This is a genomic window from Gemmatimonadota bacterium, from assembly GCA_009692115.1.
In the GTDB taxonomy this organism is placed as follows: Bacteria; Gemmatimonadota; Gemmatimonadetes; order Gemmatimonadales; family GWC2-71-9; genus SHZU01.
This window is the reverse complement of sequence record SHZU01000004.1, coordinates 173,014-230,684: the sequence shown is the minus strand read 5'-3', so window position 1 is coordinate 230,684 and position 57,671 is coordinate 173,014. Positions and strand designations below refer to the sequence as shown.

The 57,671-nt window shown below is 65.0% G+C and carries 47 protein-coding genes and 2 pseudogenes (2 of these 49 only partly in view); 28 read left to right on the top strand and 21 right to left on the bottom strand.

The window, feature by feature from the left end; genetic code table 11:
• On the top strand, window positions 1-336 hold the 3' portion of the coding sequence (locus tag EXR94_06880) for a damage-inducible protein DinB (GenBank protein ID MSR02448.1). 132 nt of this gene lie to the left of the window's left edge; 336 of the gene's 468 nt are visible here — the last part of the coding sequence; its start codon lies beyond the left edge, outside the window; its stop codon occupies window positions 334-336.
• An 8-nt stretch (window positions 337-344) separates the two neighbouring features.
• Here EXR94_06880 and EXR94_06875 read toward each other — a convergent pair whose 3' ends face one another.
• Window positions 345-1,313 carry an NAD(P)H-quinone oxidoreductase gene (locus tag EXR94_06875; GenBank protein MSR02447.1) on the bottom strand — a complete coding sequence of 323 codons (969 nt, stop codon included), beginning with the start codon at window positions 1,311-1,313 and terminating at the stop codon, window positions 345-347.
• Between EXR94_06875 and EXR94_06870 the strand changes: the two genes are divergently transcribed.
• From EXR94_06870 to EXR94_06860, 3 genes are read left to right on the top strand one after another with little or no spacing between them, the layout of a single operon-like run.
• The gene (locus EXR94_06870; protein MSR02446.1) at window positions 1,227-2,099 is read left to right on the top strand and encodes a hypothetical protein; all 873 of its coding nucleotides are present in this window, start codon (window positions 1,227-1,229) and stop codon (window positions 2,097-2,099) included. The two genes, EXR94_06875 and EXR94_06870, sit on opposite strands and share 87 nt — an antisense overlap.
• A complete protein-coding gene (locus EXR94_06865; GenBank protein MSR02445.1) occupies window positions 1,849-2,430 on the top strand; it encodes a hypothetical protein in 582 nt (193 codons plus the stop codon). Before EXR94_06870 ends, EXR94_06865 begins: the two co-directional genes overlap by 251 nt.
• Window positions 2,430-3,338 (top strand): DUF72 domain-containing protein, encoded by a 909-nt coding sequence (locus EXR94_06860; GenBank protein MSR02444.1) that lies wholly within the window; start codon window positions 2,430-2,432, stop codon window positions 3,336-3,338. The genes EXR94_06865 and EXR94_06860 overlap by 1 nt, the downstream gene beginning before the upstream one ends.
• Here EXR94_06860 and EXR94_06855 read toward each other — a convergent pair.
• From EXR94_06855 to EXR94_06840, 4 genes are all read right to left on the bottom strand, one after another.
• Window positions 3,335-3,691: a hypothetical protein gene (locus EXR94_06855; protein MSR02443.1), complete on the bottom strand. Its 357-nt coding sequence runs from the start codon at window positions 3,689-3,691 to the stop codon at window positions 3,335-3,337. The genes EXR94_06860 and EXR94_06855 overlap by 4 nt on opposite strands.
• 55 nt (window positions 3,692-3,746) lie before the next feature.
• Window positions 3,747-4,955: a 4-hydroxy-3-methylbut-2-enyl diphosphate reductase gene (locus EXR94_06850; GenBank protein ID MSR02442.1), complete on the bottom strand. Its 1,209-nt coding sequence runs from the start codon at window positions 4,953-4,955 to the stop codon at window positions 3,747-3,749.
• Between the two features lie 4 nt (window positions 4,956-4,959).
• On the bottom strand, window positions 4,960-5,478 hold the full coding sequence (locus EXR94_06845) for a hypothetical protein (GenBank protein ID MSR02441.1): 519 nt from the start codon (window positions 5,476-5,478) through the stop codon (window positions 4,960-4,962).
• A 113-nt stretch (window positions 5,479-5,591) separates the two neighbouring features.
• The gene (locus EXR94_06840) at window positions 5,592-6,038 is read right to left on the bottom strand and encodes a hypothetical protein (GenBank protein MSR02440.1); all 447 of its coding nucleotides are present in this window, start codon (window positions 6,036-6,038) and stop codon (window positions 5,592-5,594) included.
• A 177-nt stretch (window positions 6,039-6,215) separates the two neighbouring features.
• Between EXR94_06840 and EXR94_06835 the strand changes: the two genes are divergently transcribed.
• The gene (locus EXR94_06835) at window positions 6,216-6,728 is read left to right on the top strand and encodes a TetR family transcriptional regulator (GenBank protein MSR02439.1); all 513 of its coding nucleotides are present in this window, start codon (window positions 6,216-6,218) and stop codon (window positions 6,726-6,728) included.
• Between the two features lie 60 nt (window positions 6,729-6,788).
• On the opposite strand, the gene EXR94_06830 is transcribed toward EXR94_06835, so the two are convergent.
• From EXR94_06830 to EXR94_06820, 3 genes and pseudogenes are all read right to left on the bottom strand, one after another.
• On the bottom strand, window positions 6,789-10,367 hold the full coding sequence (locus EXR94_06830; protein ID MSR02438.1) for an amidohydrolase: 3,579 nt from the start codon (window positions 10,365-10,367) through the stop codon (window positions 6,789-6,791).
• 2 nt (window positions 10,368-10,369) lie between these two features.
• A complete protein-coding gene (locus EXR94_06825; GenBank protein ID MSR02437.1) occupies window positions 10,370-13,735 on the bottom strand; it encodes an amidohydrolase in 3,366 nt (1,121 codons plus the stop codon).
• Window positions 13,736-13,745: 10 nt separating this feature from the next.
• Window positions 13,746-14,756, bottom strand: a pseudogene (locus tag EXR94_06820) (hypothetical protein).
• Window positions 14,757-15,088: 332 nt separating this feature from the next.
• On the opposite strand from EXR94_06820, the gene EXR94_06815 reads away from it, so the two are divergent.
• The 4 genes from EXR94_06815 (at window position 15,089) to EXR94_06800 (ending at window position 17,824) form a co-directional block, all read left to right on the top strand.
• Window positions 15,089-16,009: a hypothetical protein gene (locus tag EXR94_06815; protein ID MSR02436.1), complete on the top strand. Its 921-nt coding sequence runs from the start codon at window positions 15,089-15,091 to the stop codon at window positions 16,007-16,009.
• 369 nt (window positions 16,010-16,378) lie between these two features.
• Complete coding sequence (locus EXR94_06810) at window positions 16,379-16,981, top strand: TonB-dependent receptor (GenBank protein MSR02435.1); 603 nt, start codon at window positions 16,379-16,381, stop codon at window positions 16,979-16,981.
• The gene (locus EXR94_06805; GenBank protein ID MSR02434.1) at window positions 16,906-17,286 is read left to right on the top strand and encodes a TonB-dependent receptor; all 381 of its coding nucleotides are present in this window, start codon (window positions 16,906-16,908) and stop codon (window positions 17,284-17,286) included. Before EXR94_06810 ends, EXR94_06805 begins: the two co-directional genes overlap by 76 nt.
• A gap of 19 nt (window positions 17,287-17,305) precedes the next feature.
• Window positions 17,306-17,824: a PepSY domain-containing protein gene (locus EXR94_06800; GenBank protein MSR02433.1), complete on the top strand. Its 519-nt coding sequence runs from the start codon at window positions 17,306-17,308 to the stop codon at window positions 17,822-17,824.
• On the opposite strand, the gene EXR94_06795 is transcribed toward EXR94_06800, so the two are convergent.
• The 3 genes from EXR94_06795 to EXR94_06785 all read right to left on the bottom strand — a co-directional run bounded on the left by EXR94_06795 (window position 17,814) and on the right by EXR94_06785 (window position 22,402).
• Window positions 17,814-19,835 (bottom strand): S9 family peptidase, encoded by a 2,022-nt coding sequence (locus EXR94_06795; protein ID MSR02432.1) that lies wholly within the window; start codon window positions 19,833-19,835, stop codon window positions 17,814-17,816. The genes EXR94_06800 and EXR94_06795 overlap by 11 nt on opposite strands.
• 69 nt (window positions 19,836-19,904) lie before the next feature.
• Window positions 19,905-21,395: a long-chain fatty acid--CoA ligase gene (locus EXR94_06790; GenBank protein MSR02431.1), complete on the bottom strand. Its 1,491-nt coding sequence runs from the start codon at window positions 21,393-21,395 to the stop codon at window positions 19,905-19,907.
• Complete coding sequence (locus tag EXR94_06785; GenBank protein ID MSR02430.1) at window positions 21,392-22,402, bottom strand: zinc-binding dehydrogenase; 1,011 nt, start codon at window positions 22,400-22,402, stop codon at window positions 21,392-21,394. The genes EXR94_06790 and EXR94_06785 overlap by 4 nt, the downstream gene beginning before the upstream one ends.
• A gap of 95 nt (window positions 22,403-22,497) precedes the next feature.
• Here EXR94_06785 and EXR94_06780 point away from each other — a divergent pair, with 95 nt between their 5' ends.
• The 4 genes from EXR94_06780 (at window position 22,498) to EXR94_06765 (ending at window position 26,990) form a co-directional block, all read left to right on the top strand.
• The gene (locus tag EXR94_06780) at window positions 22,498-23,214 is read left to right on the top strand and encodes a hypothetical protein (protein ID MSR02429.1); all 717 of its coding nucleotides are present in this window, start codon (window positions 22,498-22,500) and stop codon (window positions 23,212-23,214) included.
• A 97-nt stretch (window positions 23,215-23,311) separates the two neighbouring features.
• A complete protein-coding gene (locus EXR94_06775; GenBank protein ID MSR02428.1) occupies window positions 23,312-23,491 on the top strand; it encodes a hypothetical protein in 180 nt (59 codons plus the stop codon).
• A gap of 50 nt (window positions 23,492-23,541) precedes the next feature.
• Window positions 23,542-25,767: a hypothetical protein gene (locus EXR94_06770; protein ID MSR02427.1), complete on the top strand. Its 2,226-nt coding sequence runs from the start codon at window positions 23,542-23,544 to the stop codon at window positions 25,765-25,767.
• The gene (locus EXR94_06765) at window positions 25,767-26,990 is read left to right on the top strand and encodes an MFS transporter (protein ID MSR02426.1); all 1,224 of its coding nucleotides are present in this window, start codon (window positions 25,767-25,769) and stop codon (window positions 26,988-26,990) included. Before EXR94_06770 ends, EXR94_06765 begins: the two co-directional genes overlap by 1 nt.
• On the opposite strand, the gene EXR94_06760 is transcribed toward EXR94_06765, so the two are convergent.
• Window positions 26,987-27,934 carry a tRNA glutamyl-Q(34) synthetase GluQRS gene (locus tag EXR94_06760; GenBank protein ID MSR02425.1) on the bottom strand — a complete coding sequence of 316 codons (948 nt, stop codon included), beginning with the start codon at window positions 27,932-27,934 and terminating at the stop codon, window positions 26,987-26,989. The two genes, EXR94_06765 and EXR94_06760, sit on opposite strands and share 4 nt — an antisense overlap.
• 9 nt (window positions 27,935-27,943) lie before the next feature.
• On the opposite strand from EXR94_06760, the gene EXR94_06755 reads away from it, so the two are divergent.
• On the top strand, window positions 27,944-28,627 hold the full coding sequence (locus tag EXR94_06755; GenBank protein ID MSR02424.1) for a hypothetical protein: 684 nt from the start codon (window positions 27,944-27,946) through the stop codon (window positions 28,625-28,627).
• Window positions 28,628-28,721: 94 nt separating this feature from the next.
• Complete coding sequence (locus EXR94_06750; protein MSR02423.1) at window positions 28,722-29,879, top strand: hypothetical protein; 1,158 nt, start codon at window positions 28,722-28,724, stop codon at window positions 29,877-29,879.
• 4 nt (window positions 29,880-29,883) lie between these two features.
• Here the strand turns inward: EXR94_06750 and EXR94_06745 are convergent, their stop codons facing one another.
• On the bottom strand, window positions 29,884-32,403 hold the full coding sequence (locus EXR94_06745) for a S9 family peptidase (protein ID MSR02422.1): 2,520 nt from the start codon (window positions 32,401-32,403) through the stop codon (window positions 29,884-29,886).
• Between the two features lie 347 nt (window positions 32,404-32,750).
• On the opposite strand from EXR94_06745, the gene EXR94_06740 reads away from it, so the two are divergent.
• Window positions 32,751-34,394 (top strand): class A beta-lactamase-related serine hydrolase, encoded by a 1,644-nt coding sequence (locus EXR94_06740; protein MSR02421.1) that lies wholly within the window; start codon window positions 32,751-32,753, stop codon window positions 34,392-34,394.
• Window positions 34,395-34,448: 54 nt separating this feature from the next.
• Entirely contained in the window at window positions 34,449-36,539 is a 2,091-nt protein-coding gene (locus EXR94_06735; GenBank protein ID MSR02420.1) for a S9 family peptidase, read from the top strand.
• Here the strand turns inward: EXR94_06735 and EXR94_06730 are convergent.
• Complete coding sequence (locus EXR94_06730; protein MSR02419.1) at window positions 36,536-36,949, bottom strand: hypothetical protein; 414 nt, start codon at window positions 36,947-36,949, stop codon at window positions 36,536-36,538. The two genes, EXR94_06735 and EXR94_06730, sit on opposite strands and share 4 nt — an antisense overlap.
• Before the next feature lie 98 nt (window positions 36,950-37,047).
• On the opposite strand from EXR94_06730, the gene EXR94_06725 reads away from it, so the two are divergent.
• From EXR94_06725 to EXR94_06715, 3 genes are read left to right on the top strand one after another with little or no spacing between them, the layout of a single operon-like run.
• The gene (locus EXR94_06725) at window positions 37,048-38,400 is read left to right on the top strand and encodes an amino acid permease (GenBank protein MSR02418.1); all 1,353 of its coding nucleotides are present in this window, start codon (window positions 37,048-37,050) and stop codon (window positions 38,398-38,400) included.
• Window positions 38,397-40,052: a DEAD/DEAH box helicase gene (locus EXR94_06720; protein ID MSR02417.1), complete on the top strand. Its 1,656-nt coding sequence runs from the start codon at window positions 38,397-38,399 to the stop codon at window positions 40,050-40,052. Before EXR94_06725 ends, EXR94_06720 begins: the two co-directional genes overlap by 4 nt.
• Before the next feature lie 10 nt (window positions 40,053-40,062).
• On the top strand, window positions 40,063-40,914 hold the full coding sequence (locus EXR94_06715) for a glycosyltransferase (protein MSR02416.1): 852 nt from the start codon (window positions 40,063-40,065) through the stop codon (window positions 40,912-40,914).
• Window positions 40,915-41,256: 342 nt separating this feature from the next.
• Here the strand turns inward: EXR94_06715 and EXR94_06710 are convergent.
• Together EXR94_06710 and EXR94_06705 are read right to left on the bottom strand one after the other, a co-directional pair.
• Window positions 41,257-41,673: pseudogene (locus EXR94_06710) on the bottom strand (hypothetical protein).
• Between the two features lie 88 nt (window positions 41,674-41,761).
• Window positions 41,762-43,594, bottom strand: a complete 1,833-nt coding sequence (locus EXR94_06705) for an ABC transporter ATP-binding protein (protein MSR02415.1) — start codon at window positions 43,592-43,594, stop codon at window positions 41,762-41,764.
• Between EXR94_06705 and EXR94_06700 the strand changes: the two genes are divergently transcribed.
• Both EXR94_06700 and EXR94_06695 read left to right on the top strand, forming a co-directional pair.
• A complete protein-coding gene (locus EXR94_06700) occupies window positions 43,268-44,473 on the top strand; it encodes a glycosyltransferase (protein MSR02414.1) in 1,206 nt (401 codons plus the stop codon). The two genes, EXR94_06705 and EXR94_06700, sit on opposite strands and share 327 nt — an antisense overlap.
• A gap of 584 nt (window positions 44,474-45,057) precedes the next feature.
• The gene (locus tag EXR94_06695; GenBank protein ID MSR02413.1) at window positions 45,058-45,660 is read left to right on the top strand and encodes a hypothetical protein; all 603 of its coding nucleotides are present in this window, start codon (window positions 45,058-45,060) and stop codon (window positions 45,658-45,660) included.
• Window positions 45,661-45,662: 2 nt separating this feature from the next.
• On the opposite strand, the gene EXR94_06690 is transcribed toward EXR94_06695, so the two are convergent.
• The 3 genes from EXR94_06690 to EXR94_06680 are packed head-to-tail and all read right to left on the bottom strand — an operon-like array spanning window position 45,663 to window position 49,674.
• Window positions 45,663-47,705, bottom strand: a complete 2,043-nt coding sequence (locus EXR94_06690; GenBank protein MSR02412.1) for a S9 family peptidase — start codon at window positions 47,703-47,705, stop codon at window positions 45,663-45,665.
• Window positions 47,702-49,327 carry a class A beta-lactamase-related serine hydrolase gene (locus EXR94_06685; GenBank protein MSR02411.1) on the bottom strand — a complete coding sequence of 542 codons (1,626 nt, stop codon included), beginning with the start codon at window positions 49,325-49,327 and terminating at the stop codon, window positions 47,702-47,704. Before EXR94_06685 ends, EXR94_06690 begins: the two co-directional genes overlap by 4 nt.
• A gap of 56 nt (window positions 49,328-49,383) precedes the next feature.
• Window positions 49,384-49,674 carry a hypothetical protein gene (locus EXR94_06680; protein MSR02410.1) on the bottom strand — a complete coding sequence of 97 codons (291 nt, stop codon included), beginning with the start codon at window positions 49,672-49,674 and terminating at the stop codon, window positions 49,384-49,386.
• A gap of 612 nt (window positions 49,675-50,286) precedes the next feature.
• Between EXR94_06680 and EXR94_06675 the strand changes: the two genes are divergently transcribed.
• The 6 genes from EXR94_06675 (at window position 50,287) to EXR94_06650 (ending at window position 56,569) form a co-directional block, all read left to right on the top strand.
• Window positions 50,287-51,426 (top strand): class C beta-lactamase-related serine hydrolase, encoded by a 1,140-nt coding sequence (locus tag EXR94_06675; protein ID MSR02409.1) that lies wholly within the window; start codon window positions 50,287-50,289, stop codon window positions 51,424-51,426.
• Window positions 51,380-52,648, top strand: a complete 1,269-nt coding sequence (locus EXR94_06670; GenBank protein MSR02408.1) for an MFS transporter — start codon at window positions 51,380-51,382, stop codon at window positions 52,646-52,648. Before EXR94_06675 ends, EXR94_06670 begins: the two co-directional genes overlap by 47 nt.
• The gene (locus tag EXR94_06665) at window positions 52,635-53,699 is read left to right on the top strand and encodes a M20/M25/M40 family metallo-hydrolase (GenBank protein MSR02407.1); all 1,065 of its coding nucleotides are present in this window, start codon (window positions 52,635-52,637) and stop codon (window positions 53,697-53,699) included. Before EXR94_06670 ends, EXR94_06665 begins: the two co-directional genes overlap by 14 nt.
• Before the next feature lie 5 nt (window positions 53,700-53,704).
• Entirely contained in the window at window positions 53,705-55,276 is a 1,572-nt protein-coding gene (locus tag EXR94_06660) for a 4-coumarate--CoA ligase family protein (GenBank protein ID MSR02406.1), read from the top strand.
• Complete coding sequence (locus EXR94_06655) at window positions 55,273-56,211, top strand: hypothetical protein (protein MSR02405.1); 939 nt, start codon at window positions 55,273-55,275, stop codon at window positions 56,209-56,211. The genes EXR94_06660 and EXR94_06655 overlap by 4 nt, the downstream gene beginning before the upstream one ends.
• Before the next feature lie 154 nt (window positions 56,212-56,365).
• Window positions 56,366-56,569 (top strand): hypothetical protein, encoded by a 204-nt coding sequence (locus tag EXR94_06650; GenBank protein MSR02404.1) that lies wholly within the window; start codon window positions 56,366-56,368, stop codon window positions 56,567-56,569.
• A gap of 4 nt (window positions 56,570-56,573) precedes the next feature.
• On the opposite strand, the gene EXR94_06645 is transcribed toward EXR94_06650, so the two are convergent.
• Entirely contained in the window at window positions 56,574-57,524 is a 951-nt protein-coding gene (locus EXR94_06645) for a pyridoxal-phosphate dependent enzyme (protein MSR02403.1), read from the bottom strand.
• A protein-coding gene (locus EXR94_06640) for a S9 family peptidase (protein MSR02402.1) crosses the window boundary here: on the bottom strand, window positions 57,521-57,671 show its 3' end. 1,880 nt of this gene lie beyond the right edge of the window; the window shows 151 of its 2,031 coding nt (coding positions 1,881-2,031); its start codon lies beyond the right edge, outside the window; its stop codon occupies window positions 57,521-57,523. Before EXR94_06640 ends, EXR94_06645 begins: the two co-directional genes overlap by 4 nt.

The window sequence follows — 57,671 nt, the reverse complement described above, 5'->3', positions numbered from 1 at the left end:
CTGAGCATGACCGAACTCGACATGAACCCGCCCGGCGGACCCGCCTGGAAGCCACCCGTCTACGAAAGCGCCAAACGCACGCTCGAGGTCTTCGAGGCGGAAGTCGTCAAGGCGCGGGCCGCGCTCGCGGCGGCGTCCGACGCCGACTTCGCGGTCAACTGGACCCTCAAGAACGGCGGGAACGCCATCTTCGCGATGTCGCGGGTTGCCGTCATCCGCATCTTCGTCATGAACCACATCATTCACCACCGGGCCCAGCTGACGGTCTCCTTGCGTATGAAGGACATCCCGGTCCCCTCGATCTACGGCCCGTCCGACGACGAAGGGAACATGTAGCAGTCGGACTACCAGGTCAGCACGATCTTTCCAAAGACCCGATTGGACTCCATGGCCGCGTGCGCGGCGGCCATGGCTGTCATCGGAAATGAAGCCCCGACCACCGGCGCCATTCGACCCGCCTGAAGCTCCGGCATGACCCGGCGGATGAATTCTTGGACCAGTGGAGCCCGTTCCTCGTGGGGACGGGCCCGCATGACCGTCCCGATGACCTCAAGGCGGCCTCGGAGAATCCGGCCCACATCCACCTGCTCGGCCACCCCGCCCTGCAGAGTGCCGAGCAGCACCAAACGCCCCTTGGTTGCCAACACCGCGAGATTGTCGGAGAGCGCGGGGCCCCCGAAGTAGTCGAGGATGACGTTGACCGGCTCGCCGACGCCAGCCCGAAACCCGGCGGCGCTGGTGTCGATCCCGGCGTCCATCCCGAGTGCCCGGGCTCGGTCAAGCTTGCCGGCGGTCCGAGAGGTCCCAACCACCGTGCATCCGATCCACTTGGCCAACTGAACGGCGGCCGTGCTGACACCGCTTCCAACCGCGTGCACGAGGACCCGATCACCGGCTCCCGCGCGGCCCCGCACCACCAACGCATCGTACGCCGTCAGAAACGCCTCCGGCACCGCAGCCGCTTGTTCGTCGGTCAAGACCGCGGGCACGGGAACAAGCTCTCGCTCGTGGGGCGCCACGAACTCGGCGTGAGCGCCCCCACCGACCAAGCCCATGACTCGGTCGCCGGCCTTGACCAAGGTGACACCCGGCCCCACCGATTCAACGACCCCGGCATACTCGAGACCCGGAATGTTCGTCGGCCAACCAGGAGGTGCGGGATACCCGCCCTTCCGCTGAATGAGGTCGGCCCGATTGAGTCCAACAGCCCGAACCCGGACCAGGACATGACCCGCGGCCACCGCCGGAGTCGGAGCTTCCGTCAGCGAAATTACTTCAGGCCCGCCGGCCCCGGTGTACAGAATGGCTCGCATAGGGTCAAATTAAACGCCATGCACCCATTGCTGCCGTTACTCCTCTGCTGCCTCGTCGCCGCCTGCCGGGGCGACAGCGGCCCCCCGCCACCACCAACCGCCAGCGGGCTCGGACTCGCCGATGTCGGGACCTTCAGCTTCCCAGTGCTGGTCACCAGCCCGCCGGGCGACAATGCCAGGATCTTCGTCGTGGAGAAGACCGGGGCCATCAAGATCGTGAAGCAAGGGATCACGCTGGCGACTCCGTTCCTCGACGTCCGCACCAAGATCTCGACCGGCGGCGAACAAGGGCTCCTCGGCTTGGCCTTTCATCCCGGCTACGCCACTAACGGCCTGTTCGTCGTCAACTACACCGACCCCGCCAGCGAGCAGATCGTGCTCTCGGTCGATCAGCCCTTCGCCAATCACAACGGCGGGATGGTGGCCTTCGGACCGGACGGCCAGCTCTACATCGGAATGGGCGACGGCGGCTCCGGGGGTGACGCCCAGGAAAACGGGCAGAAACGGGCAGAAACAGTCCACCCTGTTAGGCAAGATGGTCCGGCTCTCGGTGTCGGCAGCGGGCCAAGTCACCGTGCCCAGCGACAACCCGTTCGTCGGCCAGCCCGGCACTCGGCCGGAGATCTGGAGCCTCGGCCTTCGCAACCCGTGGCGATTCAGCTTCGACCGATCGACCGGCGATCTCTACATCGGCGATGTCGGCCAGAACGCCATCGAAGAGATCGACGCGCTGAGCCTGTCCGCCAGCCGGGGCGCCAACTTCGGGTGGAATATCATGGAGGGTAAGTCGTGCTTCGGCTCCGCTTCGTGCAATCAGCAAGGCCTCGTGCTCCCGATGCTTGACTACACCCACGCCAACGGGGCCGGCTCGGTGACCGGCGGGTACGTCTATCGCGGAACGGCAATCTCTGGACTGGCCGGCACCTACTCCTACGCCGACGACTGCCGCGGGTGGGTCCGGAGTTTCCGGCTGGTCAATGGATCCGCCACCGACGAACGGGAGTGGGGCGACCTCGCGCCGAACGGCCCAATCACCAGCTTCGGCCAAGCCGCGTCTGGCGAACTGTATCTGATGACGGCAGCCGGCCGGGTGGCCAGGATCGTCGCCAAGCCGTGATGCCGGAGCTCCGACCAACCGCGGAGGAGTTGGAGCGGCTCCGGGCAGCGATCCCGCCGGACGTGCACTTCGGCACCTCCACCTGGACCTATCCCGGGTGGACCGGCTTGGTCTATTCAAAACCCTATCCCGCCAGCGGGGCCACAGCGAAAATGCTGGCTGAGTATGCCCGGTTTCCGCTGTTCTCGACGGTGGGAATCGACTCGAGTTTCTACGGCCCGCCCAAGGCAAGCAGCCTCACGAATTGGGGAAAGGCCCTGCCCGCAGGCTTCCGCTGCGTCAGCAAGGTGTGGGACCGTCTGACCGTCTTCGCCTCGAAGGGCCAGCGCAACCCGGACTTCCTCAACGCGGACCTGTTCCGCTCCGACATCTGGGAGCCATACCAAGCCCATTTTGCCGATCACACCGGGCCGTTCGTCTTCGAGTTTCCAACCATCAGCCGAAGCGACCGGGTTACGCCGGATCAGTTCGCCGGGCTGCTGGATCAGTTTCTGGGCCGGCTCCCAACCGAAGGCCAGTACGGGATCGAGATTCGAAACGAAGATTTCCTCTCCCCGGCCTACTTTGCGGTACTTCGCGAACACGGGGTGGCCCACGTCTTCAATTCCTGGACCCGGATGCCTTCGATCGGCGAGCAATTGGATCATCCCGATTCGATCACCGCCCGTTTTATCGTGGCCCGAGCCCTCCTCAAACCAGGCCGGACCTACGCCGATGCGGTGGACCAATTCCAGCCCTACGACCGGATCCAGGAACCCAATGCTCCGTTGCGGGGTGACTTGGTGCGGCTGGTCCAGACGGCAGCCGGGCTTCGGCTGCCGGCCTATGTATTGGTGAACAATCGAGCAGAGGGGAGCGCCCCGCTCACGATCGCCGCGGTGGCCCGGATGCTGGCCCCGCCCAGTTAGGCGGGGGTCCGGGTTCGCCGTCGCCGCATGGTTGAGCGATCGCGGCGGGCTCGCCGGCCGGCCTGGCGTACCGCCTGGTGGGATTGAAGAATCAGGTCGTGCAGTTCGGCCGGGTCGGTCAGGGCGACTGGCACCGCAACCCAGGTCAGTCCGTTCGGAATCGGCGGATCGACCAACGGCAGGCCCACCAGGGTTTCGACCACCTGGGCTCCGGTAGGAACCGGCAATCGGAGCCAAACGGTGGTCTCCGCCACCAGGGCAAACATCCGGCCGGCGGTGAAGAAACCTTCCCGGGAATTGACCCGCCGGGCGACAATCGAGGGCAGGGATTCGAGCGTTTCGCGGATCGACATAGAGGCCGGGAGTGTAGCGCCCCAAAGCTAACTCCGCTACGCCCTCACCGCAGAACTACCGAAGCAGGTCGGCGGGGTCGATTCCGAGCCCGATGGCAATCCGAACCACCGTCTCACCGATCTTGTTGTTCGGCGTCGAAGCGCCGGCGGTCAGACCGATGGTCCGGGTCCCGCCGAGCCAGGCGGGGGTCACCATTTCCTGCTTCGCGCCGACCGGACGGTGCCGAATCGTCCCGGCGGCCGGATCGATGCAATCGGCGTCTTCGATGTGAAAGGTCGGGACTCCCCGACGGGCACAAAGGGCGGCCAAGTGGTTCGTATTGCTGGAGTTGTAGCCGCCGACCACGACCATCATGTCGGGCGGGTCATCGAGTAACTCCGCCACCGCATCCTGCCGTTCTTGGGTTGCCGAGCAAATCGTATCGAAGGTGCGGACATGATCGGCTTCATGCGCGAGGCCGAACTTCCGAGTCAACGCTTGGCGGAACTCCTCGGCAATCGCCAGCGACTCTTTCGAAAGCATCGTGGTCTGATTGGCGATCCCGACCCGGGTCAGATCGCGGTCGAAATCGAACCCCTCAGATGCCGTCTTGGCGAACCGCTCGGCCAACCCGGTCACATCGCCGCCGTGTTCCAGATAGGCGATGACTTGCCTGGCCTCGGCCATGTCGAAGAGCACCAAATAACGGCCATTGGGGAACTTGGTGACCTGGCTTGCGGTAGCCTTGGTTTCTTCATGCCAGTACTTGCCGTGGATGACCGACGTAAAGCCATCGCGGGCATAGGATTCGACCCGCTTCCAAACATTCAGCACCGAACCGCAGGTGGTGTCCACCAGCACGCAACCGATGGCCCGAAGGGTGGTGAAGTCCTGAATCGTGACGCCGAAGGCGGGAAGAATCACGACATGGTCGGCGGTGATCCCCGAGAAGTCGAAGTGACCGTCTTCGCCCCGGTGAATGAACTCGAGGCCCATGGCTTCGAGTTTCTTGTTGACATGCGGGTTGTGGATGATCTCACCAACCATCACCAGTTGGCGATCCGGAAACTTGGTTCGGGTTTCATAGGCGTACTCGACCGCTCGGTCGACGCCGTAACAGAACCCGAACTCCTTGGCCAGGCGGAAGGTGAGCGGGCCAACCGAGAGCCGGTACCCGTTGGCCTTGAAGGCGTCGATGACGCCGCTGTGGTAGTCGGCGGTGAGGAGCCCTTCGATGGCCCCCTTGAGTCCGAAGCCTTTGCGAAAATAGGTCTGCTCGGGCATGCCGCTATGGCCTCGGCTTGAAGACCCGGCCGCACTGCCCGACCGCCGGGTTGATCATCAAGTCGAGAAACTTGCCCGTGACTCTCAGGGTGTCGGGACCGTCGACGAGCTTGAACCGGGCGTCGAGGGTTCCGGAGACAAAGCCCCCGTCGGCCCGGGTCACCTGGACATTGCCCCCGGTGGCCTCGAACCCGATGTTCGCCGAATCGTTGACCAACCGGAGCGCGCCGAACGCGAGCGGCCGCCAGCTCGATGACACCGCACCGGACACCACCGGAAAGTGGCCCAATCGGAGTGAATCTTGGGCGAACAGGGTTAGTCCAAAGGCAGTGTCGCCGCGGATCGCGAGGATTTCAAGCATGGAATCGGCGGGGCACCACGACACTTCCGGGCGGGCGGCGAACCCGCCGGACCGCGATGCGGTCCACTCGACCGACACGACCCCAGGACCGTCGAGCGCCGGGGCGGCCGGAATTGGGCAACCAAACGGCAGGACGAGCAGTCCGAAGGCAAGGGTACGCATCGCGAGGAAGGTCTCAGCGAATGGCTCCGAACACAAGATCGAAGGACTTTGGACGGACGGGTTTGGGAGGCGCGGGTGGGGGTGGCGGAGTGGGGTGGCCGGCGACTCGGGATCTAGGACGCTTGGGCCCACTTGCTTCGGCCATCGCGATGGAGGCCATAGGCCCGGAGGCGGCGCCACAAGGTGGTGCGGCTGATCCCTAAGCTTTGGGCGGTTTCAGCCAATTTCCAGGCGTTGGCGTCGAGCGAACGAACGATGGCTTCCTTTTCCCGTTCCGCAAGCGTCTTCGGGCCAGCGTTGCCTGGCAAGAACATCGCCTCACCCAGATCGATGGTCCCGACCTTGAGCGGCTTAAGCCGGCCCCCAAACTCGGCCAACTGGGGCATCAACTCCCGGGACGTCTGCGAGAGGTCGAGGCCTAATTCGCGGGCGTTTTGGTTGGCATACAAAACTTTGCCCTGGGCATCAAAAACGACAACGCCCTCAGAGAAGGCATCCAAGAGCGATTTTGCGAGCGGCGAGAAGACCGACGGCATCGAGGGCGGGGTTGGATTTGACATAGGATGAGTTACGGGGGGACGTTCCAATAGGTTTCAGGGGCTCGGCACTCGGCTGGGTTGAGGAGTCACTTGACCGGTTAGTCAGTCTCTGCGAATTATGGGTTTGATGATTCTCGGATTTGGGCAACCCAGGCACCCGAGACTTGACCGTACGGTCAATTCGGCCCAGTGTTCAGGATGCTTAAGCAAGTGATTCTCGATCAATCAGTGGCGGTCGTGGTCCGGAAGGGGTTGGCGGGCTGGAGTCTCGAGGAAGTGGCTCGGGGGGCCCGATGCGCGAAGGGACTGGTCCTTTATCACTACCGGTCGAAGGCCGCACTGCTTGATCTGACGGCTGGCGAGATCGAGCGGACCCGGTGGGATCGGCGGTTCGAGGCGCTGGCTGGAGGGGACGGGATTGAGGGGATCGACCGGCTTTGGGAGGAGATCGTCGCGGAGGTCGACTCGGGCCGGTTCGGCGCCTGGGTCTCGCTGGCCGGAGCTGGATACCGTGGAACGGAGCCCCGGCGGGGGGAGTCGTTTCGGGCCGCCGTGGCCCGACTGCTCAGCCTTCCGAGCGAGGCCATTGCGGACGCGGCCTCGATCGAGGCGATGATCGAGGGCGTGACGCTGCTGCAGAGCCGGGCCACGAGTCGTGAGGTACTCCGGACCGCATACGATCGACTCTGGACCAGCATGGTGGCGCCTTGAGCCCAAAACGCAAACGGGGCGGGCCCAGAAGGCCCGCCCCGTTCCGTTCGGCGCCTCCAGCTATTTAAGACCGGCGGCGGTCACCGGTTTGAGGTCGGCCCACCACTGTTTGGCCATGGGCCGGACCCGCGGGAAGATCTCGTTCAGGGTATCGCCCTCGTAGACCCGGCCGTTTTTCACGATGTACTTGATCGTGTTGCTGTTCCGGATGTTCTCGAGCGGGTTCTTATCGAGCACCAGAATGTCGGCCAGCTTGCCGGCTTCCAGGCTACCGATGTCGGTGCCCATCCCGATCGCCTCGGCGCCATATATCGTGGCCGCCCGCAGGGCATCGTGATTGGACAAGCCTCCCGACGCCATGGCCCAGAGTTCCCAGTGATTGCCGATTCCTTGAATCTGGCCATGGGCGCCCACCGCCGCCCGCGCGCCGCCTTCAATCAGCTTCTTGATGAACTCGGCGTGACGGGAGAAGACATACTCGTCTTTGTTGAACCACCCACCCTGTTGGTAGCCAAAAGCTGAACCGCGTCGAAGCGCCCGCGAATCGATCTGACCCTTCGGCATGAAGGTGGCGAGCTTCTTGTCGCCAACCACGTCTTCAGTCGAATAGAAGTAGTTCTCACCAAACGGCCCGCCGTAGGACACCAAGAGCGTGGGCGAGTTGGTGGTTTGGCTGGTCTTGAACAACTGGACCACGTCGTCGAAGATCGGAGTGATCGGCAGCGCATGCTCGATTCCGGGATAGCCGTCCTGGGCGTGGGTCAAGTTCAGCTTGAAGTCGAGCCCGCCCTCGGTGGTGGGCATGATGCCGAGTTCCTTGGCGGCCATGAGGATCCACTGCCGCTGCTGGCGGTTGCCCGACATGTACATCTTGAGGGTCTTGGTATCCCAGTATTGGGAGTATCGCTTCAAGAAGGTCTTGGCGTGATCGAGGTCCTTGATGTTGTCACTGCCGAACAATCCGGGGCCGGTCGAGTAAATCCGGGGGCCGACCATCCCGCCCGCCTCGACTCGATCCTGGTAGCTCAGGATGTCGCTGACCGCCGTCTGCGGGTCGCGGGTGGTGGTGACGCCATACGCCAGGGTGGTCAGGTACTGCCACGCTTGGCTCGGGTGAATTTCCGGAATCAGCCACTGGGCATGGTAGTGGGTGTCGACCATGCCCGGCATGATGGTCTTGCCGGTCACGTCGATGACTTTGGCACCGGAGGGAATGACAACCTGACCCCGTGCCCCGACCGCGACGATCCGGTTGTCACGGACCACGACATCGGCGTCCTCGATGATCTCCTTGCCCTTCATCGTCACCGCGCGGCCGCCGCGAAGGACGACGACGCCTCGGGGCAGATCGCGCGCGACCTCGACTTTGATCTTGAGTTCCTCGGGCTTGTAGCCGGGCTTCTCGTCCTTCTTGGCCTTGCTGGTGTCGGGCTTGGCCTTCGTCGTGTCGGCCGCCCGCCGGTTCTCGAGATCGAAGATCTTGATCTTGATCGAATCCGGTACGGGAGTGAGGGCTTTGATCAAGCTGTCGCCCAGGGCTTTCAAGGTTTTGACGCTGTCTTGAATCGCGGCCTTGACCCGGACGCTGTCCGCCTTGGTGCGGTTGACGGCTTTGAGACTGTCATCGACAATCTTGGCCCGGTCCAGATTGTAGCTGAACAGGACGTTGCCCAACGCAAAGTGGACCGACTTTCCATCGCCGCCCCACGACGGGAATTCGCCGCCGACATCGGAGAGTTTCCGAACCGACACGCCGCCCCCACCCATGACGTTGACGTTGGGCACCGGCCCGCCGACCTGGACCAGCGGCATGGAGAACACGTCGGTCTGGACCTGCGCCAGGACCCGATCGCCACTGGGAGCGATCATGATCAGACTGGCCGGCAGGAACGGCGCTCCGCCTTCCAGCGCGTCGATCAAGCGGAAATCGGCGGCCTTGACCGGTGACACCCGGCGGGGCAGGAACACGAGCTCACCCTCGGGCTCGAGGGTGGAGCCTCCAGGCACCGCGCCAAACGGCGACGGCCCGGTGATCCGGATAATCTGCTTCACGTCGGTTCCGTCCCAGCGGAACGACACCAACCCCTCTCCGAAGCTCGACGCGTAGATCCGGTCCGGCTGGCTGGTGACGAAATGCGCCACATCGCGGCCGGCCGTCGGCGCGATCATCTTGACCTCGCCGCCGGCCGCGGGAACCCAAACGAAATCGCCGCCAATGACCCCGCCGCCGTTCCCGGAGGCCTCGACAAGATCGCGACCGGCTTGGCGCGTGGCGACGATCCGAGCCCCATCGGGAGTCCAGGCCGGATTGCTATAGAGGGCGGCCGTCCGGGTCAATTGCACCGGCGGAACCGGCCGGCCATCAACGCCCGCTTTCATGAGGTGACCGGCGGCCGCGTCAGCCCAGGTGATGTAGGCGATCGACTTGCCATCCGGCGACCACACCGGCTGGTATTCTCCGACATCGGCGGTCGACACCCGGCGGGGTGTTCCGCTGGGGAGATCCATGACATAGACCCGGTCGAGCGCCACGAACGCCAGTCGCTTGCCGTCGGGCGACGCGGCCGGATTGCGGATCTGTTTGGCCACCAGGTTGGCCGTGGTATCGACCCGATAGACGAATTTCACCTCGGGCCCGACGTCGAGTTTCACCTCGACGCTGAAGGGGATCTTGGCGGGGGCCGATTTGTCGACCGGCACTCGCCAAATTTCGCCCCCGTACGAGATAATGACGGCCCGGGAGTCGGGCGTGAAGGCGTAGCCGGGCAAGGCATCGAGGGTGGCCCGGGCCTCGATATCATCGCGTTGAATCGGATGCGCCAACCAGCTTTCATCCCCGGTGACGAGACTCCGGATCCGAAGGCCGGTATTCGCTTCATGGCGGGAGGCATAGGTCAGCCACTTGCCGTCCGGTGACACGGCCGGGCGGAACCCGGACCCATACCGGCTCGAGAGTTCGGTCATGGCACCCGTCTGTCGATCGTACGACCCGATTTGGTACTGGGGAAACACGGCATTGTAGTGCCAGTCGCCGGACCGGGCCGCGAACCAGACGTACCGGCCATCCGGACTGAAGGCGGCCCCAAGCGTCTTGAGGTTCGCGGTCTGGGGACCGGGTTGAATCAGCGGAAAGCCCGAGCCGCCATCGACCGGATAGAGATGCAGCTTGGCCGTCGGGAAGGTGCCGCTACCCCGGCTCACGACAATGGATTTGCCGTCCGGCGACCACTCCGGCGAGACGTACTGGAAGGCGCTGCCCTGGGTGATTTGGGTGGTGTCCGACTTGTCGAGCATCATGGTGAAGAGGTTGTCGCCGCCGCTCCGGTCGGATACGAAAGTGATCCTCTTCCCGTCGGGGCTGAACCGCGGCTGGGCGTCGAACGCCATGCCGGTCATCAACGGCGTGGCGTTGCCCCCTCCGATCGGCATCGTGTAGATGTCACCCAGCAGGTCGAACACGATGGTCTGACCATCGGGGCTTACATCCAAGGACATCCAAGTGCCCTTGGTGGCGGTGAATTCGCTTTTCCGCTTGGCTTCCAGCGGCAAGGGCTTCGGAGGCGGGCCGCCGGGACCGGCCGGGGCCTGAGCGAACACAGGAGAGGCGAGGAGCGCCGCGAGAATGAGTGAGCGAGTCATGGTTAGCGGGTCCCCGTGGTGTTGACCGGCGCGGTTTGACGCCAAGGTTCGGTCGGCGCCGCTTTCTGCCGCGGCCAGATTTCGTTCAAGGTATCGCCCTCGTAGAGGCGGCCGTTCTTCATCACATACTTGATGGTGTTGGTGTTTCGGATATTCTCGAGCGGGTCCTTATCGAGGATCACGAGATCGGCCAACTTGCCCGATTCGATCGAACCCAGGTCTTTTCCAAGGCCGATGGCCTCCGCGCCGCACAGCGTGGCGATCTTCAAGGCGTCGTGATTTTTCATCCCGCCGCTCTGCATCGACCAGAGTTCCCAGTGAAACCCGAGGCCCTGGAGTTGGCCGTGACTCCCGACCCCGCTGCAGGCGCCGGCTTCGATCAAGTGCTTGTTGAACTCCGCGTGTTTCTTGAACATGTACTCCGATTCGTGGGCCCACCCGCTCGGACCGGGCCCCGCACCGCGCCGTCTGGTGTTGTTATCGAACTCTTCCGACGGCGTAAAGTGGCGGAGTTTGGCGTCGCCCGCGGTGTTTTCGCGGGCGTAGTAGTAGTTCTCCGCCCACGGTCCGCCGTAGGTAACCAAGAGGGTCGGGGTGTTGGTGGTCCCGGAGGTCTTGAGGAGTTGAACGACGTCGTCATACATCGGATAGAGCGGGATGGTGTGTTCGATGCCGGGATATCCGTCCATCGCATGGGTCATGTTGAGCATGAACTGGAGCCCGCCCTCAGTGGTGGGCATCAGTTTCAGCTCTTTCGACGCCATGATCAGGTACTGGCGGGTCAGCCGGTTCCCCGACATATACATCTTGAAGGTCTTGGTGTCGTAGTAGTCGCTGTACCGCTTGAGCACGCTCCGGGCCTTCTCGAGCGATCCGATTCGGGCTCCGGAAAACACGCCCGGACCCGTCGAGTAGACCCGGGGGCCTACCATCGAGCCGGCATCGACCCGGTCCTGGTAGCTCAGCACATCGGTGGTGGCCGTCTGCGGATCGCGGGTAGTGGTCACTCCGTAGGCCAGGTTGGCATCGTAGATCCAATTGCGCTGCCAGTGAATGCCAAAGCCCGACCACATGTGGGCGTGGGTGTCGACGAAGCCCGGGATGATGGTCTTGCCCGCCACGTCGATGACGCGGGCATCGGCCGGCGCCGAGCCGCGGGGGCCCACACTCACGATCCGCTGATTCTTGATGACCACATCGGCATTGTCGACGATTTCGCCGCCGCGCATCGTGACCACTTTGGCCCCGCGAAGGACCACGGTGCCCGCCGGAATATCCCGATTGGCGGTGACTCGGACTCGCTGCTCGACCGGTTGGTACTGATTGCGAACCCGGGTGGCCGTATCGGCACCGGCCGCGCGGAGGCTGTCGTCGACCGCCAGGCCGCGGGCCACGTCGTACGACACAAACGCATTGCCGATCGACCAATGGATGGTCTGCGCATCGGCACTCCAGGTCGGGAACTCACCGCCGATATCGGTCAGCTTGAGCGCCCGGGTGGCCGAGCTGTCGATCTTGGCGACGGACACCGTCGGCACCCCGCCGCCGATCTTCGGCACTCTGACCACGTAGAGGTCGTTTCCGAACGCCGCTAGGGCCAAGTCACCCGTCGGGGCCATTCGAATCACGTCGGCTCGGGGACCCTGAACCGCTGGCTCCTTGGCACTCATATAGTCGGATGGGAGGAGATCTCCCATCGAAGTGGAAGCCGGCTTCGGCGCAAACGGCTCCCGGTATTCCGGGCCGGTACGGGCGAAGAAGCCGAGCGGGAGCGGGCCGGTGACTTGGAGGTGCTGCTTCAGGTCGGTGCCGTCCCATCGGAACGACGCCAGCGCCGCGGTGAATCCCTGCGGTGGAGCGCCGGGAGCCGGCGGGAAGAATCCATAGACATAGATCCGGCCGCTATCGGCCGTGAAGTGCGGAGCGCGCAGGTTCCCGCCAGTCGGCCTGATGGTCGTCGGTTCGCCACCGGTCGAGCTGACCCAGAAGAACTCGGCACCCTGCCCATCACCGATGAAGGGATTGATCTGTTCGGTGAGATTCCGCGTCGCGGCCCGGACCCCGACGATCCGGCGGCCGTCCGGCGACCACGCCGGGACCTGGTAGTAAGCACTGGCCTGAGTCAATCGTTGGGGTTGGCCGCCGGAGACGGTGGTCCGCATCAGGTAGCCTTCGGTGCCGTCCCAGGTCACATAGGCCAACGCCGTCCCATCCGGCGACCAGGCCGGGAAATACTCCCCGGTTTCGGCGGTGGTAACCCGGCGCGGGGTTCCGTTAGGCAAGTCCGCCACGTAGAGCTTGTCGAGCGCGGTGAAGGCGATCCGCCGGCCATCCGGGGATGGAACCGCCTCGCGGATCTGGCGCACCGTGAAGGCCGGGGTGTCTTCGATCGGGTATTCGAATTTCACCTCGGGCCCGACCGCCACTTCGGCATCGACCGTGAAGGGGATCTTGGCCGGCGCGGTTCCGTTGACCGGCACCCGCCACAATTCGCCGCCGTATGAGAGGACGATGGCCAATCCGTCGGGCGTGAAGGCGTACCCCGGCAGAAAATCGAGGTCCGGCACCGATTCGATGTTGTCGCGCTGGACCGGAAACGCCAGCCACTTCTCGTCGCCGCTCGCGAGTTCGCGGCTTCGGAGCCCGGTCTGCTGGCCTTCGCGGCTGCCGTAGACGAGCCACTTGCCGTCGGGTGACACGGCCGGGCGGATCCCGTTGCCGTATCGGGTGGTTTGAACCGTGGTGCTCCCGGTTTCCCGGTCGTAGACCCCGATCTGGGCCTGGGGCATCGCGGCATTGTATTCCCACGGGCCTTGGCGCGAGGCGTAATAGATGTAGCGGCCGTCGGGAGATGGCGCGGCGCCGAGGAAAGCGGTGCCGCCGCTGTTCCGGGTCAACATGACGCCGGTGCCTCCCTGGACGTCGTACATCGTGAGTTTCCAGGCTCCGAACCCTCCGGCGGCACTCGACGCCACGACGTATTTCCCGTCGGGCATCCATTCCGGCGACACATGGGTGCCCTGGATCCCATAGGTAATTCGGCGAATCCCGGTGCCGTCGGCGTTGCTGACGTAGAGGTTGTCGCCACCGGCTCGGTCGGAGAAGAAGACCAGCCGCTTCCCGTCAGGACTGAAGCGGGGCTGGGCGTCATAACCCATCCCGCTGGTCAGCCGGGTGGCGGTACCTCCGGTGACCGGGATCGAGTAAAGATCGCCGAGCATGTCGAACACGATGGTTCGGCCGTCGGGACTGACGTCGACCGACATCCAGGTGCCCTTGGTGGCCGTGAACTTGGCCATCCGGGCGGACTTGAGGGGCAGGCTGTCCTGGAAGAACGCGGCCGCCGCGAGCAGGAGGTGCAGGTACATGGACGAGGGCCTAGGGCTGGGGCTTCGGCGGCACGGAGTCGCGCCACCAGGGTTTGGGCAACGGTTTGGTGTCAGGGGCAATCTCGTCGACGGTGTCCCCGTCGTAGAGCTTGCCACCTCTCATCACGTAACGAATGGCTCTCGAGTTTCGAATATCGTCCAAGGGATTTCGATCCAAGATGACGAGGTCTGCCAGCTTCCCGGGTTCGATCGAGCCAAGATCCTGCTCGAGGCCGATGGCCTGGGCGCCCAGAATTGTAGCCGCCCGGAGGGCATCATGCCGAGACATCCCCCCGGACTGGATCGACCAGAGCTCCCAAGGGAATCCCAAGCCCTGGAGCTGGCCGTGACCGCCGACCCCAATTCGGCCGCCGGCCTCGACCGCGGCCTTGGCAAACTGGGCATGTTTCGAAAAGATGTGTTCCTCGGGTATGACCCATCCGGCGAGGCCAGGGTTGCCTCCCCGCCGGCGCGCCCGGGCGTCGAGCTCGGCGTCGGGAAGAAATCGCATCAGCTTGGGGTCGTCTACCACCCGCTCGGTGGCGTAGTAGTAGTGCTCGGCCCAGGGGCCCCCGTAGGCCACCAGGAGGGTTGGGGTATTGGTCGTGCCGCTGCTGACAAATAGTTTGACAACGTCCTCGAAGATCTGATAGATCGGGAGCGAATGCTCGACTCCGGAGTAACCGTCAGTAGCGTGAGTGACCTCCGGAGCAAAATCGGTCCCTCATTCCGTCGTCGGCATCAGACCTAACTCTTTGGCAGCCATGATGATCCACTGCCGTTTCTGGCGATTGCCAGCCATATACATCTTGAGTGTCTTGGTGTCGTAATATTGACTATATCGCTTGAGCACCGACCGGGCGTTGTCGAGGTTCTTGAGCTGTTCGCCAGCGAATACTCCTGAGCCAGTTGAGTAGACCCGGGGGCCGATCATCTGGCCGGTTTCAACTAGATCGGAATAGCTCAGCACATCGGTGGTACTGGTTTGGGGGTCGCGTGACGTGGTGACCCCGAACGCCAGATTCGCGAGATAGGCCCAGGGTTGCTCGAAGGCGAGTGGCTCGGCCGCCGGTCACCGGCATGGTATAGAGATCACCGAGCAAGTCGAACACGATGGTTCGGCCGTCGGTGGTCGGGTCGAGGGAAATTCAGGTTCCGCGACTGGTTTCGAGCCGGAACGAACGGGCGGCGGCTTGGAGTGGTAGTCCGGGGGCGCGGCGGGTCGTATCTTGGACGACAAGACCGAGCAGGACGCCGGCCAGCGACAGCACGAGCATGCGAGGGCTCCGATTGGGAGAATGGTTAAAGTAACTGCTCGGCACTCGGCGCTCGGCACTACAACGTGGGGGTGGGATGAGATTATTGGTGATCGTTTTGTTGGGGTTGGCGCCGGCGGTTCTGCGGGGGCAGGCTTCGGATGTTGAGGCGACGTCGTTGCTCGGGAAGCCGTTGGTGCGGCCGGCGCTGGGGGCGGCGGTGCGGGCGCTGTACGAGGGGCACTTGGGGGCGGCTCGAAAGGCGTTCGAGCACACGCCGACCAACGCCGACTCGATCATCTGGCTCGGTCGTCGGACTGCGTATCTGGGCCGGTATGCGGAGGCGATCAAGATCTACACCGAAGGTGTTGACCGCTACCCCGGCGATGCCCGGATGTATCGCCATCGGGGGCACCGGTATCTCTCGATTCGGAAGTTCGACCCGGCGGTTCGCGATTTTGAGAAGGCGGCTGAACTGACGCGGGGCAAGGCGGACGAGGTCGAGCCAGACGGCATCCCGAACGCCCAGGGGATCCCGACGAGTACCCTCCAATCCAACATCCGGTATCACCTGGCGCTCGGATACTACCTCCAGGGGGCGTTGGCGAAGGCATTGCCGTTCTATCAGGAGGACGTGAAGATCGCGGTCAATCCCGACATGGTGGTGGCGTCGAGTCATTGGCTGTACATGACGCTCCGCCGGTTGGGCCGCGAGGCGGAAGCGGCGAAGGTGCTCGAGCCGATCACCGCCGGCATGACGATCATCGAGAACGGGAGTTATCACCGGCTGTTGCTGATGTACCGGGGCGAGATCACCCCCGACGCAATTCTGACTCCGGCCGATCAGGGCGACGCGGTCCAGGATGCTACGGTGGCCTACGGGGTTGGCAACTGGCACCTGTACAACGGCCGAAAAGCGGAGGCCCGGAGGATCTTCGAACGGATCATCGCCATGCCGCAGTGGAGCGCGTTCGGCTATATCGCGGCTGAAGCCGAGCTCGCGCGGATGGTGCGGTAGATGGCAGGAGGATTGCATGCGGGTGACGAGTCGGCCGAACCGGCTTGTCACGGGTTCGGAAAATCCGCACCGTAGGGGATGTACGCCGACTGCCTCTTCTGTCAGACCGCCCTCGGCCACAACCAAGAGCTCGAGCACCTGCCGGTTGGCTTTCGACGAAGCCCGGGGCCGGCTCTGGGTCATTTGTTTGGCGTGCGCCCGCTGGAATCTGACCCCGTTTGAAGACCGCTGGGAAACGATTGAGCACTGCGAGCGGCGATTCCGGGGCACCCAGGTTCGGGTTTCCACCAGCAATATTGGTCTCGCCAAGATGCCCGAGGGGCTGGAGTTGGTCCGGATCGGAAAGCCGCTCCGGCCCGAGTTCGCGGCGTGGCGGTACGGGCAGCAGTTCCTCCGGCGCCACAACCGGCGGCTGATTCGGCGGGTTGCCGCGGTGGTGGGTACGCCCGGGCTGGTGGCGTTGGGGCCCGCCCTGGCGATGCTGGCCGGGCCGATTCCACCCTTGCTCCTGTCGGCCGGAGCGTTAGGTGCGATTTATCACCTGATGCGCCGGCCGGATCTTTCGGTCCGCTTGGGCGGCGGCCTGACGATGGAACTCTCGTCGGAGCAGATTCGGAACGCGCCGCTGATCCGGGACGACACCGACCCGGGCGGCTGGGCGCTGATGGTCCAGCACTCGAAGCGCCTCGACCGGCTCGATCTGCTCAAGTTCAAGCGGGACGTCGATCCGGGTATCTCCAGCCGGTCACCGGGGTCTCGCCGACCTATCAATTCCAGAACATCGGCGCCATCCGAAACAAAGGCGTCGAACTCGAGGCCGGACTCCGATTCGGCCGAGTGGGCCTCGACGGGCTCCTCTACACCACCAGCAGCCGGGTGGAACAGATCGGCCAGCGATATGCCGGCCCGCTCTGGAAGGGCGACCAACTGCCCGAAATCCCGAAGGCCTCCGGCTCGGCCCGGTTGACCTAAATTTGGGCCGCAATTTCCAAATCGGCGTTGGCGCCAACTACATCGGATCGTGGACCGGATACAACTGGACCGAAATCGCCATGGTGGCGGCCAACCAATCGCCGGCCAAGCCAAGCCGCCGCGACTACCTGCTGCAGTATCCCGGCTTCGTGAAACCGTATCTCAGCGTGGCGTTCGACGTGAATCGTCAACTCACGACCTATCTCAACATCGACAACCTGACGAACTCGACCCGGTTCGAGCGCCACAACGGCAATCTGCCGGCCGGCCGGCCGGTCCTCTTTGGACTCGAAGTGAAGCCCTGACCGTTGTTAGGTTAGAGCCATGACTTTCAACGCCCTCAATCGAAAAGTGCACTACTGGGCCTCGATCATCGTGGCCTTACCGTTCCTGGTGGTCATCGCCACCGGGCTGCTGCTCCAACTCAAGAAGCAAATCGCCTGGATCCAGCCGACCGAGCAACGCGGCGGCGGCACCGAACCGGCGTTGGCCCTGGCCGACATTTTGGTCATTGCCAGCCGGGTGGACGAGGCCCAGGTCCGGTCGTGGCGCGAGGTGAAACGGATCGACGTCCGGCCCGACAAAGGGCTGGTGAAAGTGACATCCGCTTCCGATTGGGAGCTCCAAATCGACGCCGCGACCGGCGCGGTCCTGCATTCGGCCCACCGCCGGTCGGATCTCATCGAGTCGCTGCACGACGGGTCGTTCTTCGGACCGGCCGTGAAATTCGGCGTCTTCCTCCCGGTGGCCACCGTGATGTTCGGGATGTGGCTCACCGGGATCTATTTGTTCGTCCTGCCCTTTTTGGTCAAGCGCCGCCGGGCGGCAAAGGTCAGTCCGTAGCCGCCGGCCGGGTCGCGAACCGGTTGAACCAATGCCGGAGATACGCCTGGGTGCGGAGGAAGTTCGACGGCTTGCTGCTGGTGCCATGCCACTCCTCGTTGAACCGGACCATTGCGGTCGGCACTTTCCGGAGCTTGAGCCCGCTGTAAAATTCTTCGGTCTGCGGCATCGGGGTTCGGAGGTCTTTCACCCCGGTCATCAGCATCGTCGGCGTCTTGACGTTGCCGATGTACATCAACGGCGACCGCCGGAGATGCTCACTCGGATCTTCCCAGGGCAATTTGGCAAAGTTGTAGTACCAGGACGCCCCGTCCGTGGTGCCGACGAAGCTCAGCCAATTGGTCACCGGACAGTTCGCCGAGGCAGCGGCGAACCGGTCGGTGTGCCCGACGATCCAGGACGTCAACACGCCGCCGCCGCTGCAGCCATAGACGAACAGGTTCTTGGAATCGACATAGCCCCGGTTGATGACGCTATCGACGCCCGCCATCAGGTCATCGAAGTCCTTGCCCGGATAGGCGTTCTTGATCGCGTTACCAAAGGCGCTGCCATAGCCGGTGGACCCGCGGGGATTGGTGAACAGCACCACATACCCGTTGGCGGCATGCTCCTGCCAGCCAAAGTTGAACCCGACCCCGTACATCGAATGCGGGCCGCCGTGAATCGACAACATCAGCGGGTATTTTCGGCTCTTGTCGAACGCCGGGGGTTTGACGATCCACCCCTGGATCCGGGTCCCATCGACCGACGGGTACCAGATCTCCTCGATGGACGCGAGGTCCTTGGTGCCGAGGAGGTCTTCATTGACCGAGGTGAGCTGGGTCATTTGCTGGGGCCGGGCCACATTGAACGCCACCACGTCGTTGGGACGGTTCCAGGCCGTCGCAATTGCCACCGCATTCCCCAGCTTGTCGATCCCGGTTACCGCCAGCAGATGCTCGCCTTTGGTAATGGCCCGGACCGGCTCGCCCGACACCGGCACGAACATCAGATTCCGGGAGCCCTTGTCCTCGACCGAGAAATAGATCCCGCTGCCGTCGGCCGCCCACATCAGCCCTTGCGGCGACCGATCGAGGCTCGACGTCAGCAGCCGGGAGCCCGACCCGTCGGCGTTCATCAGGTACAGCTTGGAGTCGACCCAGGTGTCGGTCGTCATGTCATAGCCGGTGTAGGCAATCAACCGCCCGTCCGGTGAAATGGCCGGCTGCCCGTCCGGGCCCGCCCGCCGGGTCAATTGCGTCACGGCTGTGCTGGCCAGGTCGAGCCGGTAGATCTCGCTTTCGCGCCACTGCCAGTCCGCCTCGTTGGACCGGAGCCCGGCAAACACCAGCGACCGGCCATCGGGCGCCCACTCGGGAGCTCCATGATTGTAGGGCCCTTCAGTTAGCTGCCGCGCCGTACCGCCGTCCGAGGTAACCACGAAGATCTGCTGAAAACCGAGATCGCTGAATCCCTCACGGTCACGGCGATAATTGAGCTTCTCGACGACGTAGGGGGCCTCGGTCCACTTCGCCCCGGCTGGGGGGGCCGGCATGTCGGCCACCTTCCAGGCCTCCTTCATCGGCACCATCATCCGGAACACCAAGCTCTTCCCATCCGGCGACCACTCGACATCGGTCGGGGCCTCTGGCACCCGGGTGATCTGCGTGATGGCACCCTCGGCGTCCATCCACCGGACGTGGATTTGCGACCCGGTCGGCTGGCCGTCGGCCACGAAGGCAATCCGGGTCCCGTCCGGCGACCACCGGGCGTTCCCGCCCTTGAGCAGAAACCGGTGCTTGGTCCCGTCGGCGTTGACGATCCAGAGGGCATTGTCCCACCGATCGTTGATCTTATCGATCGTGCGGCGGGTGTAGATCACCTGCTTCCCGTCAGGCGAGGCCCGGGGATCTTGGGCATCCTCGAAGTCGAGATAGTCGGCGAGCTTGAGCCGCTCTTTGGTCTGCGCCGCCGCCGACGTGAGTCCAGCGAACGCAACGAACGAGAGCACCGCGATCAAGCGACGAACCATGGGGCACCTCCTGCAGAAGTGGGGCCGAACCCGGGTAGGTTACCGCGTCCGGCGCGACGGCGCAAACGATCAGACCCGGCCGCGCAACCTGGCCTCGGTGGTGGCCCGTTCGACCAGCACGCGCCGGTCGACTTTGTGGGTTCCAGCCACCGGAATCAGTTCGACGAAAACCACGAACCTCGGATGAGCGAAGGCCGGCCCGAATTCGAGGGTAAAGGCCTTGAGTTCGGCCTCCGTCGGCGCGGTGCCCGGCGTCTTGACGACGAACGCCACCGGAATTTGCCCTTTGATTTCGTCCGGAACCGGCACCACTGACGCTTGGGCCACCGCCGGATGCCGTTCCAGCAGTTTCTCCACTTCGCCTGGAAAGATATTTTCGCCGCCGCAGATGAACATGTCGTCGGCCCGGCTCACGAAGTAGAAAAACCCCTCGGCGTCGTGACGCATGACATCGCCGGTTGAGTACCATCCGTCCCGGAGTTTTTCTGCGGTGGCCTCCGGCAGATTGAGATACCCAGGCATTAGCGCCGGGGTCTTCAGTTCGAGCACGCCCTCGCTGCGTGACGGTCCGTCGACCAGCCGCCACTCGATCTCGGCAAAGGGATAGCCAAGAGCCAAGGAGGGCCGCGGCAGCCCCTTGGGGTGCGGGCCGAATGCGATCGGGCCAGCCTCGGTCGTTCCGTAGCCGTTCCGAACTTCGGCGTTCGGGAAGATCGAGTTGACCCGGGCCACCAAGGCATCGGTCAACGGCGCCGACCCGATGGTCACCAAGCGGACCGACGAAAAATCGAGCGACGCGATCAGGTCATGTTCCCGGGCAATCAGCGCGAACATCGTCGGGATGCCGGTCAGCAGCGTGCAACGGTACTTGGCGACAGTTTCAAGAAAACTCCGGGCGTCGAACTTCGGGAGCGACAGGACCGTCATCTGGTTGGCCAACGCCATCATCGAAAAGAAGAGGCCGTTCTTGTGGTAGGTCGGCGCCACCACCAGGGTAATTTCGGCGCGGCCGTGCTCAGTCCCCTCGAAGTACTTTGCCACCGACCAGATCTGACCCGCGTGCGGGAGCGGCACCCCCTTCGGGCGACCGGTGGATCCCGAGGTGTAGAGGATTTTTGAGAGCTCGGCACTCGGTGCTCGGCGCTCGGCGCTCGGCGGCGGGGCGGTGTCGAGGTGGTCGAGGTCGAGGGTCGGGCAGCGGGCGGGAACCAGGGGCCGGCGCTCGGCGTCGACGAAGGTGGCGGCGAGGGCGGCGTCTTGGACAATGTATTCGATCGTGTCCTTCGGCAGCTTGAAGTTGATCGGGACACTGACCATGCCGGCCCGCATCGTGCCGAAATAGGCGATCATGAACTCGGCCCGGTTCGCGGCCAGAATACCGATCCGGGCCCCAGGTGCGAAGCCCCGGCGCACCAGGCCATGGGCGACGGCGTCGACGGCGCGGTCAAACTCGTCGGTCCTCCAAACTCTCGGCTGACCGGGGATCCGGAGGTCGATGAAGAGCGGGTGCTCCGGGGTCTCCCGGGGGAGGATGTCGCCGAGGTTGGTGCGGTCGATCATGGCTTGATCAGAATCTTGCCGAAGACTTCGCGGTCTTCAAGCATTCGCTCGCCCTCGGCGGTTTCCTCGAGCGTGAGCACCTTGTCGATGGCGGGGATGAGCTGCCCCGTGCGGATCAGATTCATCAGCTCGACCAGGTCGGCGGCGGTCCAGCCGTTCGAACCGATCATTTCCTGCTCGTAGGTCCACAGATACCTGGCGTCGGTAACCAGATTGAACCCGGCGGTGGCTCCGCAGGTGAGGATCCGGCCGCCGACCCGGGTGCACTTCTGAGTTTCAAGCCAGGTATCGCCACCCGTGAAGTTGACCACCACATCGACACCACCGCCCCCGGTAATCCGAGGTTTGCCGTACACCTCCCGAACCCGGTCGACGAACTTGGTTTCGCTATAGTTGACCCCGTGATCGGCGCCGAGCGTCTTCAATCGGTCGAGCTTCGAAGCGGAACTGGCGCACGCCATGACCTCGGCGCCGAGTTGCTTGGCCAACTGGACACACGCCACGCCAACCCCACCGCTCGCGCCGAGCACCAGGACCCGCTCGCCGGCCTGGACCCGGCCCCGGGTGATCATCATCCGATAGGCGGTACCGTAAGCCAACGGCAACGACGCTGCGTGCTCGAGACTCACCTCGTTGGGCACCGGAATCAGGGTGCTCGCCGGGACCTTCACGTATTCGGCCCGGCCGCCGTCCAACACCTCGCCGATCATGCCGAAGTGCTTGCCATCGCGGATGACCGGGTCGACCAGCACCCGGTCGTCCGGCTTCCAGCCCGGGACGCCCGAGCCCACGCCAACCACAACCCCGGCAATGTCCGATCCGACGATGACTGGGAGCGGAATTTTGATCCCGGGCATTCCCCGGCGGGTAAAGACGTCGTGGTAGTTGATGGCGGTGGCCGCCACTCGGAGGACCACCTCATCAGGACCCGGTACCGGATCGGGATAGTCGGATCGGAGCACTAACTGGGAACGGTCCCCGTGGGCCACGGTCACCATTGCGCGCATGGACGCCTCGTTCGGTCGGAAGTCGGAAAAGCCGCCCCAATTTAGTTACCTTTGGCTTCGTCGGAGTCGCGGGACCTTGAAGGAGTACCGTTACCATGAACGGTCGTCTGTTGGTCACCGCCGTGTCGATCGCGTTCGTTGCCCTGTCCCCCGTCCCGGCCGCCGGCCAGTCCTCGCCGCGCGAAGCCGCCACCGGTTTCCTCCAAGCCTGGAACGCCAGGCTCTGGACCGAAACGGCACGCTTCCTCGACCTCGATTCGTTCGATCGCTTTCGGCGGGATTTCATCACCCGCGCCCGCCGCCAACCCAAGGAAGGGCCGCAGCCCAGCGTCGAGGAGCTGCTCCGGCGGAATCCCGACATGCCCCGCGAGGCGGCCGAGTATCAGATTCGGATGATGCGGGAGCAGCAGCGCCGGTTTGCCGATCCGACTCCCTACGAATTTGCCCGGGTCGCCTCGGCCACGGCCCTCCGGGCCCTGACGTCGGATGAGGCCGCGGCCCGCTGGCTCGAAAGCCGCGACCCCCGCTGGCAGGTCCGGATGCAATACGAGCAAGCCGGATGTCCCGCCCCCACGGACTTGAACGACATCCCCCTGCCCCGCCGCCGCTTGATCGGCGTCGTGGCCGATGGCGACTCCACCACCTATGCGCTGTTTAAAGAGAACCGCGGCGACGACAACGCGCCGGCCTGGGTCGGCGACGACGTCTCAGTCATGGAGTTGGCCCTCCGCCGCGGCCGCTGGGTGGTCGTGCCCCGGGCCGACTTAGTGCCCGAGATCGGCAGCGTCGATGTCTCCGATTGCCGAAAGTAGAGCCCCCAGTCGAGCGCCGAGTGCCGAGTGCCGAAGAATGCAACCCTTTCCGGAGCTGCCGCATCAAAGAATGCGAACGACCACACGGACAGGGACCATGGCGGATACCAAGCGACGCGACCGATTCGAAGGCTACGAAGTGTTCGACAGTCACGGCAAGTCGGTCGGGCGGGTGATCCTCCCGCGCACCACCCGGCCTCCGGGACCGAGCAACGGTACGGTGTTCCTCCGGCGCCAGCCGGTACCGAGGCCCAAAGCGAAACCCCAGGCGGCCTAACGTCGGCCGCTGGACCCCTCAGAATCGAGCCGCGCCCTTAGATTGACGGGGTGCGGCTTTTCATTGCTACTCTCCTTGCCCTGTCCGCCCAAGCCGGGCGCGACCAGACCGGCTTCACCGACTCCATCCTGGCGGCGGCCACTCGCGCCACCGACCTCGGCCGGCCCTGGCAAGCCACCCGGATGCTCGCGCCCCTCACCAAGGCGGCCTCCAAACCGGCCGTCAAGCTGGCAGCCGCCCGAGCCGCCGCCGGCTGGGAGGGTTGGGAAACGGTTGAACGGCTGCTCGAAGGCGAGCCCTGGCTCGACCAACTCGAGCGCGGCACCGGCCGGGCCCTGCTGGGCCGAGCGCTAATCGAGCGAGGGCGCGCCGCCGCGGCGCTGATCCAAAGCGAACGGGCGGTCGCGCTCGCGGGGCCCGGCGACCGCGGTGAACGCCTCCTGACCCAGGCCCGGGCCCTCGACCGCCTTGACCAGCTCGATTCCGCCGCGGCCGTCTATCGGGCCGCCGCCGCTGAACTCCCGACGCTCAAGGACTGGCTGCTGCTCCGCGCCGCGGGCGTCACGACCGATTCGGCCGGCCGAAGCGTGCTGTTGGGATCACTGACCGGACCAGCCCCTCGAGGGCGAATTCGATGGACCGAAGCCCTGGCCCGAAGCCGAGCCGGCGATTGGTCGGGGGCCGCGAATCAGTACGCCGACCTCGGGGCCCGTTTGGCCGCCGTCCGACTCCAGCTGTCCGGGGGCGACCTCGCGGCCCGAGCGGCCGGCCGCCGTGAGTTGGTCGAGGGACTCGGCGGAGACTCCTCGCCCGCCGATGCCTCGGACGCCCTCGATCTCTTTGACCGGGAATTCGTGTCCAAGACGCCGGCCGAGGAGCTTCGGATCGCCCGCCGGGCGGCGCAGATCAACCGCCTCGAGCGGGCCGCCCTGGGATTTGACGCCGGCCGGACCCTGTGGACCGACCGGGATCGCTTCACCTACGCCACCGTGCTCGCCCGCCTCAACCGCGGCCCGGAGGCAGTGGCGCTCTTCGACGGCGTGACCAGCAAGGACCTTCAGGGCGACGCGGCCTATCAGCGGGCCCGGATGATGGTGCGCACCGGCCAGCCCGGCTCGGTGGTCCGGGCCCTCGAACGGGTGTGGGTGGTCTTCCCGGAGGATTCGGAGCCCGCGGCATCGGCGCTCTTCCTCGCGGCCGATCTCCTGGCCGATCGGGGCCTCGACGACTCGGCGCGAATCTATTTCCGAGAGGCCGGGACCCGGTATCCCGGCACGGCATTCGGGCGGCGCGGCGCTTTTCAAGCGGCGATGATCGCCTATCTGAATGGCGATTTCGGTATCGCCACCACCGAGTTTGACCGGATCGCGGCGACGCCGGCGAACCCGGAGGCACTCGGCTCGCTCTATTGGGCCGGGCGGGCCTTTGTGGCCGGCGGCGACACGGCGGCCGCCGCCGAACGGTGGCGGCAGGTGGCCTCGCGGGGACGGGACAGCTACTACGCGTGGCGGGCGGCGGCGCGGTTAGGCACCGACTTCCGGCGCTTCGAACCGGACTTGGCAACCGAGTCGGTTGCCGAGCCAGACGCCCTGGCCCGAGTTGCCCTGCTTCGCCGATTGGGGCTCAAGGTGGAGGCCCGCTTCGAACTCGACGCCTACGTGGCCGCTGCCGGTGGCGAGCCAGGGCCGTTGATGACGACGGCCACGGCGCTCGCCGCCGCCGAATGGCATGCCCGGGCCATGCGAATGGCGGAGCGGGCCATCGAGCGGGGCGCGAGCCTCGGCCGAGCGGTGGCCCGACTCCTCTATCCGCTCCCGTACGAACGGCTGCTCCGCAGCGAGGCGTTGCAGGCCGGGCTCGACCCGATGCTGGCCGCCGGCGTCATTCGCCAGGAATCGCTCTTTGATCCGGAGGCTCGGTCGGTGGCCGATGCCCGTGGTCTGATGCAAGTGGTGCCGTCGGTCGGGGCCGAACTGGCCCGTCAAGCCGCCCTCCCCGAGTGGGACCCGGTCCTTCTGTACCAGCCCGACGTAAACCTCGACTTCGGCATCGATCACCTAGCCGATGCACTGGAGCGCCTTGGTTGGACCGAGCGGGCGCTCGCGGCCTACAACGCCGGCCTCGATCGCGTCAGGCGGTGGCAGTCGATTCGCGGGGTCGACCAGGACCCTGAGGTGTTCGTCGAGCGGATCCCGTTTGCCGAAACCCGGGACTACGTCAAGAAAGTCCTCCGGAACACCGCGATGTATCACGCGCTGTACCCGAAGGCCGGCTGATGAGTCACGACCCCTACCAAGCGCTTCGGTACCCGGCCTTCCGCCGGTTCGTCGCGGGCCACGTCTTAGCGGTGCTCGGCCAGGGGATGATGGCGGTGACGATCGGTTGGGAGATCTACGAACGAACCCGTTCGGCCTGGGCACTCGGCATGGTCGGCCTGGCGCAGGTTCTGCCGTTGATCATCTTGATCTTGCCCGCCGGGCAATTGGCCGATTCGTCCGATCGCCGCCGGCTCTTGATCCTGGCGGAGGCCGCGATCGGGCTCGCGGCATTGGGGCTGTGGCTGGCATCGCGGGCCGAGGCGCCGATCGAGGTGTACTACGGGCTGCTGGTGCTGTATGGAGCGGGGCGGACCTTCCAGCTTCCCGCCAAACAAGCCATCATGCCGAACTTGGTGCCGTTAGGCGCGTTCCAGAACGCAGTGGCGTGGAACAGCGGGGGCTGGCAGGGCGCCGACATGATCGGACCGGCCCTGGGCGGCTTCATCATTCACTGGGCCGGGCCCGGCGCGGTCTACGCCCTGTGCGCGGGCGCCGCGTTGGTCTTCATGGCGCTGGTGACCCAAATCGAGATTCCGGCCCGGGCGCCCGGCGGCCCCCGGGTCTCGGGACGGGGGTTCCTCGAAGGGGTCCGCTTCGTCCGCCGTTCGCCGATGTTGCTGGCGGCCATGTCGCTCGATCTGTTCGCCGTACTGCTCGGCGGGGTCATCGCGCTCCTTCCGGTGTTCGCCAAGGAGATTCTCCTGGTCGGACCCGTCGGGCTCGGCTGGCTTCGGGCCGCCCAGTCGTTCGGGGCCGTGTTGGTCTCGGTCAGACTCGCTCACCAGCCTCCGTTCAAGCGGGCCGGGCGGACGTTGCTGGCCTCGGTGGCGGGGTTCGGGGTCGCCATCATCGTCTTCGGCCTGTCGCAGAACTATCTCCTCTCGATCGCGATGCTGTTCCTGGCCGGGGGATTCGACGCGATCAGCGTGATCATCCGGCTGGCCCTGACCCAACTCCACACGCCCGATGAGTTGCGAGGGCGGGTCTCGGCGGTCAACAGCCTGTTCATCGGGATGTCGAATGAACTCGGCGAAGCCGAATCCGGGATGCTGGCGAGCTGGATCGGGCCAGTGGGAGCCGTGGTGGCGGGCGGTGTCGGGGTGATCGGCGTGGTGACGGCGGTTGGGATGGCGTGGCCGGAGCTTCGCACCCTCGACCGGCTGACCGAGGCAGGCGCCTAACGGAACAGACGGCCGAGTGCCCGCGCTCCGATCGGGGCCGGGGTTTCTTGAAGCCCGGTCAACTGAGCCGCCATCCCAAGCACCGCCTCCGCCGACTGCCCCGCGGCCCGCAGCGTGGCCAGCGCGGGCGCGCCGTCGCGTTTGCTCAACTTGGCGCCGGCATCATCCCGAATCAGCCGATGGTGCAGAAACGCCGGTGGGACCGGGCGGCCGAGCCACGCCGCCAGCATGATTTGGCGCCCGGTGGAGGCCAGGAGATCGTCGCCCCGAATGACGAGGTCGATCCCGTGCTCCAGGTCATCGACCACCACGGCAAATTGATAGGTCCAGTTGCCGTGCGGGTCTTTGAGCAGGAAATCGCCGCACTGGTGGGACGGCCGCTGCGCAATCCGGCCCAAGCTCAGATCCTGCCAGATCACCTCCTGGTCCGGCACCAGCACTCGCACGCCGCGTCCGGGGCCGGGGCCGAGGCCCTTGGCACGGCAGGTGCCGGGATAGCGGAGTTCCTCGCCGTCACCGAACCCGTCCGCGCCTAACGTTTCCGCGATGGTTTTTCGGGAGCAGTCGCAATGGAACACTGAAGCTGTCCGGCTGATTCGGTCGAGGGCTTCTTGATACCGCTCCGGGTTGTCGCTTTGCCGGTAGGGCGACGGTCCCGCGCGGAGCGACCGTGCCGACACCTCGTCGGGCTCGAGGCCGAGCCACTCAAGGTCGCGAAGAATCGCCGCCTCGTACTCGGGCCGGCACCGGCCCCGATCGTGATCCTCGAGCCGAAGCACGACGCGGCCGCCAGTGGATGCCGCCACGCCCCAGGTCCAGACGGCGTTGGCGACGTGTCCGATGTGGAGGGGCCCGGTCGGACTCGGGGCAAACCGGGTCGTCGGAGTCCCGGCAACGGAACGGAGATCGGGCCGCATTGGCACAACATAGCCCGGCGTTGCCATCTTTCCGCCATGAACCAGCTCCTCCTTGCGGTTGTCGCCTTCCAGACGCCCGTGACCCTGACCAAGCCGGACCGAAACCTCGCCGAACCGTTTTCCCAGATCACCTCGGTGCGGGAACTTCGAAACGGCCGGGTCGTGGTCGTCGATGCCAAGGAAAAACTGGTCCAGATCGCGGATTTCACCACCGGCACGGTCACGACGATCGGCCGGAACGGGAGCGGACCGGGTGAATACGCGATGCCGGTCGGGTTAGTCCCGATGCCGGGGGAACGGACGTTCGTTTACGATCCGATGAACCAGCGGTTCTTGGAACTTGGCCCCGAGGGGGCGGTCCGCAGACCGGTTACGTTCGCGTCCCTCGTGGGCCCCAAGAGCATCCCGATGATGCTCATGCCGGCCGCTGACGCCCAGGGCCGGTTGTATTTCGAGTCGATCAACCCTGCGGCCATGGACGGCGCCGATTCGGTGGCCGTCCTCCGGTGGACGGTGGGTCAGCCGCAACTCGACACCGCGGGTTTCGGTCGTCCGCTCGGCCTTCAAGCAAGGTCTGGCGGCCGCCGGGGCCGGGTCCTCGGACGGGTGACCTTGGCGCCTCAGGCAGCCGTGGTAGGGTTTGGGAAGCGGACCGTGTACGTCGCCCGGAAAGACGACGATGACCTGATGTACCTTGAACAGTATCGGACGCCGAACTAGCCCCGCGCGGCCCGAGATCAGGTTCTCCGTGCGACCGAAACACGGAGGCGGGCATCTCCATGGCACCCCGTGGACCATCTCCTGGAGTCATTCAGTGCAAACACCTTATGCTCTACTGCTCGCGACCGCATTCATCACATCCGGCGCCTTGGCCCAAGCCCCCGTTACTCTGACGAAACCCGACGCGGCCTTCCCCGATCCCTACACCCGCGTTGCCAGTGTTCGGGAATTGCCCAACGGCAAACTGATCATCGCGGACCTGCAGGACAAAACCGTCCAGATGCTCGACTTCGCCACTGGCCAAGCCACCAAGATCGGGCGCGAGGGCCAGGGTCCCGGGGAGTACGCACTCCCGGCCGGACTGCTGGCAATGCCCAACGGTGAGACCTGGATCAACGACCTGCTGGGCCGGCGGTTCTTGGTCCTGGATCCGACCGGCAAACCAACCAAAACCGTGGCCCTTCCCGGCACCGGCGGCGGGCCGGGCGGGATGGCCATTGGGTTCGGTGGCACCACCTCCGACCAAGCCGGCCGAGTCTATTTCCAGGCACCGCCGTTCAACATCGGCAACCCGGACGCGAAGGCGCCCGACTCGCTCGCGATCCTTCGATGGGACGCCGCCGAGGGCGTGGCGGCCAAGATCGACACCGTCGCGTGGCTGATCCCTCCGAAGGGGAACGTCAACGCCTCGGGCGGGGGCGGACGAGTCTCAATCCGGCTCGGGGGCGGCAAAGTCTTTACGCCGCAGGAAGCTTGGGGGGTGGCGGGCGACGGCGCGATTGCCCGAGTCCAACCGAGCCCCTATCAGGTCCTCTGGTACGGGGCCAACGCCGGAACGGCCAAGCTTGGCCAACCGCAGCCCTACACGGTTCTCTTGGTCACCGAGCAGGACAAGAAGGATGTCATTGAAGCCCGGAAGCGGAACCGCCCGATGATGGTCCAATTCGGCGGCGGGCCTGGGCGGGCGGCGGCAACATCCAATCTGCCCGACCCCGAGTTCGAGGACACCAAGCCGCCATTTACCGGAAACAACGCCGTCCTCGTGGCCCCCGAAGGCGAGGTGTGGGTGGCCCGAACTCGGCCGGCCAGCGACCCGGTCCCATCCTACGATGTGTTCGACAAGACCGGCAAACTGGTCCGGAAGGTCAACCTCAACGCGAAGAGCACGGTCATCGGCTTCGGGAAAGGCACGGTCTATGTGATCCGGACCGACGACGAAGACCTCCAGTACGTTGAGCGCTACCGCCGCTAGGGCATCACGGAATGGTTCCGTTGGTGCCGTACCGGCGGAACCACTCCATCATGTACACTTGAGTCCGCATCCAGTTCGAGGGTTTGGAACCGGTCCCGTGGTACTCGCCCTCGAACCGCACCATCGCCGTCGGTACGCCTAACACTTTCAAGGCGGCGAAGTATTCCTCCGTCTGGCCCATCGGGGTCCGAAGGTCGAGCTCGCCGGTCATCAGCAAGGTCGGGGTTTTGACTTTGCCGACGTGGAAGATCGTACTGTGCTCGAGCCACGGCTTGGGGTCTTCCCAATAGGGCTTGTCGAACCAGTTGAAGCCGAAAAGCGGGATGTCGCTGGTGCCGGCAAAACTCATCCAGTTGGTAACCGGGCAGCGGACGGCCGCGGCCGCGAACCGGTTGGTATGGGCAATGACCCAACTCGACAACACCCCGCCACCGCTGCACCCCGTCACGTACATCTGCTTTTCGTCCACATAGCCCCGGCCGATGACACTGTCGACGCCGGCCATGAGATCGTCGTAGTCGACACTCGGGTACGCCTGGTCGATCGCATTGCCGAAGTCGGTGCCGTAGCCGGTGCTGCCTCGGGGGTTGGTGTACAACGTGACGAACCCGTTGGCGGCGAAGTTCTGGTACATCGGATTGAACCCGACGTTGTACATCCCGTGAGGGCCGCCGTGAATCTCGAGGATCAACGGCCACTTTCGGTCCGGGGTGAAGGACGGCGGCTTGACGATCCACCCCTGGACCCGGGTTCCGTCCGCCGACCGGTACCAGATCTCTTCGACCTCGCCGAGCTTGGCTCCGCCAAGGAGATCGGCATTCATCTGGGTCAGTGGAACCAACTGCGACGGCTTCTTGAGATCGATCTTCACGACGTCAGGTGGGGCGTAGAAATGGGTCCGAACCACCACCGCCGTGCCTTTCTTCGAGACCGAGGGCGCGGTCAACATATGAATCCCGGTGGTCAGCGGCCGGATCGGACCGCTGGTCGGCGCGAGGTAGAGATTCGAGACCCCCCGATCGTCGGCGACGAAATAGAGCCCGCTGTTGTCCAGCGCCCATACCAACTGCGAGGGCGTTCGGTCAAAGCCCTGACTTCGAAGCGTGGCCGCGCCGCCGGTGGCGGGCATCGTGTACAGATCAGACACCCGATAGGTCTGCTTGGTAAACGAGAAACCGAGGAAGGCAATCACCTTGCCGTCGGGCGAGACAATGGGATTGGTCCAATTGCCTTTCGACGGGGTGAGCCGGCGACGCGTGAGGGTCTCGAGATCAACCGCGTAGATGTTGGAGACCTGGCGCTGCCGGTCGGCATCGGGATCGTCGTTGCCATCGACCACGAGACTCCGGCCGTCGGGCATCCAGTCCCAGCCCACCGACCCGGGCAGTCCAATACCCCGAGCACCCACATTCCAAGTTCCGGTCGTGACCTGGCGGGGCGTCCCGCCAGTGGAAGGCACCACGAAGAGATGGGTGTACCCGTTGACCAGCCACCCGCGCCCATCGGCCCGCGAATGGAGTTTGTCGACCACCCGCGGAGCCCGCGTCCAGGTCGCACCGGCCGGCGGGGCTGGAAGCCGGACGTTCCAGTCGGGCGCCGAGGGTACCACCATCGCAAAGCCGATCGAGCGCCCGTCCGGCGCCCAGCGGATATCGGACGGCGTCTGCTCCACTCGCGTTACCTGCGACACCGCCCCTTCGGCATCCATGTAGCGGACGAAGATCTGATTCCCGCCCGGCTCGCCCGGGGCAAGAAACGCGATCCGGGTTCCATCAGCCGACCACACCGGGTCGGCACCTTTGAGGAGGAACCGAAGGTTCGACCCATCGGCGTTCATGATCCACAAGCTGGTTTCCCAGCTGTCTTTCATCTTGTCAACCGCTCGCCGCCCAAACACCACGACGTTGCCGTCCGGCGAGATCCGAGGCGACTGCACCGTCTCGTAATCGAGGTATCGCTCAACCTGGAACAGGGTATCCGCCGGCCGGACCTGCGCCGCCACGGACCAAGGGAACAAAGTGACGAACAGGAGGGAAAAGCCACGCATCGAGACCTCGCCGGATGGTCGTGAGGCCCTCAGGTTAGCCCACCGCGCCCCAACCCGCCACTCCCAACCGGTGCCGAGTGCCGAGTCCTGAACCTTGACGACAGCCGCCGACCAGGCCGCCGGGTCTTTGTCGCTTTCGAAGACGTGATCCACGTCGACGACGACCGTGGCCCCGTCGCGCCGGATCAGCAGGCGGTCCATGTTTCGGGTGGCCCGCCCGGAAATGAAGGTGCCGTCAGGTTGATAGCGCGACTTGTGTTTCGGACACTGAAACCGGCCTTCGTCGGCCAACCATCTGAGGACCGTGTTCTGATGGGGACACGACAGGGCGAAGGCGTACACCGACCCTTGATGCCGGGCCACGATGACCTCGTTGGGCTTGTCGATCAGGATCCCGTCGGCGGGCGGGAGGGCGTAGTTGACCCCACCGCCCCCCTCATTCCGCCGGCCGATGGCCACCCCGATCGGGAGCGCCACCGCCGCCCGTCCTGGAATCGCCAGGGCGGCTGCAACCGCGGCCGCCCATCCCGCCGCTTGCCGCAGGAAGTCGCGCCGGTCACCTAACGAATCACATCCATCGCACTACTTGGTCATTGGTATCATTGCCTTGGCTGCCTACTTCGTCAGACAGTGTGTCACCTGTCGACCATCGTGACCCCGATTCGAGTAATTGGCTCGCACTGCGAGCGTGACACGATGGCGGCGCGACTCCCCCTACTCGCGTACCCGCGCGAAACCCGTCACATTACAGTCACCATGCGACTTCATCCGCAATTGAATTGGCTCCCTGCCGATCCCAATGTCACCACTATCCTGAGTCGCCCATGAAGATCGTGACCGCCACTACCGTCCTGCTCAGCCTCCCCTTTGCCTTGGCCGCCCAGACCCCGATCCAACTCGACACGGCCAAAGTCGATGCGGTCTTCAAGGAGTATGGCACGACCACGCCGGGCTGCGCCCTCGGCGTCTACGAACGGGGCCGGGTCCGGTTTGCCAGGGGGTACGGCATGGCCGACTTGAATCTCGGCGTGCCGATCAGCCCGACCACGGTGTTCGACATCGGGTCGACGTCGAAACAATTCGCCGCCGCCGCCATCGTGATCCTCGCCAACGAAGGCAAGCTGTCCCTGGCCGACGACGTCCGGAAGTATGTCCCCGAGCTCCCAGGCTATGGCAAGACGATCACCATCGATCACCTGCTCCGTCATACCAGCGGGCTCCGAGATTACAACGGGCTGTTGTTCATGGCAGGACACTTCTTCGAAGACTTCACCAACGACGACGACGCGCTCGGCGTCATCATTTCCCAACGAGCGTTGAACTTCGAACCGGGGAGCCGGTGGGACTACAGCAATACCGGATTCTTCCTGCTCTCGACGATCGTGAAGAGGGTCACCAACCGGACGCTGACCGAGTTCTCCAAGGAGCGGATTTTCTCGCCGTTGGGCATGGCCGTGACCCACTTCCGGGACGACCACACCGCCATCCTTCCAAACCGCGCCACGGCCTACGGTCCGGGACCGAACGGCGGCTTTACGGTCGATATGTCGAATTGGGATCAGACCGGCGATGGCGCGGTGAATACCACCGTCCTCGACCTGGCCCGGTGGGATGCCAACTTCTCTGATCCCAAAGTGGGCGGTCAGGCGCTGATCGATCGAATGGAACAGCGGGGCACCCTGAACAATGGTGATAGTCTGAGTTATGCCCGGGGTCTGTTCGTCGACAAATACCGGGGCCTCCGGCGGATCCACCATGGGGGCGCGTGGGCCGGCTACCGCGCCATGTTGATGCGATTCCCAGACCAGGGCGTATCGATCGGGGTGACGTGCAACATCGGGACGGCCAACACCCAGAAACGGGCCACCGACGTCGCCGATGTGATTCTGGCCGGCGTCTTCCCCGCCGCTCCTGCCGCCGGCTCTCCCAGTGCCCCAGCGGCCGCTCCGGTAGTCAAGATTGACCCCGCCCCGTATCTCGGGCTCTACTACGCCGACCTGCTCCAGTCGGTCGTCGAGATCACCGCCGACTCCGGCCGCCTCGTAGCCCATGCCATGGGTCGGCCTTTACCGCTCACCCCCCTCGGCGAGGATCGATTCAGCTACCAGGGACAGGCCGTCGAACTCCAGTTCAGCGACCAACGCCGCGCCCTCAGCCTCTCGATCCTCGGCACCAGTCAAGGTCCTTATCTCAAGACCGCGGGCTATACTTCGACCGGCGCTGACCTCCAAGCTTTGGTCGGGTCGTATTCGAGCCCCGAGCTCGGAACCATCTGGACCGTGCGGATCGAGAAGGGCAAGGCCATGCTCAAGGGCCGAGCCGTCGGAGAATCCGAGCTGAAACCCCGGATCAAAGACGCCTATCAGGCCGATGGGAGCTTCGTTCGCTTTACCCGGGGCGCCGACGGCCGGATCAACGGCTTCGAGGTCAGCGCCAGCCGGATGCTCCGAATTCGGTTCAATCGTTAGGTGGAGGCAACCATGATCCGTCCGGTGCTGTTTCTTTTTTTAGGCCTCACTTCCATGCTTGCTGCCCAGCCCAAGCGCCCCCCGGTTACCCGGGCAGGCGCCACCGTCGGTGACTATCACGGGACCAAGGTCGCCGACCCCTACCGGTGGCTCGAGGACGTCGATGCCCCCGAGACGCTGGCCTGGGTCACCACCCAGAATCAGGTCACCTTCGACTACCTCCGGGCGCTCCCCGGTCGCGACGCCCTCAAGGGCCGCTTGAGCGAGCTCTACGACTACGAGCGGTTTTCCGTGCCCTACTACCGTGGCGGCCGGTACTTCTACAGCCGGAACAGCGGGCTTCAAAACCAAGCCGTTCTCTATGTACAGGATGCGAGAACCGGGACCACCCGTGAGTTGCTCGACCCTAACCGCCTGTCCGACGACGGCACCGTGGCGCTCGCGCTGACGGAGCCAAGCCCCGATGGGAGCCTGCTGCTCTACGCCACCGCAGCCAGCGGATCGGATTGGCAGGAATTCAAGGTTCGCCGGGTTGCCGACGGCACCGACCTGTCCGACCATCTTCGGTGGATCAAGTTTTCAGGCGGCGCCTGGACCAGGGACGGCAAGGGGTTCTTCTACTCGAGGTATCCCGAGCCGGCCGCCGGCTCGGCGATGGTCGGGCAGAACCGGGACATGAAGGTCTACTACCACCAGATCGGGACCACCCAGGCCGAGGACGTCGTGGTCTACGAGCGCCCGGATCAGCCCGACTGGGGATTCGGCGTCCAGGTAACCCACGATGGCCGGTATCTGGTGATGAACGTCTGGGTCGGTACCGACACCAGGCAGCGAATTCATTACCTCGACTTGGCCGATCCGATTCGGCCCCAGGTGACCGGTACCGTGGCCCGGCTCCTCGATCAGGCCGACGCCGCCTATGGATTCATCGGGAATCAAGGGCCGCTGTTCCAATTCCGGACCGATCGCGATGCCCCGCGCAGCCGGGTGATTACCATCGACACTCGGAAAACCGGGGCGGAGGCAGTCCGGGAGACGATTCCGGAGCAGCCCCACGCGCTCGAGTCAGTTCTCGAAGTCGGTGGCCGGTTGGTGGCCACCTATTTGGCCGACGCTAAGTCGTCGGTCAGGATCTTCGAACGGGATGGCCGGCCGGTCCGCGAGGTGAGCTTGCCTGGCATCGGCAGCGCCACCGGCATCAGCGGTGATCCGGATCGCCCCGAGATGTTCTACGCGTTCACGTCGTTCCTGTCGCCGGGGACGATCTACCGGTACGACGTCGGCACCGGTGGGTCCGAGGTGTTCCGGGCGCCGAAGCTCAAGTTCGACCCCGTCCGTTATCAGACCGAGCAGGTATTCTATCGGAGCAAGGACGGCACCCGGGTCCCGATGTTCATCACCCACCGGCGCGATCTCGAAAAGAACGGGGTCAACCCGACGATCCTCTACGCCTACGGCGGATTCGACATCAGCCTGACCCCGTCCTTCGATCCGGCCTTGATCGGCTGGCTCGAGAAGGGCGGCGTCTACGCCCAGCCGAACCTTCGGGGCGGCGGGGAGTACGGCAAGGCGTGGCACGAGGCGGGCATGTTCGAGAAGAAGCAAAACGTCTTCGACGATTTCGTGGCGGCCGCCGAGTATCTCTTTGCCGAGCGGTACACCAGTTCGGCCTACCTGGCCATCGAGGGCGGATCGAACGGGGGGCTCTTGGTCGGGGCCACCATGACCCAGCGGCCCGACCTCGCGGCCGTGGCATTTCCGGCCGTGGGTGTGATGGACATGCTCCGCTATCACAAGTTTACAATCGGGTGGGCCTGGGCTTCAGAGTACGGATCAGCCGACGATCCGAAGCACTTCCCGGTTCTCAAGGCCTACTCGCCGCTCCACAATCTGAAGCCGGAGACGGATTACCCCGCCACCCTCGTCACCACCGCGGATCACGACGACCGGGTGGTGCCAGGGCACTCGTTCAAGTTTGCGGCGGCGCTCCAAGCCGCGACGGCATGGCGGCGGCCGGCGTACATTCGGATCGAAACCAAGGCCGGCCACGGATTCGGCAAACCGGTCTCGAAGACGATCGAGGAACGGGCCGATGTCTTTTCGTTTGCGCTCGCGAACATGGGCAAGCGGGGTCCGACGCCCTAGTCCGGCGCACCGGCGCCGGACTCGATCAACTCGATGGCCAACGAGGACGGGTCGTCGAAGCCCAAGAACGGCCCCCCGAACCGGGTTCCCTCGCCGGTGACGGCCACCCGATGCTCGGCGAGCCGCGCCCGCCACACGCCGAGCGAGCCGGCCGGGACCGAAAACCCAGTCGCCGTGATTTGCCCCGAGCCTTTCCGGCCCACCCGGACCCCCATGTCCGCATAGGGAAACGTGGTCATGATCGTCCCCGGTGTTCCCCGTTCGTCCCCGTAGTAGAAGTGAAAAACGTGGTGGTTGTCGAAATTGACGGTCTTCTTGACCAGACGAAGGCCGAGCAGCCCGACATAGAAGTCGAGGTCGGCCTGGGCGCCCGAGACCGTCGCGGTGGCATGGTGCAAACTTCGAATCATGACTTACCATCCTCCAAAAACCGTCGTATCCTCAAACCGAACCCAAAACCCTAGGAATTACAATCCCCGCCCCTTCGACCCCGTCCACCCATCCCAAGTTGGCACGTGTCCTCGGTCTTTCCGACGTCATCGGGGTCACCGCCGGTACCATCATGGGCTCGGCCATCTTCCTGGCCGCCGCCTACGTCCCGCGGGCGGTCCCCCATCCGAGCCTCGTGCTGGTGGTCTGGGTTGTCGGCGGCCTGATTTGTGTTGCCGGCGCGCTGACCTATGCCGAACTCGGCACGATGTATCCCGAGGCCGGGGGGCAGTACCAATATCTCAAGCAGGCGTTCGGGCCGCTCCCAAGTTTTCTGTTCGGCTGGATTTCCCTCTTGGCCATTCAGTCGGGCGGGGCCGCCTACATTGGGGTGGCATTCGGAGAATACCTGGGCGTCTTCATTCCCTTCTTCTCGTCCAAACACGTGCTGGCCTCGGTCCCGGTCGGACCCTGGCTCTGGGAACCGAACACCGCCCAACTGGCGGGAGTGGCGGCGATCCTGGTCTTATCGGCCATCAACTACTTCGGCGCCAAGGAAGGCGCCCGGACCCAGACGATCATCACTGGGATCAAGGTGGCAGCCTTGGCCGGCTTCATTATTGTCGGCCTGGTCGTTCCCGCCAAGGTCTCGCCCGACTGGACCGGGCCGCTCCCGTCCGGGAATCTGCTCCCGAGCCTCGTGCTGGCCATGGTGTGGGTGTTCGGGAGTTTCGATGGCTGGTATCAGGCCACGTTCTCAGCCGGCGAGATTCGGCGCCCCGAACGCAATTTGCCGCTGGGGATGGTCGGTGGAACGTTAGGCATGATCACGCTCTACGCCCTGGTCAACTGGGTCTACCTGCAGGCCCTCCCGATCCAGGCCATCGGTGCCTCCGCCCGAATCGGCGAGGACGCCGCCTCGGCGCTCCTCGGTACCGGCGCCGGGCGGTTGTTGGCCGCCACGGTCTTGGTCTCGTGCTTCGGGTGCATCGCTTCGACGCTGTTGGGGGCTTCCAGGATCGCGCTGCCGATGGCCCAAGACGGCGTGTTCTTCCGCCAATTGGCCACGATCCACCCGCGTTACCTCACGCCCACGGTCAGCATCGTGATGCTCGCCGTCTGGTCCAGCATCCTGGCGCTGTCCGGCAGCTACCAGCAACTGTTCACCTACGCCACCCTCTCGGCGCTGATGTTCCACATCGCGACCGGGGCCGCGGTCTTCTGGCTCCGGCGGACCCAGCCTAACCTCCCGCGCCCCTATCGAACCTGGGGGTACCCCTGGGTCCCCGCCATCTTCGTCCTGGCCACGCTCTGCGTCGTCCTCGTGACCCTGGCCCAGCAGCCGAAGGAGTCCCTCCTGGGGGTCGGACTCGTTATCCTCGGGGTGCCCGCGTTCGTCTGGATGCGGCGGTCCCAACGATCGGATTCATGAAAACCTCGTTCGCTAGCCTCGGTCTGACACCCGCCCTCGTCCAGGCCCTGACCACGCTCGGCTATGAAGAACCCACCCCAATCCAACGGGAAGCGATTCCGCCCCTGCTGGCCGGGCGGGATGTCCTGGGCCAAGCGGCGACCGGAACCGGCAAGACTGCCGCATTCGCACTCCCCTTGCTGCAGCGGTTGCCGGCCGGTGCGCCCAAACCGGGCCATCCCTCGGTGCTGGTACTGGTGCCAACCCGCGAGCTCGCGATGCAGGTGGCCGAGGCGTTTCATCGCTACGGGCGGGCCATCCATGCCACGACGGTGCCGATCTATGGCGGCCAGGAGTTCGATCAGCAGATCCGCGTCCTCCGCCGAGGCGTCCACGTCGTGGTGGCCACCCCGGGCCGGGCCCTCGATCACCTGCGACGCGGCACGCTCCACTTGAGCGGCTTGACCGCCATCGTGCTCGACGAGGGCGACGAGATGCTCGATATGGGCTTCGCGGAGGAAATCGAGGGCATTCTCGACGCGGCACCCAAGGAACGCCAAACCGCGCTCTTTTCCGCGACGATGCCTCCACGGATCGCGAAAATCGCCGAACGCCACCTCAAGGATCCGCTTCGGGTTCTCCTAGCCCGTGAAGTCGCGGCACCCGGGTCGATGCCGAAGGTGAGACAGACGGCCTACATCCTGGCCCGCGCCCACAAGGTGGCCGCCCTCGGCCGGGTGCTCGATCTCGAATCGCCCACGCTGGCCCTGGTGTTCTGCCGGACCCGGACCGAAGTCGAGAGCCTGACCGAAAGCCTGGCAGGCCGCGGGTACCGGGCCGAGCAGCTCCATGGCGGCATGACTCAGGCCCAGCGCGACCGGGTCATGAAACGGACTCGGAGCGGCGCGGTCGATCTTTTGATCGCCACCGACGTCGCGGCCCGCGGACTCGACATCGACCAACTGTCCCACGTCGTCAATTTCAACGTGCCCGAATCACCGGCCGCCTACGTCCACCGAATCGGTCGCACCGGCCGGGCCGGGCGTGAGGGTGTCGCGATCACGCTCGCCGAACCACGAGAGCACCGGATGCTCCGGAGCATCGAGCAGCTGACGCGCCAGAAGATCGACGTGGCCCAGCTGCCCACGGTGCTTGATGTGCGGGCCAAGAAGCTCGAAATCACCCGGGCGTCGATCCGGGAGGCGCTGGTGGCCGGGAAGCTCGATGGCTATCGGGTCGTCGTCGAGCAGTTAGCCGGCGAGTACGATGTGATGGACATCGCGGCCGCGGCAGTGCATTTGGCCCATCTGGCGGGGGCCGGGGACGACACCGAGATACCTGAGGCTCGGCACTCGGCACTCGGCACTCGGCACTCGGCTGGGGACAAGACCAGCGGGGAGCCGAGGCGGCAGAAATCAGCCGGGATGGCTCGGATCTACGTGGGGGCGGGGCGGAAGGACAACATGCGGCCGGCGGATCTGGTCGGGGCCATTGTCAATGAGGCCAAGATCGAGGCAAAGCGGATCGGGGCCATCGAGATTACCGACAAATTCTCGTTGGTGGAACTCGCCGAAGAGCTGATCGACCCGGTGGTGGCGGCGCTCCGGGCCACCAAGGTCAAGGGCAAGCGCCTGACCGTGCGGCGGGATCAGGCCACCCGCCGATCGAACTGACGCCGACCCCATGGACCTGGCGTTAGGCCAGATCGCCGTCGTGATCTGCACCCGGGACCGGGCCGCCGGACTGGACCGGACGCTGGCGCACTGGGCCAAACTCTTCGACGACCCCGGCCTCGGCATGATCGTGGTCGACGATGGCTCGACCGATCATACCCCAAAGATCATGGCGCGGGCCGCCGAGGGTTTCCGGGGCCGGTTTCAGGCGGCCCGAACCGCCGGGGTTGGACTTGGCGCCGCCAGGAATGTCGGCTGGCGGATGGCAACCGGGAACATTGTCTTGTTCACCGACGACGACTGCTATCCCGCCGAAGACCTGCCGACGGCCGTTCGCGCCTGCTTCGCCGACTCAGGCATTTCGTTCATCGGCGGGCAACTCCTGCCCGCCACACCGGCCCACGCGGGCGTGGCCGCCGTCACTCGATCGTACCGGGTCGAAGTCGGCGCGCCAGGGTTCGTCCCCGCGGGCCTGATTCCGGGCGCCAACATGGCGATTCGCCGGGTGGCGCTCGATCAGATTGGCGGATTCGACCCGGAGTTCGGGGCGGGGACGGCCTTCCCGGCCGAAGATGTCGAGGTCATTGCGCGGCTGGCGGCGGCGGGCTTTCGCGGAGCGTACGATCCCCGGCCCAAAGTGGTGCACGATCACGATCGGCTGACCGAGCCGGCCCAGCGACGGCTCCGGTATCAGTACAGCCGAGGCCGGGGCGCGTACTACGCCAAATGCCTGCTCGACCCGCGGCTTCGGCGGGCCTATCTCAGGGCCTGGGTTCGATCGGCCATCCGTTCTATTCCTCACACCGTCGCCGAGTTGGGCGGGGCCTTCCGATATTGGTTTCGGCGGCGGTCTCCGAGCTGAGCAGAGGTCGAGCCCGGCCATTGCCGGTGCAAACCGTTCCATGCCCCGGTCTTCGCAATCGAGCATGAGCGGGTGCCCGAGGTTCGTGGCCACCCAATCCAACTCCCACCGATTGAATTTGTAGTGGTTGAACCGGAGCAATTCGGGCTCCAAAAGCCGATCCCCCGTCCGGCCGCTTGCCGCGGGCGAGTGGGTTGAGTCGAACCGTCCGGACCATCGGGTCCGGAGGGTGTCGTTTCTGATCCAGGCCTTGGGGCCGAACGAGGGCGCCACCCAGTCTGAACACTTGGCGATATTCAGGACCCTTGGAACGGGTTGCCCGTTGTCGTCGAAGCGCGAGGCAAAGCACCGCTGCGGCATTCGTACATATGTGACCTTCCTCCGGGCAAGCTCGTCGAGGACTTCGGGCATACCCGGGTACCGGACCGGCACGACGAATTCATCGAGATCGGTGAACGACGTCCACTCACTTTCCCGCCGAAACTGGCGCCCGTAATCCAGGAACGCCGCCGCCTGCCCGTAGGTAATCCGCCCCTCGGCATCGCGCGGTTGCCACGAAATCCTGGTGACGAGGCCGCCCCGTTCGAATGGCAACACCAACCGATCGACTTCCCGGGCAACGGCCGCGTCATCCAGGTGGGCCAGCAGGCGATAGACCTCCTCGCCCCGTTTGTTGCGAGCCGTGATCTCGAGGCTGTTGCCGTTGTCGAGGTACCGGCTGCCGCGGCTGTCGTAGAGGAAGACGTGCCCGAACCCGATGGCGAGGTGGTATCGTCGAGAAAGAACAGATCTTCACGGGGCAGAAAGACCGTCATCAGGGCCAATCGCCTTTGGGCAGCCGCCATCGTCAGTCCCCGCTGGCCACAGCCGTCTCACGGAACTGGAGGTCGTAGAGCCGCCGGTACAGACCGCCGGCCCCGAAGAGTTCCTCGTGGGTTCCGACCTCCACGACCCGACCCTGATCCATGACCACGATCCGGTCGGCATCCCGCACCGTGGCCAGGCGGTGCGCCACGACCAGAACGGTGCGATCCCGCATCAGCCGGTCGACCGCGTCTTGAACCAAGCGCTCCGACGCCGAATCGAGCGCGCTCGTCGCTTCGTCGAGAATCAGAATCGGCGGGTCGCGAAGCAGGGCCCTGGCGATGGCGATCCGCTGCCGCTGTCCGCCCGATAATCGGGTCCCTCGCTCGCCTAACACCGTGGCGTAGCCCTCGGGCAAACCCCTGATGAACTCAGCCGCGTTCGCGGCCGTCGCCGCGGCCTCGATGTCCGGTTGGCTCGCGCCCGGACGCCCATAGGCGATATTGGCCGCGACCGTGTCGTTGAGGAGCACCGTGTCCTGGCTGACGACGCCGGTCAGCGCCCGGAGCGACGTTCGGGTCAGCCTCGTCAGGGGCGTACCGTCCATCCGGATTTCGCCGCCCACCGGGTCACGGAGCCGGGGCACCAGATCGAGTAGAGTGGTTTTGCCCGCGCCCGAGGGGCCGACGATCGCCACGGTCCAGCCCTTCGGCACGGCAAACGACACCTCGGTCAGCACCGGATCGTCGTCCCCATACTGGAAGGTCACCCGGTCGAACACCAACTCATGCTCGAAACAGGCCGGCTGCTCCCCCGGCCTATCGACATCGGTGGCGGGGAGATCGAGCACCCGGAACACCCGCTCGGCCCCCGCCACCGCCCCGGCGATAGCGCCGGGAACCTGGGCCAGACTCTTGATCGTCGACATGACCTTGAGGGCCGTCGCGAGAAAGGTGACAGTCACCGCCGCCCCGAGGGGCTGCCCCACGATGGCCGGCGTGGCCGCGGCAACCACGACCAAGATCAGCAGTAACCCGCCGAAGATTTCGCTCACCATCGACGGGAGCGCCAAATACCGCTGGGCCCGGATCACCTGTTTGCGGTACCGGTCGGTATGCCCGCCAAAGACCGCGGCTTCAGTGGCCTCTTGCCCATACACGCGGATCAGCCGGAGCGCCCCAAGACGCTCGGTGGCCGAAGCGGTCAATTCGCCGCGCTGCTCCGCCCACCCCCGGCTATGCCGGCGCACCGGCACCAGCAGGAGCCGGATGAAGAGCACCAGAATCGGCGTGGTCACCAGCATGACCAGGGTCAGCCGTCCCGACATCAGCGAGAGGAAATAGAGCGACAGGCCCGCCGCCGCGAGGTTCTGTGGCGCGCCGGCCAGCAGGTTCGGCACGATCGCCTTGGCCGCGTCGGTGTCCGAAATCAGGGTCGAGACAACCTCACCGCCCCGGGTTCGCTGGAAGAAACCGAGGTCGAGTTTGAGCAGGTGATGATAGAGACGGTTCCGGAGATCCCGAACGATGCCCTCTTCCACCTTGGCGCTTTGCTGCTTGGCGAACAGACTGAGGCCATTCTTGACGATGAGGCCGAGCACCAGGATCCCGATGATCCGGATCGCCGCCGTGGTCGGATCGCCACCGACCACCGGCGCCAGCACCCGCTCCAGCGTGGCCTCGAGCTGAGTCGTGGATGGCGTCAACGTGGCGGCAGGACCGAAGAGCAACTTGAGCAAGGGGATCAACAGGACCACCGTCAACCCGTCGAGGCCGGCCGCCAACACGCCGGTCGAGGTGGAGAGGGCAAACCGGCCCCAATACGGCGCCATGAAGGCGATCAGCCGGCGTTCGGTACCCCGCCCCGCAGGTGGCATGCGGGGAGAACCTACTCGGATCGGACCCCAAATCCCAACAACCGCGGGCCCGATCCTCTCCTCCCGGCTCGGCGATTCACTTACATTCGCACCGTGCCGAAGCCGACTGTTTCCCTAATCATCGCGACGTACAATTGGCCGGAAGCGCTGGCCGTGGTGCTCGCCAGCGTTCGCCGGCAATCATCGTCGCCGGCCGAAGTGATCGTCGCCGATGACGGCTCGGGGCCGGAAACGAAGGCCGTCGTCACCCAAGCATCGACTGCGTTTCCCGTCCCCGTCCACCACGTCTGGCAAGAGAATCAAGGCTTTCGGTTAGCCAGGATTCGGAATCGCGCCATGGCGAAGGCCTCCGCCGACTACCTGATCCACGTGGACGGTGATTGCGTCCTCCACCATCACTTTGTCAGAGATTTTCTGGCGGCCGCCCGGCCCAATGCCTTTGCCCGCGGATCTCGCACCTTTCTTTCAGCCGAGCAAGCGGCCGAGGTTCTCGCGGGCGGCCGGTTGCCCGGGTGGTGGGACTCCCGCCTAACTCGGCCGGCCGCGGCCTTTCGGCAACCACTCCTGCTCCGAGCGCTTTTCGATTGGCGAACCCGAGGGGTCCAGGGCCACAATCTGGCGTTATGGCGTGCCGACGCGATTCGTGTCAACGGCTTCGATGAACGATTCGAGGGCTGGGGGGGCGAAGACAACGATCTGGCCCAGCGGTTAATCAACGCCGGCGTCGTCAAACGCCGGCTCCGGTTCGGCGGTCTGGTGTTCCACCTCGACCATCCCCTGTCGCCCCGGCCCCCAAGTGGCCGCAACGATCAGATCTTCGACGCCAACCGTCAGGCCGGCCGGGTTCGGATCGACGCCGGGATCGACCAGCCTGGCTAGGCCGAGCCCCGCCAAGGCACGGTTCCTGCCTTGGAAGACTCTGACATGACGACCACCCTCGAACCGACCGCCCCGGCGACCACCCGCCCACCGATTATCGCCACGTTCTTCGCGGTGCTCAAACGCGCCACCGAGCTCAACGCTTCCGACGTCCATGCCTCAGCGGGAGGTCCGTTTAGGCTCCGGATCCGTGGTCAAATGGCCTCGGTGGCGGGGATGCCGAACCTCAAGCCCGAACATACGGCCGAAATCGCGGCAGAAATCCTCACGGCCGCGAAAAAGCCACCCCGGCCACCCTGGCCGCCACCCTCGCGGGCCTTCGGGATATCGACTGTTCGTACTCTCAGCCCGGATTGGGACGGTTCCGGGTCAACCTGTGTAGCCAGCGGGGACCGATCGCCCTGGTGCTTCGAGCCATTCCAGTCACGGTTCCTGACTTCGAGCAACTCGGCCTCCCGGCCGTGGTCCGCGACATTGCGATGGAAGACCGGGGACTGATGCTGGTTATCGGGGTGACCGGGAGCGGCAAATCATCGACCCTCGCGGCGATGGTATCGTTCCTCAATCAGTAGCGCTCCGCGAAGATCGTCACGATCGAAGACCCGATCGAGTTCCTCCCCAAAGACCACAAGTCGGTGGTCATTCAACGCGAGCTCGGCGGGGACACCGAGAGTTTCTCGAGCGCCCTCTGCGCGGCCCTCCGCCAAGACCCCGACATCATCATGCTCGGCGAAATGCGCGATCAGGAGACCATCGATATCGCAATGAAAGCGGCCGAAACCGGCCACTTGGTGTTCAGCACGGCCCACACGACCGACGCCATCAAGACCATTTCGCGGCTCGTGAGTGTGTTCGAGCCGGCCGAACAGCAGTCAATTCGTTACCGGCTGAGCGAAACCCTCCGGGCCGTGGTGTCCCAGCGGCTGCTGCCCCACAAGGACGGCAAAGGTCGGGTGGCCGCCGTCGAAATCATGCACCACACCGGCGCGGTCCAGGAGTACATCGCGGACGCCGATCGGACCAACGAAATCAAAGACCTGATCGCCAGCGGCCGAACCCAATACGGCATGCAGACCTTCGACCAACACCTGATGGAACTCTACCGGAACGGAACCATCTCCGAGGCCGTGGCACTCTCCGCCGCCACCAGCCCCGCCGACTTTGCCCGGGACCTCGAGTTCCAGTAGGCCTACGGCACTTGCGACCGGTGCTGGTCGAACCAGCCCTGCATCGTCGTCAGCTTCGCCATCCCGTGGCTGGGCCGTCCCCAAATGCCGTGCGATTCACCCGGAACCCGAACCAACACCGTCTCGACCCCGAGCAGCTTGAGGGCCTTGTAGTACTGCTCCGACTCCGACATCGGGGTCCGATAGTCCTCTTCCCCCGTCATGATCAGGGTCGGCGTCTTCACGTTCTTGACCACTGACAGCAATGAGCGCGACTCATAATTCTGAAGATTGTCCCACGGCAGACCCGGAAACCAATTGTCGACGGCCAGCGGCGACATATCGGCCGTCAAGGCAAACGAGTACCAGTTGATCACCGGATAGAACGCCAACGCCGCCCGGAACCGGTTGGTCCGCCCGATCATCCAGGCCGTCAGCACCCCGCCACCGCTCCCGCCGGTTACGAACAGGTTCTTGTCGTCGACGTATCCCTTGGCAATCACCGCGTCGACCCCGGAGTCGAGATCGAAGAAATCATCGCCCGGATAGGCATGGTGAATCAGGTTACCGAACTCTTCGCCATAGCTCGTGCTGCCCCGTGGGTTGGTGTACAACACCACGTAGCCGCCGGCCGCCATCAGCTGCTTTTCAACGTCGAATCGGTCGCCGTAGTTCGCGAACGGACCGCCGTGAATCTCCAGGATCATCGGGTACTTCTTGGCCGGATCGAAATCCGGGGGCTTGATGATCCACCCCTGAATCGGCCGGCCATCCTTGGACGACTTCCACCAGAGCTCCTCAACCTGCCCAAGCCGCCGGTCGGCCATGACATCGGCATTGACCGACGTGATCGTCCGCACCGGCTGAGTCGGCCTGACGACGGCAATGTCGCCCGGCACCGACGGAGTACTGGTGGTAAACGCCACGCTACCGTCCCTGGCCACTGAGTACGAGCCACCGCCGTACGCGCTGCCACCGGTCCCAAGATTGTTGGCCACCACTCGGTAGCTCCCGTCGAGCAGCATGACGGCCACCTTGCTGTTGCCCTTTTCGTCGTAGCCCACGACGAGACTCTTGCCGTCTGCCGACCAAACCGCCGCCCCAACGCTCTGATCGAGTTTGGTCGAGAGGACCCGTTTCCCACTGCCGTCCCGATTCATCAAATGGAGCAAAGTGTTCTGGTAGCCGACTTTTCGGTCGTCGAATCCGAGATACGCCACCAACTTCCCGTCGGGCGAGACCACCGCCGAGCCATCCGGCCCCATCCGGTCGGTCAACTGCCGAAGCCGCCCGTCGGCCACGGTGACCTCATAGAGATCAGTCTCCAACAAATGCCGCTCGGCGTCGGCCCGGCGACTCGCCTGGAATACGATCGCCTGACCGTCCGGAGCCCATGACGCCGTGCCACCTCCGAAGCCACTCGTCCCATGATGAAAATCGCCGCTGGTCAACTGGCGGGCGGTGCCACCTTCGGACGGCACCACGAACAGGTGCGAGAACCCGGGCGGCACCTCGCCGACGCCGTCGAACCGGAACACCAGCCGGTTGGTGTACTTGGCTGGCGGGGCCCATTGCGCTCCGGGCGGCGGAGGCGGCTGCTGGCCCACCACCAGGGCCGGGCTCGGCACCAACTTGAAGAACGAAATCATCGCCCCATCCGGTGACCAGGCAATCCCGGACGGCGGCTCCTGCACCTTGGTGATCGGAGAGGTTTGTCCGTTGTCCATCCAGCGGACGTAAATCTGCGGAGAACCCTCGCGACTCGAGATGTAGGCCAGCCGCTTCCCGTCCGGCGACCACACCGGCTCGCCCTCGGTGTACTTGCCCGCCGTCAGCGGCCGATGATCGGACCCGTCACTCCGGGCAATCCAGAGATTCGAGTACCGCCGGTCGGTCATGACATCGAAATACTGGCGGACATACACGACCCACTGGCCGTCCGGGGAAATCTCCGGACTCGTCGCGTACTCGAGGTTGAAGATGTCCATCGGGCCGAGTTGGGCCTTCTGGGCCTCGGCCGAGGTCGCCAGAACGAAAAATAGAACTGCCGCTGCAATCCGTCTCATGCCTTCTCCTTGGAAAACGCTACCCGCCGAACCCGTCCGGATCCCACGGTCACTCCGGTCACTTTTCCTGCTTTGTCACGAACCGCTCGGATCACCAGTTGGAGGCCGCCGGAACTGGCGGTATACGTATCTCGAAACACCGCGGTCAACGGAGCGGCAGAGAACTTTCGCCGCTCGAGCGACAGGGTATCGCCGGCGAGCCGAATCTGCCAGGTGACCCCGATCTCATCGCTGGTATAGCGGCCGGCTAGGGCCGCTCGGTCCGCCGCGCTCGGAACCCAGGCATCGACGCGAGCATAGCGCGACGGCTCCCCGTTCCCGGTCCGGGCCACCACGCCGTTCGGCACCACCTGGAGCCGCCCCGGCCCGTTGCCGATCGAATAGGAATCCTCAGTCAGTCGTCGGAGCCTGGTACTGACCGGCCCGGTTTTCCAACCCAAGCGAGTGCCCTCGATTTCAACCGTGGCAATGCCCTCGGTCTGTTCGCTCCAGTAGAGCCCGGTCGCCTCGACCAACGCCCCCCCGGCTGCCGAATCACCCGGGATCCGGACCGGTTGCAACTCGCTCGCGAAGAACCGATCGGCCGTTTGCTCGCCCAACAGCACTGGGTTGGCTTCATTCTGGTTACACAACACCGACACCCCGCCCTTGAAGCGCGGGAAGTGGAGTAAATGCGTCCGGTAGCCCGGATCGCCTCCGGAATGGGAAATCGTCGGCACCCCCCGGTAGCTGCCATGCTGAATCCCGAGGGCGTATTTGAGCGAATCACCCGAGGTCAGGACCGCCGGGGTGAGCAAAGTCCGGAGGGATTCCGGTCCGCCTAACAGGCCTTCGTCGAGATGCCGGTGCCACTGCACCAAGTCGATCACCGTGGTGAACAGACTGGTCGCCCCGACCGTGGAGTAGTTCGGGACGGTTTCCTTCCAGGCCCCCTGATATCCGTACCCCCGGGTTCGGCCTAGGACCACCATGCCGTTGTCATCGTGGAAATGGGTCTGACTCATCTGGAGCGGCCGGAACATCTGCTCCTCGGCGTATTCCCGAAGGGTCTTACCGGTGACCCGTTTGACGATGATAGCGGCCAACGAGAATCCAGAATTACTGTAGAGCCAATCGGTCCCCGGTGCGAAGTTCAGCGAGCGCTGCCGGACCACGATCTCGAGCACGTCTTGCTCGGTAATCAGGTCATCACCGAGCCGCCAACCGGCCGTCATCAACAGACTCCACTGGTCGCGGATCCCGCCGGTGTGGGTCAGGAGGTGACGGATGGTCACCACTTGGCTGTATGACGGAAGCTCGGGGAGATACTTCCGGATGTCGTCATCCAGCGAGACGGCGCCGCTCTTGGCCAGCAGCACCAAGCTCATCCCGGTGAACTGCTTCGAGACCGACGCCACATGAAACACCGAGTGCGGCGTGATCGCGAGGTTTTGAGCCAGGTCGGACATTCCAAAACCGCGGGCGGCCAGCACCTTCCCATCGCGACTCACGGCCACGGCGCAGCCGGGTCCATCGGTCCGATCGTACGCCGAAAAAACCGAATCCAGCGCCTCCGGGCGCTGGGCCTCCATAACGGGCACGGCCACCAACGCCAGCAGCGATCCAAGCACCACAACCTTCATTGAGAATCACCATGCTCGACGGGATGCGCAATTGTATCCCGAAACTCCGGCGGAGGCTAGCGGCGGCGAGACAATGCCATGAAGACCCGGGCCAGAATCATGTCGACCCCAACCTGATTGTAGCCGCCCTCCGGCAGGATGACATCGGCGTAGCGCTTCGAAGGCTCCACAAACTCGAGGTGCATCGGGCGGACCGAACCGAGATACTGCCGGATTATCCCATCCATTGATCGGCCCCGCTCCGACACATCGCGCTCAAGCCGCCGGATGAACCGAATGTCATCAGCCACGTCTACGAAGATCTTGATGTCGAACAAGGCCCGTAGCCGGGCATCGGCCAACAACATGATCCCGTCGACGATCACCACGTCCTTCGGGTCGATCCGAACCCGGGCGGCGGCGCTGAGTCCGGGAGCCAATCGAGGTTCGAGCCCTCGTCTGACCACTTCGGTAGGGCCATCGCCACCGGAGTCGTAATCGGATTGATCGCCACCAACTGAGCAGTGGTCTGCGTGGGCCACGTGCCTTGGCCGGAGAGATTGACCGCGAACTGGACGTCGTCGGCAACCGTTCTCCCGCCGGGCTGAAACAGCGCGCTGGCCGAGGGAACGTGAGGGATGTTGAGGGACCGAATGTACGCCACGATCCGATGAGCAGTCGTCGTAACGACGTGCTTGACAGCCCGCCGGATGATCGTCGTATCCGAGTACGAGAAGAAGGCGAGATCGAACCAATCCTGCGACGCGTGACACGAGGCGCACTCCCGTTGGACCGCGGCCAGCCCGAGCGCGATGTCACTGCCGGCCGGCGGCGGTGGGGGCGGCGGAGGCGGGGAACCGGGAGGACCCAAAAGACGACGGACCCGCCCCACAACGCACAAGTACCTCGACCGCCGGCGCTTCAACCACCGTAGCCTGCGGTGGCGTATATTCTCCCGGCCTTCTCGAAAGCCGGGTGCGATGCTCCGTAGAATCATCCTTGTTCTCCTCGGCGTGCTCGCGCCGATGCCGGCCACCGCCCAGTCCAGCCGGTACTTCCCGGCCAAGGCCGACTGGCAGCGGCGCTCGCCCGCCGAGGTCGGGCTCGATTCAGCGGCCCTCGCGGCGGCTGTGGCCTTTGCCAGGTCCGCGGATATCGGATGGCCGACCAACCTCATTGAGCAGATCAAGAAGAACACCGCCAAGGAACCGTTCCCCGCCATCGTCGGGCCGGTCAAGGACCGCGCCCAAACCAACGGGATCATCATCAAGAACGGGTACCTGGTGGCCGAGTGGGGCAACACCAGTCAGGTCGACATGACCTTCAGCGTCGCCAAGAGCTACCTCTCCACCGTGGCGGGGTTGGCCTTTGACCGAGGTTTGATTCCCGATCTCACCGCCCCCGAAGCCCGGCTCATCAAGGATGGCGGGTTCGACAGCCCCCACAATGCCAAAATCACCTGGCACATGCACCTCAACCAGACCAGCGAATGGGAAGGGACCCTCTGGGACAAGCCCGATGTCGCCGACCGGCGTTTGGGCTACGACCGGGCCCTGACCGAGCCCGGTACCACCTGGGAATACAACGACGTTCGCGTCAATCGGCTGGCCCTGTCCCTGCTCCGGTTGTTTCGGAAGCCGTTACCCGACGTCTTCAAGCAAGCCATCGCCGACCCGATCGGGATGTCCGACAGTTGGCTCTGGCACGGGTACTTCAACGCGTACGCCGAGATCGACGGGCGGCGGATGCCATCGGTGAGCGGAGGTGGCCACTGGGGAGGCGGGTTCTGGGCCACCACCCTCGACCACGCCCGATTTGGCCTCCTGATGGCCCGCCACGGAAACTGGGCCGGGAAGCAGCTCCTGTCAGAGCAGTGGATCGAGAAGGCCCTGACGCCCACTCCGCTCCGCCCGGTCTACGGCTACATGTGGTGGCTCAACACCGACCGCTTACAATTCCCCGCCGCCTCGGCCTCCAGTTTTTTTGCCCTGGGCGCCGGCGGCAACGTCATCTGGATCGACCCGGCCCAAGATCTCGTAGTCGTGGTCCGATGGTTCGACAACGCCCGGACCAATGAGTTCATGCGCCTCGTGTCCGCATCCCTCACCCCGAAACACTAAGACCCCCTTGTCCTCTCGAAGAATCCATCTCGCCGTCTTCGTCGCGGCCCTCGGGTATTTCGTCGACGTCTACGACCTGCTGTTGTTCAGCATCGTGCGGGTCCCAAGCCTGTTGAGCCTGGGCGTCGCCCAAGCGGATGTCCTGGCGGTCGGGGTTCGGCTCATCAACATGCAGATGACCGGATTGCTCCTCGGCGGGATCGCCTGGGGTATCCTGGCCGACAATTACGGGCGCCGGTCCGTGCTGTTCGGTTCGATCCTGATGTATTCCCTGGCCAACATCGCCAATGCCGGAGTCCAAACGGTCGATCAGTACGCCTGGCTCCGGTTCATTGCCGGGATCGGACTGGCCGGCGAACTGGGCGCCGGCATCACGCTGGTGGCGGAAATCATGTCCCGCGAAGGGCGCGGCTGGGGCACCACCATCGTCGCGAGTCTCGGCCTCCTTGGCGCGGTCGTCGCTGGCTTGGTCGGCGACCTGTTTCCGTGGCGGACGGCCTACGTCATCGGCGGGGTCCTGGGCCTTTCGCTCCTGGCCCTTCGAATCGGCGTCACCGAGTCGGGCATGTTCGAGGCGGTCAAGAAGAAGGCCGTCGGCAAGGGCAATATGCTTCTGCTCTTTTCGACTCCAACCCGAGCCCTCCGCTACCTGTCGGTGGTACTCGTCGGGCTCCCGACTTGGTTTGTCATGGGTATCCTGGTCACCTTCTCGCCTGAAATCGGCAAAGCCCTCGGGCTCGAGACGGCACCAACCGCCGGCCGCGCGGTCATGTTCGCCTACATCGGCGCCACCTTGGGCGATCTCCTGAGCGGCGCCTTGAGTCAAGTGCTCCGGAGCCGGAAGAAGGCCCTCCTCGTCTTCATCACGCTCTGCGGGCTCGGAATCGCCAACTACTTCATCATGGGCGGCCTGGGCTCACTGACCGCGTTCTATCTGGCCTGCGGAATCCTCGGGGCAACCTCCGGATACTGGGCCGTATTCGTCACGGTGGCATCCGAGCAGTTCGGCACCAATCTTCGGGGCACCGTGGCATCAACTGCCCCGAACTTCGTCCGGGGGGCCGTCGTGCCGCTGACCATCGTGTTCCAGGCCCTGAAGCCCGAGCTCGGTATTCCAGGCAGCGCCATGGCCGTCGGGGCCGCAACGTTGGTCATCGCCTATCTCTCCCTAGCCGGACTGGAAGAGACGTTCGGAAAGAATTTGGACTATGTGGAGTCGTAACCGTTCGATGGTGGTTGGGCTCGCGCTGGCCACCGGATGCGGAGGTGCCCGCCCGGTTGAGTCTGTCGGACCCAACGCCTCGTCACCCGCCGCGGTACTGGCCCTCCTCACGGCACTCGCCCACGACTCCCTCGAGGGACGGCTCACGGGGACACCCGGGATTGCCAAAGCGGCCGGCATCATCAGCCGCGAAATGGCCCGGGTCGGGCTCACGCCGGTTGGCGACAGCGGCTATCTCCAGCGAATCCCGCTGACCATGACGACTCGGGTCGTCAACCAGCGCGAAGTGGCGGCGATCAACTTGGTCGCCAGTTTCGCCGCCCGCGATTCGTTCCCGACCGCGAAACGGGTTCCGGGCTTCAATATCTTGGGCAAATTGGAAGGTGCCGACCCATCACTGGCCCGAGAGCACATCGTGGTGGGGGCCCACTACGACCACATCGGCGTTCGGGCCCATCCGAGTGGCGACTCGATCTTCAACGGCGCCGACGACGATGCCTCTGGCGTCGTCGCCGTGCTCAAGATCGCCGAGCAACTCAAGGCCGGACCTCAGCCTCGCCGGACCATCATTTTCGCGGCCTGGACCGGCGAGGAACGGGGACTCTTGGGCGCTCGGTGGTATTCCGACCACCCCGTACTGCCGCTCGACCAGATGGCACTCAACCTCGAGATCGAAATGATCGGCCGGCCCGATTCGCTGGCCGGGGGCCCGGGCCGAGCCTGGCTCACCGGCTACGAACGGAGCACCATGGGCCCGGCCCTCGCGGCAGCGGGAATCCCGATCGTCCCCGACAAACGACCGGCCCAGAACTTCTTCCGTCGAAGCGACAACTACCAGTTCGCGCTGAAGGGAATTGTGGCGCACACGCTGTCGAGCTACAACATGCATGCCGACTACCACCAGCCCAGCGACCAAGCCGACAAAGTCGACTCGGTGCACATGACCTCCGTCATCAATGCGGCCGCCAAAGCCGTTCGCCTCCTGGCCGACGGCCCGAAGCCACAGTGGAATCCAGGCGGCCGCCCGACCCCGGCCCCACGGCAGGATTGACCGCGATGATTCACCGAAGCCGGTACCCGGACGTCAGCTACCCGAACGTCGCGTTCTCGACCCTCCTGCTCGACCGGATGAAGGAACGGCCGGACCAGGTGGCCATGATCGACGCGGCCACCGACCGTCATGTCACCTGTGGTCAGATCGTCGACGACACCCGCCGGCTGGCATCGGGCCTGGCCCGGAGAAAGTTCGGGCCCGGCCAAGTCTTTGCCGTGTTACTCCCGAATCTGATCGAGTACGCGGCCATCCTCCTCGGCGTCAGTCAAACCGGCGGAACCTCGACCACGTTGAACCCGCTCGCCACCGCCGACGACTTGGCCGCTCAGCTCGGCGAGACCAAAGCCCGCTTCTTGGTTACTGTGCCGGCTCTGCTCGACCGGGCCCTGGATGGAGCCAAGCGAGCGGGAGTCGAGGAGGTGTTCGTGCTGGGCACCGCACCCGGCGCGACCCCGCTAGTCACCCTGTTCGACGTTGATCCGATCGCCGTCGACGTCGCCATCGATCCGAGAACCGCCATCGCCGTCATGCCGTGGTCGAGCGGCACCAGCGGCCGCCCGAAAGCGGTCATCCTGACGCACGAATGCATCGTCTCGCAATTGCGCCAGTTCGTTGCGGTTCAACAACCGACCAGCACGGATTCCGTCGCCGCCGTGCTGCCGTTCTTCCACATCTACGGGCTGACCTTGATCCTGCTCAGCAACCTGTGGAACGGCGGCCGCTTGGTGGTGATCGGCCGGTTCGAGTTGGAACCGTTCCTCGCCACCTTGGCCAAGTACCGGGTTTCGGTAGCGCCGCTGGTCCCGCCGATCGTGGTCGCCCTGGCGAAACATCCGGTGGTCGACCGGTATGACCTCTCGGCCCTCAAGTTTGTGATGTCGGGCGCCGCACCGCTCGGCGCGGAGATCGAGGTTGCCTGCGGCAACCGGCTCAAGTGCTTGGTGGTGCAGGGCTATGGGATGACCGAGTTGTCGGGCGCGAGCCACCTCTCTCCCCGAGACCCGGCCGTGGTCCGCCACGGTTCCGTTGGCTTCCTGGCCCCGAGCCAGGAAGCCCGCATCGTCGATCCAGCAACGGGTCTGGACCAGGACGTCGGCGGCCGGGGCGAAGTCCTGCTGCGGGGGCCGAACGTCATGAAGGGCTACCTGAATCGCCCGGCCGAAACCGCCGCGACGCTTGACCAGGACCACTGGCTCCACACCGGAGATATCGGCTACGTCGACGCCGACGGTTACTACTACATCGTCGACCGGGTCAAGGAACTCATCAAGTACAAGGGCCATCAGGTGGCCCCGGCCGACCTCGAGGCCGTTCTGCTGAGCCATCCCGCCATCGCCGATGCGGCCGTCATTCCAAGCCCCGACCCGGAAGCGGGTGAGGTTCCGAAAGCCTTCGTGGTCCTGAAAGCACCGCTCACCCCCGACGAGATCATGGCCTACGTGGCCTCCAAGGTCTCGCCGATCGACAAGGTTCGCCGGGTGGAAATCGTCGAGTCGATTCCGAAGTCTCCCTCGGGCAAGATTCTCCGCCGAATCCTGGTCGAGCAGGAACAAGCGAAAGCGGCCGCCCAATGAAGGCGCGGTGGCTCCTCGCACTCCCGCTGGCCACGACCCTGGTCCACGCCCAAGCCCGGCCCGCCGGTCCAGACTCGTTGACCCGTCGAGCCATGGCCCTGGCCTACCTCCGGATCGAACTCGCGGTCCGTGATCGTCCACTGGCCGCCGACCGGATGGCCGAGACCAACCAGACCTTTGACCGGGCTACCCTGGCCTTCTTCGGGGGCCGGTATCAGCAAGTGATCGGAACCCTCGACTCGCTCGGCACCGTCATCGAAGCCGATCCAGCCGTGGGGCCTCGACACCGGGACGAGGCCCTCCGCGCCCTGGACCGGCCCTCCGGAGAACGCCGGGTCCTCTCCTCGCCAGACGGCGAGGTGCCGTACCGGTTGTATCGCCCTCAATCCATCGGAAATCGCCCGGCGCCGGTGGTGGTAGCCCTCCATGGCGCCGGCGCCGACGAAACCGCCTTTCTCGAAGCCTACGGCGCCGGCCGGATCCGCCGCCTGGCCGACAGCCTGGGCTTCATCGTCGTCAGCCCGTTCACCAACGCCATGATGCGGACCTCCACCAACCTGCCCCGGCTCCTCGACGACGTGGCCGCTCACGGCCCGATTGATCGGGCCCGGGTTTACCTCCTGGGTCATTCGTTAGGCGGTGGCACGGCGTGGCGGTTGGCCCAGGATCAGGCCAGCTTGGTGGCCGCGGTGGTCTGCCTGGCCGGGGCCGGTGCGGTCTCGGCCACGGCCGGCGCGACACTCCCCCGCACCCTGGTGGTCGGCGCATCGGTCGACCCCGTGGTGCCCCCGGCCCGGCTCAAGATCGCCGTCGATCAGGCCCATGCGATTGGCTGGCCCGTCGATTATCGTGAATTACCGAACCAAGGTCATACCCTGATGGTCGGCGCGTTCCTCGACCAGGCCGTAGCCTGGCTCCTCACCCCGAAACCCTGAGTCCTCAATGGCTGCATCACTCGACTGGGCCTATCTTCGCCCTGGCTGAATTACCTGCAAACGAACGCAAGGGTTCCTTGCGTCAGCCAAGGCCTCCGTCGCGACGACGGTCGATGCCAAGAAGCACACCATCAGCGCCAAACACGCGTTCGATGTGCTGGAGGGCATCGACGAGATCTATGCCACCAAAGGCAAGAAGGTGGTGCACCTCGTCCTGAAAGGCGCGGAACCGTCCAAAGACGAGATCACGACGCTGTTGATCGGCCCGAGCGGCAACCTCAGGGCGCCGACCGCTCGGAAAGGACGAACGTTGTTGGTTGGATTCGACGAGGAGACCTACCGGCGGTTCGTGAAGTAGTCCGTTACGGCACCCGCCCCTCTAGTATGGTGATCAATCGGGCCGCGTCGAGATTCCCGCCCGACACCACACAGACGATCTTCCGGCCCGGCACCCGGCCCGACCGCGCCGCGGCCAGCGCCAACCCTCCGGCACCCTCAGCCACGATCCGGACCCGCTCCGCCATCAGCCGAATCGCCTCGGCAACCTCCGCGACCGACACCGGCACCGACCCGCCCAAGAGATCCCGCGCCAACGGCCACATCTCGGCGAGCACCGACTTGCCACCCGATCCGTCAATGAACGTCGGGACATAGTTCACAGGAGTCGGCACCCCAGCCGCCAGGGACGCCGCCAACGGCGCCGCCGTGTCCGGCTCGACCGCCACGACCCGCGCCCCCGGCGCCACCGCCCGGAGCGCCGCCGCGATTCCGCAGGACAACCCGCCGCCGCCATAGGGAGCCAGCACCAGATCGACGTCCGGCAAATCCTCGGCGATCTCAAGCCCGATGGTGCCGTTCCCGGCAATCACCGCCGGATCCGACACCGGATGGACGAAGAACCCGTCCAACCCCTCGAACCGCCGCTCCTGCAACACCCGCCACCACCGGTCGAACGGCACCTTGATGACCGCCGCGCCTAACCGCCCGATCGCCTCGAGCTTGGTGGCGGGCGCATGGTCCGGCACCACCACCGTGCACGGAACCCCGAGGTCCCGGGCGCACCACGCCACTCCTTGGGCCATGTTGCCGGCGCTCGCGGTAAACACTCCGGCATTCAGCGCCCCGGCCGGAGCCGTCGCGAGCGCATTCCGGGCGCCTCGAATCTTGAAGGAACCGATCGGCTGCAATGTTTCGAGCTTGAGATAGATCTCCGCCGGCCCCTCGTACCACCGCACCAAGGGCGTCCGAACGGCAAAGCCCTTCAGCCGTTCCCGCGCTGCGGTGATCTCATCGAGCGTCGGAACGCCGATCACGGCGTCGGGGGTTCGTCCAGCGGAATCGTCACTTGCTCGCCGAAGATGTACTTCCCAAACCACCGCCAGTTATGCCACACCGCTGCGAGCTGCTCCTTCGGTTTGTTGATCCCGTGCCCAAAGCCGCGGTAGACCATCAGCTCGCTC

Excerpts from the sequence above, each read along its gene's own strand:
- EXR94_06870 (MSR02446.1), top strand. The coding sequence starts at position 1,227 with ATGACCCGCGGCCACCGCCGGAGTCGGAGCTTCCGTCAGCGAAATTAC.
- EXR94_06875 (MSR02447.1), bottom strand. The coding sequence starts at position 1,313 with ATGCGAGCCATTCTGTACACCGGGGCCGGCGGGCCTGAAGTAATTTCG.
- EXR94_06865 (MSR02445.1), top strand. The coding sequence starts at position 1,849 with ATGGTCCGGCTCTCGGTGTCGGCAGCGGGCCAAGTCACCGTGCCCAGC.
- EXR94_06860 (MSR02444.1), top strand. The coding sequence starts at position 2,430 with ATGCCGGAGCTCCGACCAACCGCGGAGGAGTTGGAGCGGCTCCGGGCA.
- EXR94_06855 (MSR02443.1), bottom strand. The coding sequence starts at position 3,691 with ATGTCGATCCGCGAAACGCTCGAATCCCTGCCCTCGATTGTCGCCCGG.
- EXR94_06850 (MSR02442.1), bottom strand. The coding sequence starts at position 4,955 with ATGCCCGAGCAGACCTATTTTCGCAAAGGCTTCGGACTCAAGGGGGCC.
- EXR94_06845 (MSR02441.1), bottom strand. The coding sequence starts at position 5,478 with ATGCGTACCCTTGCCTTCGGACTGCTCGTCCTGCCGTTTGGTTGCCCA.
- EXR94_06840 (MSR02440.1), bottom strand. The coding sequence starts at position 6,038 with ATGTCAAATCCAACCCCGCCCTCGATGCCGTCGGTCTTCTCGCCGCTC.
- EXR94_06835 (MSR02439.1), top strand. The coding sequence starts at position 6,216 with ATGCTTAAGCAAGTGATTCTCGATCAATCAGTGGCGGTCGTGGTCCGG.
- EXR94_06830 (MSR02438.1), bottom strand. The coding sequence starts at position 10,367 with ATGACTCGCTCACTCATTCTCGCGGCGCTCCTCGCCTCTCCTGTGTTC.
- EXR94_06825 (MSR02437.1), bottom strand. The coding sequence starts at position 13,735 with ATGTACCTGCACCTCCTGCTCGCGGCGGCCGCGTTCTTCCAGGACAGC.
- EXR94_06815 (MSR02436.1), top strand. The coding sequence starts at position 15,089 with ATGAGATTATTGGTGATCGTTTTGTTGGGGTTGGCGCCGGCGGTTCTG.
- EXR94_06800 (MSR02433.1), top strand. The coding sequence starts at position 17,306 with ATGACTTTCAACGCCCTCAATCGAAAAGTGCACTACTGGGCCTCGATC.
- EXR94_06795 (MSR02432.1), bottom strand. The coding sequence starts at position 19,835 with ATGGTTCGTCGCTTGATCGCGGTGCTCTCGTTCGTTGCGTTCGCTGGA.
- EXR94_06790 (MSR02431.1), bottom strand. The coding sequence starts at position 21,395 with ATGATCGACCGCACCAACCTCGGCGACATCCTCCCCCGGGAGACCCCG.
- EXR94_06785 (MSR02430.1), bottom strand. The coding sequence starts at position 22,402 with ATGCGCGCAATGGTGACCGTGGCCCACGGGGACCGTTCCCAGTTAGTG.
- EXR94_06780 (MSR02429.1), top strand. The coding sequence starts at position 22,498 with ATGAACGGTCGTCTGTTGGTCACCGCCGTGTCGATCGCGTTCGTTGCC.
- EXR94_06775 (MSR02428.1), top strand. The coding sequence starts at position 23,312 with ATGGCGGATACCAAGCGACGCGACCGATTCGAAGGCTACGAAGTGTTC.
- EXR94_06765 (MSR02426.1), top strand. The coding sequence starts at position 25,767 with ATGAGTCACGACCCCTACCAAGCGCTTCGGTACCCGGCCTTCCGCCGG.
- EXR94_06760 (MSR02425.1), bottom strand. The coding sequence starts at position 27,934 with ATGGCAACGCCGGGCTATGTTGTGCCAATGCGGCCCGATCTCCGTTCC.
- EXR94_06755 (MSR02424.1), top strand. The coding sequence starts at position 27,944 with ATGAACCAGCTCCTCCTTGCGGTTGTCGCCTTCCAGACGCCCGTGACC.
- EXR94_06740 (MSR02421.1), top strand. The coding sequence starts at position 32,751 with ATGAAGATCGTGACCGCCACTACCGTCCTGCTCAGCCTCCCCTTTGCC.
- EXR94_06735 (MSR02420.1), top strand. The coding sequence starts at position 34,449 with ATGCTTGCTGCCCAGCCCAAGCGCCCCCCGGTTACCCGGGCAGGCGCC.
- EXR94_06730 (MSR02419.1), bottom strand. The coding sequence starts at position 36,949 with ATGATTCGAAGTTTGCACCATGCCACCGCGACGGTCTCGGGCGCCCAG.
- EXR94_06720 (MSR02417.1), top strand. The coding sequence starts at position 38,397 with ATGAAAACCTCGTTCGCTAGCCTCGGTCTGACACCCGCCCTCGTCCAG.
- EXR94_06715 (MSR02416.1), top strand. The coding sequence starts at position 40,063 with ATGGACCTGGCGTTAGGCCAGATCGCCGTCGTGATCTGCACCCGGGAC.
- EXR94_06705 (MSR02415.1), bottom strand. The coding sequence starts at position 43,594 with ATGCCACCTGCGGGGCGGGGTACCGAACGCCGGCTGATCGCCTTCATG.
- EXR94_06690 (MSR02412.1), bottom strand. The coding sequence starts at position 47,705 with ATGAGACGGATTGCAGCGGCAGTTCTATTTTTCGTTCTGGCGACCTCG.
- EXR94_06685 (MSR02411.1), bottom strand. The coding sequence starts at position 49,327 with ATGAAGGTTGTGGTGCTTGGATCGCTGCTGGCGTTGGTGGCCGTGCCC.
- EXR94_06680 (MSR02410.1), bottom strand. The coding sequence starts at position 49,674 with ATGTTGTTGGCCGATGCCCGGCTACGGGCCTTGTTCGACATCAAGATC.
- EXR94_06675 (MSR02409.1), top strand. The coding sequence starts at position 50,287 with ATGCTCCGTAGAATCATCCTTGTTCTCCTCGGCGTGCTCGCGCCGATG.
- EXR94_06670 (MSR02408.1), top strand. The coding sequence starts at position 51,380 with ATGAGTTCATGCGCCTCGTGTCCGCATCCCTCACCCCGAAACACTAAG.
- EXR94_06665 (MSR02407.1), top strand. The coding sequence starts at position 52,635 with ATGTGGAGTCGTAACCGTTCGATGGTGGTTGGGCTCGCGCTGGCCACC.
- EXR94_06660 (MSR02406.1), top strand. The coding sequence starts at position 53,705 with ATGATTCACCGAAGCCGGTACCCGGACGTCAGCTACCCGAACGTCGCG.
- EXR94_06655 (MSR02405.1), top strand. The coding sequence starts at position 55,273 with ATGAAGGCGCGGTGGCTCCTCGCACTCCCGCTGGCCACGACCCTGGTC.